This is a genomic window from Allorhizocola rhizosphaerae (genome assembly GCF_003426775.1).
In the GTDB taxonomy this organism is placed as follows: domain Bacteria; phylum Actinomycetota; class Actinomycetes; order Mycobacteriales; family Micromonosporaceae; genus Allorhizocola; species Allorhizocola rhizosphaerae.
This window is the reverse complement of the sequence record NZ_QJUG01000048.1, coordinates 1-45,586: the sequence shown is the minus strand read 5'-3', so window position 1 is coordinate 45,586 and position 45,586 is coordinate 1. Positions and strand designations below refer to the sequence as shown.

Genomic DNA, 45,586 nt, shown 5'->3' with positions numbered 1-45,586 from the left:
CGCTGCTCGACATCGGCGACGGGCATGTGCGGGATGGTGACTTCGACCGGGCGCTCGCCTGCTACTACGCGGCGCGTGCGCTGGCGCGGGACAATTCGGATGACTCGGCCGTGATGCGGGCGACTGAGGGGATAAATCGGACCACCAGGCTGGCGTGACGGCACCTCTCCAAGCGGCGCCCTTCTGGGCGACGTGTTCTGGAGGCGCTCTCTGGGAGGGCGTGTTCTGGGAGGGCGTGCTTCTAACGCGCTTTCTGGGGGCGCTTTTTGGGAGGGCGTGCTTCTGAAGGCGCTTTCTGGAGGCGTTTCCTAAGCGGGCGTGACAGCGGTGGCGCGCCATGCCACGCGCCACCACCGACCCCGTTGCACGCATTGCACGCGCTAAACAGAATGTCAGGCGACAGTAAGGACCGGGTTAAGGCTCAAGCCTGATGCGGACCTTGGCGGCATCCGCGACCGCCTGGAGGAGCACGGCGTGCCGCGGCTCCGGCACCTCATAGACCCGCTCATAGCGCTTGGCCAACAGGGGCGCCAGGCGCGGGTCGGCCAGGATCTGCTCGATGATCCCGCGGTCGCCCCCACACACGAACGCGTCCATGTCACCGGCCGCGGGCAGCAGCACGCGGGCCGCGATTTCGGCGGCCTCCCGCACGCCCGCCTCGGTCTGGTTGGCCCGCCTGCGGGCGAAGCGCTGCTGCGACCACCCGCCCGCCGCAGTGCGTCCTTGCTGGTAGAAGCGCTCCACCTTGGACGCTTCGAGCTTGCCGCCGACGCTGACGCCCACGGCGCAGGCGCCCCGCCGCGCCAGCAGCAGACCGAGCCTCTTCTCCAGCTTGAGCGAGGCCAGCAGCTGGTCGACCGTGGTCACGGTCGGCGAACCGGGCGGCGGGAACAGCAGGGCCGTGTCGCCGTTGGCCGCCCGCAGCAGCAGGCCCTCCTCGGTGGCCCCGTCGTGGCGCTGGTAAAAGCCGTCAAGCCAGCCCGCGAGCCGGTGGGGCGAGATGTCAACCCAGCGCATCTAGTGCAGCGTCCACATCGGACTCAGTGTTGTAGAGGTGGAACGAGGCCCGCACGCGCCCCGCCCGCACGGCCGCGTGGATGCCCGCTTCATCAAGCTTGCGCTTGGCATCGGGCACCTCCACCGTGACGATCGCGCTGTCGCCCGGCGGTTGCCCGAGCCCGGTGAGGAAGCGATTGGCCAGAGCCAGATTGTGGTGATGAATCGCTTGCACGCCAATGCTTTCGACCACGTCGAGGGCCGCCGCCGTGCCGACCCACGCATGCCAGGCGGGGGAGAGGTCGAACGCGCGGGCGTCGTGCGCCAGGCGCAGCGGGAGGCCGTAGTACGACTCGTGCACGTGGTCGCCCGCATACCACCCCGCGGCCAGCGGGCGCATCCGCTCGCGCAACTCCGGACGCAGATAGATGAAGCCCGTGCCGCGCGGGGACATCAGCCATTTGTAGGCCCCGACCACGACCGCGTCGGCGAGCGAGCCGTCGTACGGCAGCCAGCCCGTGGCCTGGGTCGCGTCGACTACCACCCACGCGTTGTGGGCGCGCGCCGCCTCGACGATGCCCGCATAGTCCGCCACCTGACCGGTCGCCGACTGCACGAGCGAAAACGCCACCACGTCAACGCTCTCATCGATGTGCTCGGCGAACTTCTCCACCGGCGCGGTCCGGACCACGACGCCGCGATCGGCGTGCACCGCCCACGGGAACACGTTGGAGGTGAACTCGATGTCGGGCACCAGCACGGTCGCGCCATCGGGGACGGCGGCAGCCACTGGCGACAGCAACTGCGACACCTGCGCGCCGACCGCGACATCCGATTCATTGACATTGATTATCTTCGAGTACGCCGAACGCGCCCGCGTGACCGAGGAGTCCCAGCCTTCCCAGCTCGTGCGCCCCTCCCGCCAGTCGGCGAGCGCCGCCTGCAGGGCCTCCCACGCGCTGTCCGGCGGCAGGCCGTAGCTCGCGGTGTTGAGCCACCCGGGCCGGGCGGTCCACAGATGATCCATTAATCCAGTATGGCAGGCTGAGCCGATGACCTTGGGAGCCAATCCGCACGTAGTGGACCTTCTCCGGGAACGCTTCACGGCGGCCGCCGACCCGCAGCGGGCCGTGGCCATGCGTGCCTACATGCGTGACCAGTTCCCGTTCCTCGGCATCCCGAGCCCGCAGTTGAAGGTGCTCCTGCGCGGGGTTTCACCCACTGACCTGAAGGCGACCGTGCTCGCGTTGTGGAACCTGCCCGAGCGCGAATATCAGTACGCGGCGTGCGCGCTGCTGCGGCGCGGCGTCAAGTCGTGCGACGAGTCGTTCATCGGGACCGCGCGGCACCTGATCGTCACCAAATCGTGGTGGGACACGGTCGACACGCTCGCCGCGCACACGGTAGGCCCGCTTGTCGCACGCCATCCGTCGCTCGTGAACGTCATGGACGAGTGGATCCGGGACGACAACATGTGGATCGCGCGCACCGCACTGCTGCATCAGCTGGGCTACAAGGAGTCGACCGACCCCGAGCGGCTGTTCCGGTACTGTCTGGAGCGCGCCGACCACCCCGACTTCTTCATCCGCAAGGCGATCGGGTGGGCGCTGCGGCAGTACGCGTGGGTCCAGCCGGAGGCGGTGCGTGCCTTCGTCAAGGCCAACGAAGGCACGCTGTCCCCACTGTCCAAAAAGGAAGCCCTCAAGAACGTCGGCTGAACCCCACCGGCCCCGGCGCGCGATGGCGTCCCTTCCTAGGCTTGCCATACCACATCCCGAACGAGGCGAGGGCAAACCCAATCCCCGCAACGACATACACCCAGCCGAACGAGCGCTTCGGCACCTGCGGCGCATCGGCGAGGTTGGGGAGGAAATCGTCTTCGTCCGGCGGCTCGCCGGCGTCGGCCGACGGTGTCGGCTCCTCCGGCGTCGAGCTCGCAGCCGGGTTCGCCGACGTCTTCGATGACGCCTGGCCCGCGCCGATGGCCTCGATCGCGACGGTCGCGCCGCTGGAGGTCGCCGACTTCACCTTGATGGTTATCTTGTTGGCGGTATCCGTGATCGTGCTCCCGGCCGGGGTCGGGTTGACCATGTAGGCGTTCTTGTAGTCGCCGCCGGTGACCGCATAGACCCGCACACCGGGCGTGCGGATGGAACTGTCCACACCGGACACTGCCGCGCGCAGCTCGATGACGTAGCTCAGCGGGCCGCCCGTGCGGTATTCGAGCGCGCGCGTGCCGCCGCCCGTGGAATAGAGCGGTTTGAGGCTGAACGTGCCCGGTTTGGAGGCCAGCGTGCGCTCGATCCACTGGGAGTGCAACAGCTCCACCGACGAGTAGCCGCGGCCGGCCCCGCCCGAGCCCATCGGGGTGTTGCCGCTGTATCCGCTTGGTCTGCAGGCGGCCATCGACCCGCCGGCGCAGTCCTTCTTGGGCTGGTGCGGATAGCCCTGGTTGTGGCCCATCTCATGGACGATGGCCGACAGTGAGGGCCTCGGCGGGTACCACGTGACGCGCCCCGGCATCTGGCCGAGCCCGGCCCACGGGCAGCTGCCGGTGTCGAACACGACCGCGAGCGCATCCCACGACACCCCGGTCGTGGCCATGAAGTCCTCGGCCGTGTCCTTGGCGGCGTCGGCGTGGCAGCGTGACCGGTCGCCGTTGCGCAACTCGTCATTGGGCTGGACCTGATAGATGCCGATCCCGGCGGGCACGTAGCTCAGCTGGCCGTGGGTCACCGCGCCCATCCACGTCCGCAGCGAGTTGCCGGGCCCGAAGAACACGCCCGCGATGTAGCCCGGGTCGGCCAGCTGTGCCCGCTCCCCATCCGTGTCTCCATTTTGGATCATCACGATCGCCAGGCGTTTCGTCACGGCCGCCTCGGCCTCGGCGGGCCAGACGACAACGATGGCGCCGACCGCGAGGAGCGCGGCGAACAGCGGCCGCACGGCGAGGAGGGGGCCCACAGCGGGGAAGGAACGCAGAGCGAGAAGAGAGCGCACAGCGGGGCGGCGGCGCGCGGCGGAAAAGGGGCGCACAGCGAGGAGGGGGCGCACAGCGGTGAAACTACCGCAATGCGCCCCCAATCGCATCAGTTTCGTCGGGATGCCGCCTCGGGCGGTCCACTACTCAGTTGCGTAGGCGAGCTCACGCTCCGGCTCATCGGCCGTTTCCGCCTGCGCCGCAACGGGTTTGATGACCGTGGCGGCGAGCACGATCGCGATCAGCACGAGCACCGCACCGATCCCGAACGCCAGCGTGAAGCCGCTCGTGAGCGCGCTGTTCTGGGCGACACCCTCGCCGATGAGGGTGGCCGTGCGCCCGGTGGACAGGGTGGCCAGGACCGCGAGGCCCAGCGCGCCGCCCACCTGCGCGGTGGTGTTGACCAGACCCGAGGCCAGGCCCGCGTCCTGCTCGGTCGCGCCGGACATGGCCAGCCCCATCAGGGTCGGGAACGACACGCCCAGCCCGACGCCCATCAGGAGCATCGACGGGAACATGTCGGTCAGATAGTCGCCGTCGACCGGCACCTGAGTGAACAGGACAAGTCCGATGAGGATCAGAGTCAGCCCGGTCAGCAGCACCGGCCGTGGCCCGAACCGCTCGATCAGCCGGGCCGACAGGCCCACCGACAGACCCCCGATGGCGACGGCGACAGGCAGGAACGCCAGCCCGATCTGCAACGCGTCGTATCCGAGCACGTATTGCATGTAGAGCGTGCCCAGGAAGAACATGCCGAACATGCCCGCGATCATCAGGATCTGCACCACGTTGGCGCCGGACACGTTGCGGGACTTGAAGATGCGCAGCGGCAGCAGCGGGTTGGCCGCCTTGACCTGCCGCACCAGGAAGCCCACCAGCAACGCGATGGACACCGCGCCCAGGCCCAGCGTGTGCGCGGAGACCCAGCCGTAGTGCTCTGCCTTCACGATCGTGTAGACGCCGAGCATGAGCGAGGAGGTCACGAGCAGCGCGCCGAGCACGTCGGCACCCTGGCGCAGGCCCACCCCGCGGTCGTTTTCGAGCAGCCGGACCGCGAACACCAGCGCCGCGATGCCGATCGGCAGATTTACCAGGAAGATCCAGTTCCAGCTGAGCGCCTGGGTCAGCAAGCCTCCCGCGAGCAGGCCGATCGAGGCGCCGGCCGCGGCGACGAAACTGAACACGCCGATCGCACGGGCCTGCTCGGCCGGCTTCGGAAACATGGTCACGATCATGCCGAGGATCACCGCGGTCGACATCGCCCCGCCGACCCCCTGCAGGAAGCGGGCGAAGATAAGCATTTCAGGGCTGCCGGCGGCACCGCACAGCAGCGAGGCGAGGGTGAAGGTGGTCAGGCCGATGAGGAAAATGCGCTTGCGCCCGATCAGATCACCGAGCCGGCCCGCAAGGAGCAGCAGGCCGCCGAAGGCGATGAGATAAGCGTTGATCACCCACGCCAGCCCGGCCTGGGTGAAGCCGAGGTCTTCCTGGATGGCGGGGAGCGCTACGTTCACGATGGTCTGGTCCAGGACGATCATCAGCATCCCGGCGCAGAGAACGATCAGTGCGATCCAGCGTTTGTCTTTCACAAACGCGACCGTACCAGATGGTTTTGTTCGGGACTATTCTTTATTGAACGAGTTGCGGAGCTCTCACCGCGCGCCGCCTGGGCGGCTTCTCGCAGGCCGCCGGGGTGGACAGCCGGCCCTCGGCCAGCTTGGTCAGCGCACCGAGAAAGGCCTCCCGCTCGCGCCCGGCCAGCGTGGACAGCACATCGTCATAGATGTCTTGCACTATCTGCGCCGTCTTGGCGACCATCTCGGCACCCTTGTCGGTGACCGCGATGATCCGCGCGCGTCGATCTCTGGTGGACAATCTGCGCTCCGCCAGGCCCGCCTTTTCGAGTGTGTCGATCGTCACGACCATCGTGGTCTTGTCGAGGTTGCACGCGGCGGCCAGCTCGCTCTGCGTCAGCTCGCCCCCCACGGCCCGGCTCAGGACGCAGTTTTCCCGCGGCGTGATGCCCAGCGCCGCGAGGCGGGCGGCCAGCTCCGTCTCCAGCACGTGGCTCGCGACGTGCAAGAGCATCATCAAGTCGGTCACGTCAACCAGCGTAACAAAACTAGTCTCGAACGAAACTATTTGCCGAACGGACGAAGTCCGCGCGATCAAGCCGCTGCTCCGAGCGTGACAAGAGGAGTCAGATCGCGCGCGGACCCCGCAGCTCGGCGATGCAGCACTTGACGCTGCCCCCGCCCTTCTTCAGCTCGGACAGGTCCAGCGGCACCGGGTGGAATCCGGCCGCGGCCAGCTTGGCGGCCAAGCCGGTGGCCTCGGCGTTGAGGAACGCGTTGCGCCCATCGCTGACCAGGTTGAGCCCGAAGGCCACCGCGTCGGTCTCGTCGGCGATCATCGCATCCGGGAACAGTTGGCGCAGCACGCGCTGCGACGGCTCGGAGAACGCGCCGGGGAAGTACACGATGGTGTCGTCGGTGAGCGTGGCGAGCGCCGTGTCGAGGTGATAGAAGCGCGGATCGACCAGCCGCAGCGAGATGACCGGCCGGCCCAGTGCCTCCTGCGCCTCGGCGTGCGCGGCGGGAGCCGTGCGGAAGCCGTGCCCGGCGAGGAGCATCCCGCGGACGAACGCGAAGTCGCCCTCGCCTTCGTTGATTTCGGCCGGTTCGACGAACGTCCAACCCAGACGGTAGTAGAAATCCCGGTGCAACTGTGCTTCCGGGGCGCGCTGGGGGTACCGGAAGCGCGCGCCGTAGACGACCCCGTCCACCGAGACCGCGCCGTTGGCCGCGTAAACCATGTCCGGCAGGCCCGGCTGCGGCGTGAGCAGATGCACCGTGTGCCCGGCGGCGGCCAGCGCCTCGCGTAAGGTTGTCCACTGCTTGACCGCGAGCTCGGCGTCGACCGGCGTGCTCGGGTCCATCCAGGCGTTGATGCTGTATTCCACGGCGAAGTGCTCGGGCGGGCACATGAGATAGGTACGAAGTGTCACGGCACACAACGTATGCGTCACAGCCGTTGCGGCGCAGGAGCATTCGTTGCGTGTCGCGTGCGATCCGTTGTGTCTTCAGGCTTCCGACCGTTGATCTGTTGCGTGCGCACCCAATGCCTCGGCGAGTCGTGAGGTTATCTCAACCATCGCGTCGGGTGTGCCGCGTTCCACGCCATACACAAAACCGGGGAAGTTCAACGGTTCCTGCACGGTCCAGATCTGCTCGTGCTTGTCGGGCGGCAGGAGCACCGCCGGTTCGCCAACGGCCACCCATCCAATGGGGACGGTCGTGCCGGACGCGAGCACGGTTCGCAAGTGGACAGTCGCGTGCACCCGGACTTCTGAGCCCTTGCCGAGCCGTGCCCCATGGAACACCGCCGCGCCCGTGGCGATGAACACCTGGTCGTCCAGGGTCGCGCCGGTCACGTGAGCGTTGGGGCCGATGATGCAGTGGTCACCGATCGCGCATGCGTGCCGCGCGCTTCCCCGGATCACCGCGTTTTCCATCACGATGGTGCGTGCGCCGATGCGGATCGACCCGCCCGCCTCGCCGATGACGCGGGCGCCGTGCATCACCCGCGCGTCCGGTCCAATCACGACATCGCCGCACACCGTCGCATCGGGCGCGACCCATGCGGTGGGGTCGATCTGCGGGCTCTTGCCGGCGTGGGTGAACAGCATTCGCCTATTCCAATCCGGCCTGTGTGGCCCGGCGGTTGGCCGCGGTGAGCGCGCGCTGGGCCTCCTTGTGCGCCTTGCGAAGCTCTTGCAGGCTGTTGCGCGCCTCGACGCGCTGCTGCTCCAGCTCGTCGATCTGCGCCTCGATGCCGGCGACGCGCTGGGCGGCCTCCTGCTCGGCGGCCTCGGCCTCCTCCAGCTCGGCCTGCGCCTTCTCCAGCGCCTTGCGAGCGGCCTCGCGTTCCCTCTCCTTCTCCTTGGACGGAGCCGGAGGGGTCGGCACCGCATCCGAGAGCGGCAGTTCACCGAACCCGGCGTAGGACACGGTCTTGGTGAGCCGGCCCGTGCGCACCAGCTCGGCGATATCCTCGTCGGCCAGGGCGGCGGTCAGCGTGCCCTCGACATCGCTGAGCGGCAGCTTCGACGCACTCAGGCCGGACAGCTTCTGCGCCTGGTCGACCAGCGAGCGGATGACGGTCCGGCGCTGGCCGGCCAGCTTGCGCAGATCGTCGCCCTTGAGCGTGCGCTGCGCCTCGCGCATCAGCTCGGCGAGCTCCATCAGATCGCCGACGGCCTGCGGACGCTTGAGCGCCAACAGGTTCACCACCCACGCGGCCACGGTCGGCTTGCGCAGCTTGGCTATCTGCTTGGCGAGCAGCGCGTCGCCCCGCGCCTTCGCCTCGTCGGCGGCCTCGTCGCGAGCCGCGATGAACCCCTGCGGGTCCATCGCGTACAGCTCGTCGCCTATCTGCTCCAGCCCTTTCGCCACGTGTTCATGATGCCCTACCGGGTGGGCCGGGCATCGACCCACACGACGGCCACCTTGCCGTGCAGCGGCTCGATGTCGGTGACAAACCAGTCATCCGGTACCTCGGAGGCCCCCGCCCGGCGATTTTCGAGCCCCACGCGGTAGTCGGGTGTCCAGCCCTGGCTCGCGAGAATCTCCCGCATCTCGGACACCCGCTTGCCCACCAAGGAGCGCAGCCACCGCTCCTCGTCGTCGGTCAGCACGGGCGCGTCGCCCGCCACCGACTCGCCCGGAAGCGGCGTGCGCCCGAAGACGAACCGCGCGTAGGACGCGTAGTTCACCGGGATCCGCATGCCCACCGAGCAGTTGCCGTTGGCGGTGCAGTCGCCGGGCGCCTCGATGGTCTCGATGCCCGGGGCGCCCAGGTCCTCGAAGATGAGGCGGCCCACCTGCTCGGCGCCGGCCGGGGCCAGGGTGAGCTCGATGTTGAGCCCGTGCTTGGCGAACTCGTCGCGGTAGCGCTGCGGATCGGCCACCGCGTCCAGGATGCGTACCTCCAGGTATCCGTCGCGCTGAATGATTTCGAGTGCCTGCGCGGCCGGGGTGGTGCCCGGCAGGATCGCCACGAGCCCGAACACGAGCGCGGCGATCGCCCCGGTCACCGGGATCAGCACGGCGAACCGCCGGAACCACGGAACCCGCCGCTTGTCGGCAGTGGACGATCCCACAATGGCGTGCAACAGCGCCTCGCGTCCGGCCGAGGGCGGCGGCACGCGAAAGGTCGGTTCCAGCCGGCGAACCAGCTCGTCAACGTCGTTCATCGGTGTGCTCCAAATGCTCGTCGAGTGCCCGTGCGAACCTGCGCCGGGCTCGGTGAAGGCGGATGCGCGCGGCGTTGGGCGAGCAGTCGAGTGTCACGGCCAACTCGTCCGCGCTCAACCCCTCCCACGCCGTCAGCCGCAACAGTTCCTGGTCGTCCTCGGGCAGGCTCCGGAACGCCTCGCCGATCCCGGCGGGCGTCTCGGGCGCGACCACTTCGACGCCAGCCAGCTCGTGGCGCAGCCGCGCGGCCAGGTCGGCGCCACGGCGTGCCGCCCGGTGATGGTTGGCCATCACCTTGCGGGCCACCCCGAACAGCCATAGCCGGCCCTGTTCGAGCGGGATGTCGTCGATGCGCCGCCACGCGATCAGGAACGTGTCGGCCACGACGTCCGCGGCCAACTCGGGCCGGCCGGTGCGCCGCAGCGCATAGCCCAACAGGTCGTCGTAGCAATTGCGGTAAAGGGATTCGAACCGTTCAGCCGGTGGGGCGTCGCGTGCCAACGGATGGCTCCTCTCGCGTGGGGATCAGCTACCCCACACATGTCCACCCGGCATGCCGCATTTCATCGATCTTCTTCGACTTCAGGGAACTCCGCACGCACGCCGAGCAGGCGTACCGGCCGGCGCTCGGTGAACCAGTCGAGCGCGGTCAGCGCGGCGGCCGCGATCGTGGCCGGTTCGGCGGTGGGCTCGTCGAGGGCTTCACCGTGCGTCTTGGTGATGAAGGGCGCATAGCGGATCTTGACCACCACCCGCACGGCGGGGCGCTGCTCGGCCCGGACGTCCTCGGACACCAGCGCGGCCAGCCGCAGGATCTCGGCGCGGACCTCGCTCCACTCCGTGAGGTTGTTCTGATATGTGGTCTCGCGGCTGCGCGAGCGCGCGATCCACGGCGAATCGGTGACCTCCGCCGAGCCCCGGCCCCGCGCGAGCAGCACCATGAACGGGCCCGTGGTCGGGCCGAGCTCCGCGGCCACCACCTTCGGGTCGGCGGCGGCGAGCTCTCGTACCGTATGAAAACCAAGATTGGCAAGCTTTTTGGCGGTCTTCGAACCGATGCCCCACAGCGCCTCGGTCGGGCGATCGCCGAGCAAGGGGTACCAGGTGTCGTTGGTGATGCGGTAGACCCCGGCGGGCTTGCCGAAGCCGGTGGCTATCTTCGCCTGGAGCTTGTTTTGTCCAATCCCGACGCTGCAGTCGAGCTCGGTCCGCTCCTTGACGCGGCGCGCGATCTCGCGGGCCACGGCCTCGGGATCGTCGGTGGTGATGCCCATGAAGGCCTCGTCCCAGCCGAGCACCTCGACGACGGAACCCTCGATGGTGCGCAGGGTCGCCATCACGCGCTCGGAAACCTCCTCGTAGGTGTCCTTGTCGACGGGCAGGAAGATGGCGTCGGGAGCGCGCTTGGCCGCGGTGCGCAGCGGCTGGCCGGAGTGCACGCCGAGCTCGCGCGCCTCGTATGAGGCGGTGCTGACCACGCCGCGCTTGGTCGGGTCGCCGTCACCACCGATGACCACCGGGAGCCCCTTGAGCTCGGGATGGCGCAGCACCTCGACGGCGGCGAGGAACTGGTCGAGATCGATATGCAGAACCCAGGCGGCGGTCACGACTCATTGTGCCAATACGCGAGCGGGATCGGGCGTGTTCACCAGACCGATCTGTGCCGGGATGCCGGTGGCCGGGTCGACCGTGAAAATCGCGATGTCGCCCGAGCGCTGATTGGCCACATAGAGCATGTCATCGATGAAGGTGATGTCGCGCGGCCAGTCCCCGCCGCACGGGACGTCCTCGACCGGGGTCACCTCGGGGCCGTCGACGGCGAACACGCTCACACAGTTGGGCCCACGGTTGGCGAGGTAGATAAAGCGCCGGTCAGGGGAGAAGGTCAGACCGCTGGGGTGGTTTTCGCCCCTGTGCGAAACGGTGGCTCCACGGTTGGCCGCGAGGTTGTTGTCGGGGTCGAAGACCAGCAGCAGCGAGCCCAGCTCGGCGGCGACGAAGCGATAGCCGTCGCCATCGATGACCAGGTGCCGGGGACCGCAGCCCTGCGGCGCCCGCATGGCACCGGTCTGGGTGAGCCGGCCATCGTCCAATGTGTACTGATTGATGGCGTCGTGGCCCAGGTCGGGGACGAACACCGCGCCCCGGTCGAAGACCACCTGATGCGCGTGCGCGCCCGCGGGCAGCCGCACCGCGTCGCTGGCGGGCGCGAGCGATCCGTCGGGCTCGATCGGCAGCACCGCGATGCTGCCGCCGCCATAGTTGGCGACCAGCAGGTGGCTTCCGCTCGGGTCGATCGCCAGGTGGCACGGCGCGCCGCCGTGCGACGGCTGCTGGCCCAGCGGCACGACCCCGTCCTTGAACGCGGCCACCGAACCGGTCGAGGTCTCCGACACCGCATAGAGGGTGTCCCGATGCCACTCCAGCCACGAGGCGTTGGGCAGCTGCGCGACGGCCTCACCGCCGGTGAGCATGCCGGTCGAGGGATCGCGGTCGAACCTGAGGATATTCAAGCCGTATGAACCGACATAAACGCTCACGTTCGGGATGTTACCCGATCACGTGCGGCACGAAGCGCGAGTCGTTGCGGGTGATGAGCCCGCCCTCGCGGATGCCCATGCCGGCCGGCTCACCGTCGATCATCCACACGCCCAGCACGGGGTGATGCCCGTCAAAGGAGGGTAGCTCACGCAGTTCCTGATAGATGAAAGCACCGTCGCCGTAGTGGCCGGAGTTGCGGGCGATGGTCTCGCCCACGCGGACGAGCTCGATGTTGGCGCCCTCGCGCGACCATATGGGCTTGCGGGCGTAGGAGGTCATCGCCGCGGGCCGGGTGCTCTCGAAGTAGGCGGGCAGGAGCAGGTCGTCGCCCGGGAACAGCTCCCACAGCACCGGAAGCAGCGCCTTGTTGGACCACAGCGCGGCCGTCCACGGCGGCTCGATCCACACCGTGCCGCGCCGCGACGGGTCGGCCAAGTCCAGGAAGACCTGCTTGCCGCCCTCCTCGAACCACAGCCACTCCCAGGGGTACAGGATGAAAATGACGTCGATGTGTTGGCCCGCATGGTGAAAACGGCCATCGGCCATATCGAGACCCACCTCGCGGATCGGGATCAGCCGGGTCGGGAAGCCCGCCTGCTGCGCGGTGTCCATGAGATAGCCGACCGTCACCAGGTCCTCGCCGGTCTGCTCCCGGTCGTCGTAGGCGAAGTGAATCGTGGGTGCCGGGCCGAGGTGCGGGCGCGCCTGCGCCAGGAGCGCGAGATTGCGCCGCCACGCGTCGATGAGCCGCTCGTGGATGCTGGTCCACTGCTTGTCCGGGTGGAACGCCTGGCGCGTCTGCTCCTGCCACTGCCACTGTACGACCGCGGCTTCGAGCAGGGAGGTGGGCGTCTGCGCGTTGTACTCCAAGAGTTTGGGCGTCGTGCCCGCGCCGGCGTACCAGATGTCGAAGCGGCCGTAGATGTTCGGCGAGAAGTCGGTGCCCCACGCGGTTTCGCTCGCGTCGTGCCAGGTGCGGATCACCTGCTCATGGGCGTGCTCCGGCACGCCGATCCGGCTCAGCAGGCACGAGGCGGGATGGCACACCGAGTCGAGATAGGCGCTGGCGCGCAGCCCGGCGTCGGAGCGGGGGCAGCGGGCGGCGATGTGATCACCGGCGGCGACGCACATGCGCTGCAGCCGGGCGGCCGCCTCCTCCAGCAGCAGGATCTCGTCGAGCCCGAACTCGTAGTAGGGCCCCTCGGACCAGTACGACTCGCCGTCGTAGACCAGGCCGAGCGAGCTGTTGGTCTCCTTCCATCCGGCGCGGGCGGCGCCGTTGAGCCTGCGCACCGGGTCAGCTTCCGCTTCCGGAGGAGATGGAGGAGCCGGTCGTGCCGATGATGCCGGTTTTGACGGTACCGTTGGTGATGCGCCCGGTCGGTGGCAGACCCCACGAGGCGCGGGCGGCGGCATCGCGAGCCGGGAAACGCCAGCCGCTGGCCAGCCGGTGCCCGATGAGCAGCCCGACCGGAAGCGCTCCATAGGCGATGTAGTGCCGGTTGTCCCGGTCGTCGTCGCAGTTGCTCTCGTGCACGATGACCGACTGGTCGTCAACGCAGTAGAAAGTGTTGGAGTCGTCGGGCTCGTCGGAGCCGGCGGAGCAAGCGGCCGCCGCGCCCGCCACGATGGTCGCGAACGTCGCGCTGAGCGCGATGCTCCGGGTTCTCAGTCTTCGGCCGGTCATCTATCCGACTGTGCCACATGTCGGCAAGCGAGGGCCTCACCTCGCGCGCGGGAACTGCTCGTCGAGCCCTTCCGCGCCCACGAGCGGGGTGGTCAGCAGGTCGCGCACGGCCCGCTCCCGCTGCGCGAGCGCGTCGCGTTGCGCGGCGGACAGCGGGATCCAGCGCGGCGGCGCCGACGGCAGCCGGGGTGGCAGCAGCCTCCCATCGACAAACGTCATCTCGTTGCGCAGGCGCATGGGCGCCACGCGGATCTGTCCGTGCACATCGGACAGTGGGAATCGCCCTTCCTGCAAGGTGAACACGGCGATATCGGCCGGCGCACCCACGGTGAGCGTGCCCCGGTCCAGGCCCACCACCGACGCCGGCCGGACCGTCGTGGCATCGATGACCTCCGCCAGCGGCATGCCGACCGCCAGCATCTTGGCCATCGTGGTTGGCAGATCGAACACCGGGCCGTAGAGGCAGCGCGCGTGCAGGTCGCTCGACACCGTGTGCGGCGGCATGCCCGCCTCCAGCTGCGCCTCCAAGACGTGAAAGGCGAAGCTGCCTGCGCCGTGGCCGAGGTCGAAGATGACCCCTTTCCGGTACGCCTCCGTGAGCGCACCGGGGTCGGCCGGCTGCCCGCTGGCGCAGTGCGTGATGATGTCGCCCGGCCGCAGCAGCGGCACGATGTCGCCGACCGAGGGCGGAGGCGCTCCAATGTGGACCATCACCGGCAGCCCGCACGCCTCGCCTACATGAATGGCCCGGCGCAACGGTTCCAGGCCGGACGCGTTGTGCCGGTCCATGCGCACCTTGATGCCGACGATGCGACCCGGGTGCGCCAGCGCGGTCGCGATCGCGAGCTCGACGTCGCAGTGGGAAAGGTCGCGGGACTCGCCGGCCGGCGCGGTCAGGCCGACCGCCGAGATGTTGAGAAACGCCGGCACGCGCGGTGGCATGGCGTCGAACGTGTATGCGCCCGCTGATCCCGCGTCCACCCATGTCGTCACGCCCGTGTACCACGCGACCGCGCCGGCGTCGATGCCCCAGTAGGTCGCCTTGTCGAACACGTGCGTGTGCAGGTCGACCAGCCCGGGCGTCACGAGTTTTCCCTGCACGTCAACGACTTCGCGGCCCGCGAGCCCCTGGCCCAGCTCGGCGATCCGCCCACGCGTCACACCTATGTCGCAGCGTCCAATGTGGACGACGTCGCCGCCCTTGATGACGAGCTCATGCGTCATGGACGGACCCGCGGGCGGTAGCGTGCGGCATGACTTTCCCCTTGTCGCGCGGAATCGTCGCTGGACGCCGTTCAGGTTAGCGCTCGCTGCCTGACGGAGGTAGGCGGGCTCGCGAAGCGGTCGCCTGCGCACCCCGGCCAGGCGACCCCGCGATCGGTCAACGGCCGCCTCGCGCCTGGCCGAGCACCGTCTTGCCCACGCGCTCGGCGGCCCAGTGCGCTCGCTCGTCGCTGCGACAGTGCACCCAAACGCTGTGCGTGTCGCACCACACTTCACTGAACAGGCTCGGCGTATGGACGAGGATTTCGACTCCGTCGTATTTGGGGATCGGCCGCAGGTCGCGCTCCGGCACCTCGGGCCAGACCACCGACCAGTAGAGCTGAGCGACATCGGTTTCGGCGACCGCGTGCAGAAACGGTTGTTCCATAAGAAGATCCGGGGCTTCGTCGGCGTCCACACGCACGATGAGACCGTCTACACCGGACAGTGGGGCAGCGGCGGCGGGGTCCAGATCCCAGACGCAATACTCGCCCCAGTCGAAGCGGTGCACCTGATCCTCGTTCACGTGGCCTTCGAGCCGCTGTAGCACCTCCTCGGCCTGGGACTCGGGCACCTCCAGCGACGTGTGAAACTTGACCTCGGCGAGGGCGCGCAGCGGCTCATACCGGTGCAGGCCATCGACCCCGGTTACGGCCAACGCGTCGACCTCCTGCACCGTGACCGCGTGGCTGATGAGGTCGCGCGCCAGCGCATACGCCTCATCCAACCGCTTGGTGCGCAGCACCGGATACATCGCTGAGTTCCCCACGACCAGATTATGGCGGGCATATGGAGACCGAGGACCGGGAGGTCATCCGGAAAGATCTCCGTCCACTGCGGACGACAAAGACAAAGGCAAGGAGTTTGATAACTCCCTGCCACTCTTAACGTATACCGCAATGGGGGCCTTGCGGCAAGACCCGGGTCGTCGCGCAGAATTGCCGAACCGAGCCAAAACCTGCCGAAATCAGGTGGCCGAAAAGCAGTGGGGGGTTTCATGTTCGACGTGATCGTTGCCGGCGGCGGGCCGACCGGTGTCATGCTGGCCGGCGAGTTGCGGCTGCACGGGGTGCGCGTGCTCGTGCTGGAGAAGGAGACGGAGCCGACCAAGGTGGTCCGCTCGCTCGGCCTGCACGCCCGCAGCGCCGAGGTGATGGACCAGCGTGGTCTGCTGGACCGGTTCCTCGCGCACGGCCGGCAGTTCCCGCTCGGTGGGTTCTTCGCCGGCATCAGCAAGCCGCAGCCGGACCGGCTGGACACCGCGCATCCCTACGTCCTGAGCATCCCGCAGACCATCACCGATCGCCTGCTGGCCGAGCACGCCGTCGAGGTGGGCGCGGAGATCCGGCGTGGCTGCGAGCTGGTCGGGCTGAGCCAGGACGACCACGGCGTGACTGTCGAGCTGGCCGACGGCACGCAGTCGCGCGCCCGCTATCTCGTCGGTTGCGACGGCGGCCGCAGCACGGTGCGCAAGCTGCTCGGCGTCGGCTTCCCCGGCGAGCCCTCCACGGTCGAGACGCTGCTGGGCGAGATGGAGGTGGCCGTGTCGCCGGAGACGCTGACCGCCGCGAATGCCGAGATCCGCAAGACCCAGCTGCGATTCGGCACCATGCCGCTCGGGGATGGGGCATACCGCGTTGTCGTGCCCGCCGAAGGGGTGGCCGAGGACCGCACGGTTCCGCCCACCTTCGAGGAGTTCAAACAGCAACTGCGGGCCACCGCCGGGACCGACTTCGGCGTGCACTCGCCGCGTTGGCTTTCCCGCTTCGGCGACGCCACCCGGCAGGCCGAGCGCTACCGGGTCGGCCGGGTGCTGCTGGCCGGCGACGCGGCGCACATCCACCCGCCGACCGGCGGGCAGGGCCTCAACCTCGGCATCCAGGACGCGTTCAACCTGGGCTGGAAACTGGCCGCCGAGGTCAACGGGTGGGCGCCGGCTGGGCTGCTGGACAGCTATCACACCGAGCGGCACCCGGTGGCCGCCTCCGTGCTCGACAACACCCGCGCGCAGATGCATCTGCTGTCCCTCGACCCGGGTGCCCAGGCGGTGCGCCGGTTGGTGGCGGAGCTGATGGACTTCGATGAAGTGAACCGGTACCTGACCGAGAAGATCACCGCGATCTCGGTCCGCTACGACTTCGGCGAGGGGCACGACCTGCTCGGCCGGCGGCTGCGCGACATGCGGCTCAAGCGCGGCCGCCTCTACGAGCGGATGCACGCCGGTCGCGGGCTGCTGCTCGACCAGACCGGCCGGCTTTCCGTCGCGGGCTGGGCAGACCGGGTCGACCACCTGGTCGACGTCAGCGAGGAGCTGGACGTCCCCGCCGTGCTGCTGCGGCCGGACGGCCACGTTGCCTGGGCCGGTGACGATCAGTGGGAGCTGCTGGACCGGCTGCCACGGTGGTTCGGTGCCGCCGCCGGCTGAGCTCGGTTCGTGCGGCGATGGTGCGGCGCTCGCGGGATTATGGTGGGCACATGGAGATCGAGGGGCGCCAGGTAAGGATCACGAACCCGGACAAACTGATCTTCCCGCGCGGCGGGCACACCAAGCAGGATCTGATCAACTACTATCTCGCGGTCGCGCAGGGGGCGCTGCGCGGTGTGGCGGGCCGTCCGATGATCCTGAAGCGGTTTGTCAAGGGCATCGACGAGGAGGCGTTCTTCCAGAAGCGCGCGCCCGCCAAGCGGCCCGACTGGATCGAGGTGGCCGAACTGCGCTACGCGCGCGGCACGAGCGCCGAGGAGGTCGTGGTCCGCGACGCGGCCGCGCTGGCCTATGTGATCAACCTGGGCTGCATCGACCTCAACCCGCATCCGGTGCGCGCCGAGGACCTCGACCGCCCCGATGAGCTGCGCATCGACCTGGACCCCGTGCCGGGCGTCGACTGGAAGCAGATCGTCGAGGTGGCCCTCGTGGCCAAGGGTGTGCTGGAGGACCACGGCCTGACCGCCTGGCCCAAGACGTCAGGCTCGCGCGGCTTCCACATTTACACGCGCATCGAGCCGCGATGGTCCTATCGCGACGTGCGCCTGGCCGCCGAGATCGTGGCGCGCGAGGTCGAGAACCGCGCTCCCGAGCTTGCGACGAGCCGCTGGTGGAAGGAGGAGCGCCAGGGCGTGTTCGTGGACTTCAACCAGAACGCCAAGGATCGCACGGTCGCCTCGGCCTATTCGGTGCGCCCGACGCCGGATGCGCGCGTGTCCACGCCGCTGTCCTGGGAGGAAGTGCCCGACTGCCGTCCCGAGCAGTTCACCCTGACCACGGTGCAGCAGCGTTTCGCGCAGATCGGCGATCCGTGGGCGGGCATCGAGTCGTCGCCCGGTGGGCTGGAACCGTTGCTGGAGTTGGCCGAACGGCTCGGGCCGGCCGAGAAACCGCCCAGGGGCAAGGGATCGCGGCAGGTGACGATGCCGTTGATCGAGGTGGCGCGGACCAAGACGAAACCCGAGGCGATGGAGGCTCTCGAACGCTGGAAGGCCAAGCATCCCAACGTTTGGCGCCACCTCGAACCGGCGGACGTCCTTGTGGACGGCATGCGCGGCCGAAGCTCCGTCTGGTACCGGATAAGAATCAATTTGCAGCATGTACCGGAGGGAGAGCGCCCGGAGCAGGAGGAGCTCGAAGCCGACTACGACCCGTGGGACCCGGGAACACACAGCGCATAGCAAACGGGGCACATCATCCGTGCCGTTTTGCGCTTAGCATGTCTGCATGCCGGGAAAGGTGCTCGGTTTCATCCACCGGGCAGCGATCGTCCTCATGCTCATGACCGCGGCCATCTGGCTGGCGCTGCTGTCGGTCGTGTTCGCCCAATGGTTCGCGGCCGGGACCGATCAGTGGTCGCTGAGCTACAGCACGGCGGCGGAGCCAGACGCGGCGGCGGCCAGGATCCAGGCGGAGGCCGAGGCCGCACGGGTCGAGCAGATGTGGGAGCAGCGGCTGGCGCTGGCGATGATCGCCGGTCCCGGGCTGCTCGCCGTGCTGTCGTTGATCAGCGGCCGGCGCGGGCTGCGCTGGTTCTGCTTCGGTTTGGCCATCGTGGCGGCCGTGATCGCCGTGTATCTCAGGTGAGGCCGCCCGCCCGCACCACTGCGCATTCTGGGATGTAGCAACAGGAACCAATCTTGCGGTGTGGCAACCCCGAGTAATCTTGGCCGGCGGGCACGCCGCGCTGCCGGCGTGTCGACATCAGACGGTTGCCGAGCATGGCGGCCCGCTATGCGCACGCACTACTCGAACCCGCGAAAAGTTCCTCCGGCCGCGAGCCTCGTCATCGCTGGGCTTCGTCGGCAATCAGATCATGTCGCCGAATCCCCGCCTGAGCAACTCCAGGATCGCTTCCGAGCGGCTCGACACGCCTAGCTTTCGATAGGCGGCGTAGAGGTGGCTCTTCACCGTCGCCTCCGACATGCCCAGGGCGCGGGCGATCTGGCGATTGGACAGCCCTCGGCTCAACTGCGTGATGACCTCATATTGTCGTTGAGTCACGACCGATGCCGGGCTTGATCTGTTGTCGGTGGCCTCTGCCATCTCTGCGCGTTGGGCTGCACCTTCCGCGGTGCCTTCCTTTCGCATCGCGATTATTGATCGCAGGCTACGGATCTGTGCCTCGATGGCATCGAGGGCGTCCAGCACGGCGTCCAAGTGGGCATCGTCGTTCATGGATGCTTGCTCCGTACCCGGTGCCATGTCTGGCCCTTCTCCCGCAAATCCTGCTCTGCGCGATTCAGACAACTGGGAGGGCACACCTTACGTATACGCCTGGCTAACACGTAGTCACATCGTACGCAAGTTCGGTCGGCTGCCGGCTCACACAAAAGGTGGTGAAGGCTCCCGCGAGGGTCGGCTGGAGGGGCCTGTCGTGCGGCCGGCGCGGTCGTGTCCTTGTGGCTCAAGGGGAACACTGAGAGCGAGTCATTTACATGTATCAATCAAAGGTCTGAGCCGTGCCCGCCGCACGCTCCAATATCGTAACCGCGGCGAAGCGCTGTGCGCCTTTCGTATGAACACCATTCGTACCCTCATCAACCGTATGGTCCAAGCCAATGTTCTTATCGGACGATCGGTCCATTCTTGTTACGCTCATTCCGAAAGCCGGGTATGCCGGCCGCGGGCAGTCAACATCGGCGTGTTAACTCCGTCGCCCGAGTTGCCGAGCTTGGCCCTGGCAAAGGGACAACGCCGAACCTCATGAGCCATAGGGTCTGCCCGTGAGCGACGACAGAGGAGGAGTCGCGATGACGGAAATGGGAGAGCAAACGGGACTGGACCTGGGGCCACCGCCATACGGTGCGCACGATCGGCAGATCGTGGTAGACGGGCGACGCGTGTCGTACTTGGAGGCGGGTGCGGGCGAGGCGATGCTGCTGCTCCACGGCAATGGTGGCAGCGGCCGCGATTGGAACACGGTGATTCCTGCCCTGGCCGCCCGGCATCGGGTGATATCGACCGACCTGCCAGGCTACGGCAACTCCGATGCGTTGCCGGATTCTTCCCTTGAGTCGCTTGGGCGGTTCGTTTGGTCATTCGCGACGGCTCTCGGGATCGACAGGCCGATCCTGATGGGTCACTCCTTCGGAGGCTTGATCGCCGTGCACGCCGCACTCGCCGCTCAGCGCCGGGTGGCGAAGCTGATCCTTGTCAGCAGCGCCGGCCTGGGACGTGAAGTCCGGCTCATGCAGATCATTGCCGCGACAACACCATTGGGCCGTCTTGTCGTGGCCGCGAGCCTGTTGCCGGGAGGCAGTTTTGTCAGGACCGTCGAACTCGCCATCGCGACGGCCCGCCAGCCGTGGCGCATACCGCCGTCCTGGTGGACCTACCAGCTGCGACTGGGGAAGAGCCGACGCACATTGGACATGACAAGAGCCGCCTTCGAAAGGTGCATCGGGCCGTTCGGGCAGGTGTGTCTGGTGAACGAGCGCTTGAAGGAATTGAACGTTCCCACCTTGGTGATCTGGGGACTGCTCGACACGCTGGTCCCGTGGTGGCACGCACCTGCCGCGGCACGGCGCCTACCGCGAGGGCAATGGCGCTTGTTGCCCTTCTCCGGGCATCTCCCGCATGTCGACACCGCAGAAGAGTTCTTGCGAGTCATCGCACCCTTCCTCGACGAGGAGCCGACCGCCGACGAACTCGCCGACGCGAAACCGGTCGGCGCGGCGTCCGGAGCGGTGTGATGCATCCCCGGGCGGTAGCCGACGAGAGGACCGCGACGCTGGCCGAGAAGGTGTCGCGTTGGCCTCGGACCGTCTTGCCACCCGCCTTCGCGGGAGGGACATGGCTTCTTTCATCATTGCGCCCGGTGCTGACCGGCGCGGGCCGCAATTGGCCCCGGACCGCCGAGGCGACCGAACGATGCCTGCGCGCTCTCCAGGCCGCGGCAGGAAACGCAGTGCGACTGGCCAACGGTGAACAACCCAAGCCGGCCGGCGATCCGGGAGCCGAAGACGAACGATTCAGCGATCCGGCATGGCAGACGAACCCCTACTTCTATCTGCTCCGGAACGGCTACCTGTCCTGGTGCACGCTCCTGAAGGAACTCGTGGACGCGGCTGAACTGCACGGGCATCAACGGCATCGCGCCGACGTCGCCCTGAGAACGTTGTCCAACGCGTTGGCGCCGACGAACCTCCTTCTGGGCAACCCAGAAGCCCTACGCCGGGCATCGGCCACACATGGCATCTCGATGATTCACGGGTTGCGAAACCTGTGCGGCGACATCGTGCAGAACCGCGGGCGCCCGCGGCAGGTGGACACTTCGGCGTTCGAGCTGGGGCATAACCTTGCGGCGACTCCCGGCACGGTGGTCTACCGCAACCAGATCATGGAGTTGATCCAATACGATCCGCAGACCGAGCAGGTCTACGAGATCCCTCTGCTGTTCAGTCCACAATGGATTAACAAGTATTATGTGGCCGATCTGGCGCCGGGGCGCAGCCTGATCGAGTGGGCCGTGCGTCACGGGCACACCGTCTTCGCCATCAGCTACCGGGATCCCGGCCCTGAGTCGCGTCACCTGTCGCTCAACGACTATCTCGATCAGGGACTGCTCAGGGCATTGGACGTCGTCGAGGATGTCACGGCATCGCGCAAGACAAACCTCATGGGCGCCTGCAACGGCGGAACCCTGGCTCTCATGTTGGCGGCTTGGCTCGCACACGGCAGACGGCAACGCATCGGCTGCCTGACCCTGCTCAACAGCACGGCCGTCTTCGACGATCTCGGGGTCCTCGGCGCCTTCCGCGACGAGGCACTGATGCGCCGCTTCGCCCGGCTGGCCGATGAGCGCGGCTATCTGGACGGCGGCTACCTGGCCGACCTTTTCGACGTGCTCCGACCGACCGATCTCGTGTGGAACTACCTTGCCCGGGGCTGGCTCATGGGCGAATCCCCGCCATCATTCGACGTTCTCGCCTGGAGCGCCGACTACATCGGAGTCCCCGCCGCGCTGCACAACGACTTCGTTCGTGACCTTTGCCTGGAGAATCGCTTGGCACGTGGCGCGATGGTCGTTGCGCACCGGCGTCTGGACCTGTCGCGGGTCACGCAGGATCTGTTCGCCGTGGCCGCCGCCCGGGATCACCTCATTGGGTGGCAGTCGGCCTATCGCACAGCGAAACTGTTGGGTGGCAAGGCGCATTTTGCGCTGACGCCCGGCGGCCACGTCACCGGCGTCATCCGCCCGCCGTCGCCCAAAGCCTTTCACCATCACGGGCTGGTGCGGGCGGCGGATCCGGAGATATGGCGTTCACGAGCCGCGCGGAGGCAAGGGTCGTGGTGGGAATCTTGGGCCGAATGGTTGGCCAAGCGCGCTGGAGTGACCCGAACGCCCCCGCCAACCGGTAGCGGCCTTTACCCGCCGGGAGCAGCCGCACCGGGCAGCTACGTCCGGTAGCGCTGAACGACCGCCGTGCTTTCGCGCCGGCCACGACATCGAGCCCCTCATGCCAGTTGGGAGTCCGAAATGGACAGTTCGCAAGCCGGCCGCCGCAGTGTAGTGATCAGCGGAATGGGCATGATGCTTCCGGGAGCGTATGGCGTGGCACAGTCTTGGGACGCGTTGCACCGGGGACGCTCTCAATGCGGCTGGCTGACACGCTGCGACCCGGACGAAACGGGAGTCCCCTTCGCCGCCCAGCTCGATGACGCGAGCTATCGGCGCTATCTGCCGGATCTGGAACCGGAGAAGGCGGCGAAGCACAGCCGTGAGATGCTCGTAGTTATCGCTGCGATCCAGCAGGCGCGCCAGGATGCCGGTCTTTCGCCCGGCGCCGTAAGCCCGGATCGAGTCGCCGTGGTGGCCGCGTCTTCCCGTGGACCGGCGGAATGGTGGCAGTCGCTCTTTTCGCTTCCGCGGTCTTCCCAGAGGCCGGGCGCCAGCCGGGTGCTTCGCGGTCTTCCCGGGGCGCCCGCCTCCATGGCGGCCATTCAGTTCGGCTTCCGGGGTCTGGTCACGACGTTCAGCAGCGCCTGTGTCAGCGGGAACCATGCCTTGGACCTCGCCCTGCGACTCCTGCAAACGGATACCGCCGACGCGGTGTTTGTCGTGGGCCATGAGTTCCCATTGGTGCCGTGGCTGATCAGGGAATGGGCGGCCGCGGGCGACGGGGTGATCGCAAGATCGGGTGACGATCCGGCGCGGGCGGTCAGGCCCTATGATCGCCACAGGCAGGGCTTCGTCCTCGGCGAGGGCGCGGTGGCGCTGTGCCTGGAGCGCGCGGCGCAGGTGCGCAGCAGAGGAGGCCGTGGATACGCCGCCGTCCTGGGCGTGCGGAGCGGCAACGAAGCTCAACATCCCACGTCAATGGATAAGTCGGGGAACGCCGCGGCTCAACTGATGCGTGATCTCCTGCACGACATCGGCCGCAAGCCGTCGGAAATCGGCTATGTCTGTGGGCACGGAACGGCCACCCAAATTAATGATCTTGCTGAAAGCCGGGCGCTCATGATCCTGTGCGAGGGAATTCCCGAGTCGCGATGGCCTCCGCTCGGTTCCGTCAAGCCGATCTTCGGCCATCTGATGGGTGCGGCCAGCCTGGTCAACGTCGCCGGCACGGCGTTGATGCTCCACCATCAGACACTGGCGCCGACCATCAACTGCGATGCCCCCGATCCGGCCTGCGCTGTGGACCATGTGATCGAAGGTTCCCGCGCGACCTCGTTTGATCTCGCATTGTCGATGTCCTACGCGCTCGGCAGCCAGATGTCCGCCGTCGCCCTATCCGCAACCGACGATGACCAACCTCGCGGCTAGGGGGCATTGACGTGAATCCGATCATCGCCGATGAGCCCGATGACTTGATTCGGCGCTTCATCGAAGACGGCATGCGAGTACACATCACGACGACCACCGGGCGGCCCAACGCACTCCTGTATGCCATGTGCCGGGTCTTCGGCGGCAGGCGCAGCCTGATGGTGAGCATCGCCTCGATCCATTCGAGCGCGCACGCGTTGGCGCTCTCCGGCGCGGTCAAGCACGTCACGACCTGCTTTCTCGGCGATTCCTACCCGTCGCCTCGACCCAGCCGCCTGTACGCCAGGCTGAAAGAGGGCGTCCCGTTCCACGCCGAGATCTGGTCGTTGCTCAGCCACACGCAACGGCTGGCCGCAGCGGCCAGTGGACTGCCCTACGCCGTGACGACCTCGCTCATGGGAAGCCACCTGCCGCTTGCCACGGGACCCTCCCCGCCGGAAGTCATGCGACTACCTGGACAACAACCTTCACTGCTCGTGCCCGCGTTGCGGCCCGAGGTCACCTTGCTCCACGGCGTGATCGCCGATCGTCATGGAAACATCGTCATGTGCAAGCCTTTCGGCGAAGGGCCTCACGCCGCGTACGCCGCCTCCAAAGGGGTCATCGCAACCGTGGAACGCATCGTCGCGGACCACGTTGTCGCGGCGATGCCGCAGCGCGTGACGATCCCCGGGGCCAAGGTGATCGGACTGTGCGAGGCGCGCTGGGGCGGCCACCCGCAGTCTCTGCGCTGTGACCGTCTGGCCGGCCTGCCGGACTTCTACCTGGATGACTATCGGTTCCTCGCCGATGCCGCCAGCGAGTGCGGCTCCCCGGAGACCGCACAGGGCTGGTACCGGCGCTGGGTCGAGGAGCCCGGCGGGCACGCCGGATATCTGCGTCGGCTCGGGCAGAAACGGTTGCGCAACCTCGCGCGAAAGCCGCAACGCCGGCCGCTCCCGCAGGCCGGCCGAACCGAGACCCCGTGTACCGACCATGAGACGGCGATCCTCCTGGCTGCCCGCGGCATCGCCGACCTTGTGCGCGAACGCGGATACCGGAGCCTGCTGGCCGGGATCGGCGCCGCTCACATGGCGGCGTGGACGGCCAAGGAAATCCTTTCCCGCCAAGGAATCCACGTCGACCTGCTTGCCGAACTGGGCTTCTTCGGATTCTCCCCGGAACCGGGGGATCCGTTTCTGTTCAGCCAGCTTCATGCGAGCCGGAGCACGATGACCGCCGGAGTCGACCAGATTCTGGGCAATGTGGTCGGCTCGGCGCCGGACACCAATCTTGGTGTGCTCGGAGCGGTCGAGGTTGACGCGACAGGCGCGGTCAACACCGCCTTCCTGCCCGACGGTCGATGGCTGACCGGTCCTGGCGGGGCAAACGATGTCGGAACACGATCGGACTGCGTCATCGTGGCGAAGGCCACCCGTTCCCGGTACGTACCCGCAGTCGCGCACGTCACCACTCCGGGCGGGCGGGTCCAGGCCATCTACAGCCAATTCGGTACCTTCACCCGGGCGAGGCCCGATGAGTTGTTCACCCTGTCCGCCTGGCTTCCCTCCTACGCCGGCATGCCGGGTTCAGCGACCCCGGCCACCCTGGTCGCGGCGCACACCTGCTGGGAACCGCCGAGGCGAGACGTGACGAGCCAGGCGGCCATCACCGCAGACGAACGGTCGATTCTCGCCTCGTTCGATCCCGAAGGGATCTACCGATGAACCACGCCGGCACACCGGATCGAGCGACATCGCCGCTGTCGGGAAAGACGGCCCTGGTCACCGGCGCATCCGGCGGCATAGGCAGCGCGGTGGCGGCCGGGCTCGGCCGAGCCGGGGCCAACGTGCTGGTGTGTGGTCGCCGCAAGGACCCCATCGAACGCCTCGCGGACCAGATCGGCGGAACACCGTTCGTGGCAGATCTCACCGGCATCGAGGCATGCCGTGCGGCCGTGGAAACCGCGCAGCGGCGATACGGTCGGCTCGATCTGGTCCACCTCAGCGTCGGTGCCCGCAGCTACGATCGCGATCTGACGGAATTCAACCTGAGCGAGTACCGAACCGTCGTGGCCGCAAATCTGGACAGCATCGTCTTCTCGCTTGCCGCCTGTGTACCCGCTCTGCTGGCCGCGGGCGGCGGTGCGATCACCCTGATGTCGTCGCTTGCGGGCATCACCGGTTACGGGCGGTACCCGATTTACACGATGACCAAGGCCGCGTTGATCGGGCTCGTCCGGGCAACCAGCCGGAGGCTGTCACGAAACGGCGTCTACCTCTGCGCGCTCTGCCCGTCCTTCACCGACACCCCGCTGCTCGGAGACCTCCGCGAGCATCTCGCCGCACGCGACCATCCCTTGCTCCAACCGTCAGAGGTGGCCGCCGCCGTGCTGCACCGCCTTTGCGGGGCACCGGGCGACGAGCCGATCTGGACCATTCAGCCGGGAGTTCCACCGACGCCATACCTGCCCGCCGGCATCCCGGGCCCGCACGTGCCAACCGCACAACCGCCAGTGATGTGAAGCATCGAGTGAACGCGGCGGGTGTCGGCGAACACCTGCCACCGGAAGGAGAGCCATGGACCCGTTGGCCGAAGCCGTCATCGCTGGAGCGCCCCCGGCAGACCTGCTCAGCGAAAAGGTGCCCGACCATTACGTGGCGGCCCACCTGCGGGCAGAGGATGTCGGGATGTTCCGTGGCCGAGAAGACAAGGATGTGCGCGCCTCACTGCGGGTCGGCCCCGTCCCCATGCCGGAGCTCGCGCCCGATGAGGCACTTGTCGCGGTGCTCGCCAGCTCAATCAACTACAACACCGTATGGTCGGCGATTTTCGAGCCGAAGCCCACATTTGCCTTCCTCAAACGGCTGGGACAGCAGGGTGGCCACTTCGCGCGGCACGATGTGCCCTTCCATGCGATCGGGTCTGACGCGGCGGGCGTCATCGTGCGGGTAGGGCCTGGCGTGCGGCGCTGGCGGGTGGGCGACCACGTGGTGGTCAACGGCGCGTATGTCGATGAGCAGGAGCCGGCCACCCACGCGGACGGAATGCTGGGCCTCGGGCAGCGCGCGTGGGGCTATGAGACCAACTTCGGTGGGCTGGCGCAGTATGCGATTGTCAGATCCAGCCAGCTGCTGCCCAAGGCGGGCCATCTCAGCTGGGAGGAGGCCGCGTCGACAACACTGTGCGCAGGAACCGCATACCGCATGCTCGTCAGCGACCGCGGTGCCCGAATCAAGCAGGGTGACATCGTGCTCATCTGGGGCGCGACCGGCGGCCTTGGCGCGTTCGCGGTGCAGCTTGTCCGTAACGGCGGCGGCATCGCCATCGGCGTGGTCGGCTCCGAGCGCAAGGCCCGCATTCTGCGTGAGTTCGGCTGCGATCTGGTCATCAATCGCCACGACATCGGCCTCGGCGACGACGGGGCGGAAGGTGATCCGACCGAACTGGGCAGGCGGGTCGGCGCGGCCATCCGAGCGGAGCTGGGCGAGGACCCACACGTCGTGTTCGACAACGTGGGAAGGGCGACGTTCGGTGTTTCGGTCTTTGTGGTACGTCGCGGCGGCGTCGTCGTCACGTGCGGCTCGAGCAGCGGCTACCGCCACGTTTACGACAACCGCCACCTCTGGATGAACCTCAAACGGATCATCGGCAGTCACGTCGCCAATCTGCAGGAACAGGCCGAGTGCAACCGGCTGGTGCGGCTCGGTCGCGTCATCCCGGCGCTTTCCGAGCTGTACCCGCTCGATTGCGTAGGCGATGCGGCTCGGCTGGTCCAGATGAACGAACACGTGGGCAAGGTCGGCGTGTTGTGCCTGGCCCCGAAGCCCGGAATGGGCGTCACCGACCCCGGCGGCCGCGTCGCCATCGGCGAGAGCCACTTGAACCGATGGCAGCACGCGGCATCCCGTCACTCCAATGTGGATTTCGGGGCGTCGCGGTGAAGGCGGCGGATGGTGTGATGCGATGGGAGCGCGTGTTCCTGGACGGGGGCCCGGACAAGGCGTTGCCGTCGACCCGGTGCCGCTGGGTGCCGGTCGGCGATCCGGAGGTCAAGATACGGCACGGCAACCGCACCGAACACTTCTACCCCACCGATGGGCATATCGAGATCAGTGGCTGCGAGCATGTGGTTTATCGCTGGTTTTACTGCACCTACGTGGCTGAATAGCCCTATGTCAGGCCGGCGTCGTGTACGAGCAGCGCGGCCTGCACCCGGTTGCTCAAACCGAGTTTGGCCAGGGCCCGGCTCACGTGCGCCTTCACCGTCGTCTCCGCCATGTCGAGCTCGCGGGCAATCTCCGCATTGGACAGTCCACGCCCGACGGCACGCGCCACGTCCAGCTCCCGGTCGGTGAGCACGGCAAGGCGCTGACGGGCCTGCTGGGCCTGAGAATGGCCGCGCTGAGCGAAGGAGCTGATCAGCTTGCGGGTGATGGCGGGCGAGAGCATGGCGTTGCCCGCGGTCACGATGCGCACGGCCTCCGCGAGATCGCGCGGCGGGGTGTCCTTGAGCAGGAAGCCGACGGCACCCGCCCGCAGCGCGGCATGCACATATTCGTCCATGTCAAACGTGGTGAGCATGACCACCTTGGGCGGCTGGGGGAGCGCGGTGACCTCCTCGGCGGCGCTCAGGCCGTCGCGCCCCGGCATGCGCACGTCCATGAGCACCACGTCGGGCTTGTGGCGCCGCGCCGCCTCGACCGCCTCGTGGCCGTCGCGCGCCTCCGCGACGATCGCGATGTCGCCCGCCGCTTCGAGAATCATGCGCAGGCCCGATCGCACCAGAGCCTCATCGTCCACCAACAAAACCCTGATCATGCGGGTACCTCGCTCGGCGAGGCGGGAAGCACGGCGCTGACCGTGAACCCGCCGTCAAGGCGGGAACGCGACTCCAACCGCCCATAAAGCAGTGCGACCCGCTCGCGCAGCCCGATCAGACCGAGCCCGCTGCCGGGCATGCGTTCCGGCGGGGACGTCGGCGGCCCGTTGTCCACGCGCACGTCCAATGTGGTGTCCGAATATCGCAGGGTCACGGTCGTCGGCGCCCCGCCGGCGTGCTTGACCACGTTGGTGAGCGCCTCCTGCACCACCCGATAGGCGGTGCGCTGCACGACGGTCGGGAGCTCACGGCCGGCCCCCTCCAGACGGAACTCGACCGGAACCCCAGCAGCCCGGGTGCGGTCAAGCAGGCTCGGCAGCTCGGAGAGATCCGGTTGCGGGGCCAGCAGGGCCTCCTCGGTCCGCAGCACGCCGAGCACCTGCCGCAGCTCGGTGAGCGCCTCCCGCCCGGTGGTGCGGATGAGCGCGGCCTCACCGGCCAGGCGCTCGTCGGGCGCGTTGACCTCCAGCGCCCCGGCGTGCAGGACCATCAGCGCGACCCGATGTGCGACGACATCGTGCATTTCGCGGGCGATGCGCGTGCGTTCCTCCTGCCGGGCCTGCTCGGATCGCGCGGACTGCTCGGCCTCCAGCCGCTCGGCCCGCTCCTGCAGGGCCGCGATGACCTGGCGGCGCGCGTTGACCCACAGTCCCACCACGTACGGCAGTCCGATCAGGACGCACACGGCAACGATGCCCACGATGGGTTCAGCGCCCAGCGGTATCAATACGAGTGCGGTGGACAGGCTCAGGTAGATGATGGCCGTGCGGCGCCGGGTCAGCCGGACGGCCGCGTAGTACGAAGCGATCACGATGATCGGGAACGCCGACAGGGCCAACCAGACCACGGCGGCCACCACGAGCAGGGGCAGCAGCCAGCGCCGGGCGAACACCGTGACAAGCCCGCACACCACGGCCGCCGCCACCAGGACGATCGGGTCGATCCGGTTGACGTAGCCACTCCCGATGACCACGGTCGGCGGCGCTCCCGGGACGGTCAGTGTGCCGAGGAAGACGGCGAAACCGAGCACGAGCGGAGCGATCCTCCAGGTGATGCGCGTCACCCACCGGATCGCCGCCACGCCGAGTTGCTCTTCCACGAGGTCGAGATTAGGTCGGATCGGCCTGTGCTGCCTACAACTTTGGTGGGGGGTGTGATCGACTTACGCCGGATTTCACCGCGTCTCGCACAGGCGAGTGTGGGCGGCATGACAACGAAGAAGGCGGCCGCACGGGCCGTGGAGCTGACGAAGATTTACGGGGAGGGCGACGCCCGGGTGGCCGCGCTCGACTGCGTCGATGTCCAGTTTTACCAGGGCGAACTGACCGCCATCATGGGCCCGTCGGGCTCGGGCAAGTCGACCCTGATGCACTGCGTGGCCGGGCTGGACAAGGCGACCGCCGGGCGCACGTGGATCGGCGACACCGAGCTGACCAAGCTTGGCGACGACGCTCTGACCGCGCTGCGCCGCGACCGGGTCGGCTTCGTGTTCCAGGCGTTCAACCTGCTGCCCACGCTGACCGCGTGGGAGAACATCGTGCTGCCGCTGGACCTGGCCGGAAAGCGGGTCGACCGGGCGTTCGCCGACACCATCGTCAACGCGGTCGGGCTCGGCGACCGGCTCAAGCACCGGCCTTCGCAATTGTCGGGTGGGCAGCAACAGCGGGTGGCGTGCGCCCGCGCGCTGATCACGCGCCCGGATGTGATCTTCGCCGACGAGCCGACCGGCGCGCTGGACTCCCAGTCGTCCAAGGAGCTGCTGGACTTCCTGCGGCGCAGCGTGGACGAGCTGGGCCAGACCGTGGTGATGGTCACGCACGATCCGACCGCGGCCTCGTACGCCGACCGGATCATCAAGCTCGCGGACGGGAGGGTCCTGTAAATGCTGCGCGCGGTATTGCGGGACCTGCGGGCCCATCCCGGCCGGGTGTCCATGACGCTCGTGGCCATCGTGCTTGGCGTCGGCTTCGTCGTCGCCACGTGGGTCGTGTCGGATTCGGCGGCGGCGACCATCGTGAGTGGACAGACGCGCGCGGACTTCGCCGTCATCGTGCGAACCAAGGATCCCGCTCCGTTGGCGTCGATCGCCCGCGCCGAAGGTGTCGTGTTTGGACACTCGGCGGTGGTGAAGTCCGATGGCAAGCTGGGCACCGGATACTTCCCGGAGATGGCCGGAACGGATTGGGACGCCAGCGATCGATTCCACCTGATCGGCGGGCGTGGGCCGGAGAAGGCCGGTGAGGTCGCGCTGGAGGAGCGCACGGCCAAGGACGCCGGTCATGGCGTGGGATCGTCGGTGCGCCTGCTGCGCCAGGATGGCACCAGCGAAACCGTTACGGTGGTGGGCATTTACACCTACCGGACCGCTGCCGCGGATGAGCCGATGCCGGTGGTGGCCTACGACGAGGCGACCGCGCTGCGCCTGGCCGGTGGATCGTTTGCCTGGGTCGAGCTTTTCGGCGCCGATCCGGACGCGATCGCGGCGCAGGCCAAAGCGAAGGGCTTCGAAGACGTGAAGACCCGGCAGCAGATCGCCGACGAGCGGGCGAAGGAGGCGAGCCAGGAGGCGCAGATCGCGCGCAACTTCCTGCTCGTGTTCGCCGGTGTGGCGCTGATGGTCGGCATGTTCGTCATCGCCAACACGTTCACGATGCTTGTGGCGCAACGGACACGCTATTTCGCCCTGCTGCGCGCGGTCGGCGCCAAGCGGCGCCAGGTGCGCCGGGCCATCCTGGCAGAGGCCGCCGTCATCGGGCTGATCGGCGCGACGGTGGGCGCCGCGCTCGGCGTCGGGCTCGGGTGGGTGGCGATGACCCTGTTGCGCAGCACCGGGGAAACCGTCATCTTCGCGGTCTCACCGCTTGCCATCCTTGTCGGGTACCTCGTGGGCCTCGTCGTGACCGTCGTGGCCGCATACGGCTCGGCCCGCCGGGGCGCGGCCGTGCCGCCCGTGGCCGCGCTGGGCACCGACTACGCGCTGCCGCGCCGGTCGCTGGTGATCCGCACCGTGCTCGGGTTCCTCGCGCTCGGCGGCGGCACGACGATGGTCCTACTGACGTCGCACACGGACCTGTCGGACTGGCAACGGGTGGTCGGCATGGCGGGCGCGCTGCTGGGCTGCGTCGGTCTGCTCCTGCTGGCCCCGCTGCTCGCCTCGGCCGTCCTGATTCCACTGTCGCGTGTGGTCAGTCAACGGGGGTCGGTCGTGGCGCGGGTCGCCGTGCGAAACTCGATCCGCGACCCTCGTCGCACGGCGGCCACCGCGTCCGCGCTGATGATCGGGCTCGCGCTGGTCACGGCGTTCGCCACGGTCGGCGAGTCGCTCAGCGACACGTTCAGCCGGGTCGTCAAGGCTGACATCCGCGCGGAAACGCTTGTTGTGCGCGGGGTCAACGGCCCGACCCAGGACGACATCGTGCCGAAGGTGCCCGGCGACGCGACCGCGGTGTACCACGGTTGGGGCGAGGTCGACGGGCGCGACCGGTCCATCACGGTGGTGCGCGGCAACGGCAAGGGCCTGGCGCGGGAGCTGCCGCGCGGCGGCGCGCTGGTGCGCGAGCAGTTCGGGAAGAAGGTCGGCGACACGGTGACCGTGATGGGCAAGACCTTGCGCATCAACGGCGTCTACGTCGACGAAAGCTTCCTGTACAACGGCGTGGTCGTCGACGACCCGGCGCTGTTGGGCGAGCATTCCTATTTGGACGGCGTCTACGTCGCGGATGCCGACCGCAGGGCGCTCGACGCCGCGTTCGCCGAGCGGCCCGACATCATCGTGATGGATCGCGAGCAGCTCATCATGGAGTTCATCGGTCCGCTGCAGCTCGCGCTGGGCATCGTCTATGCCCTGCTGGGCGCGGCCGTGCTGATCGCCGTGTTCGGTGTGGTCAACACGCTGGCGCTGTCGGTGCTCGAACGGACCCGTGAGATCGGGGTGTTCCGGGCCGTGGGCGCCTCGCGTGGGTTGGTCCGGCGGGCGATCCGGCGCGAGAGCGTGGTGATCGCGACGTACGGCGGATTGTTGGGCGTGGGCATCGGCGTGCTGCTGGGCGGCGTCATGCAGCACGTCATCCTGAGCCAGCCCATCTTCTCGATGGCCGTGCCGCTGCCCGTGGTCGCGGGCGCGCTCGGCGGGATGGTCGTGGTGGGCGTGCTCGCGGCGCTGTGGCCGGCCCGGCGGGCGGCGCGCACCGACGTGCTCGCCGCTATCGCGACGACGTAGTCAGGTCGGTGACCCGCATCTGTTCGGTCAGCAGCCGGCGGAACCGGTGCGGGTCACCATCCACATAGGACTGGCACAGCCGGTATCCGGCCGGATAGTTCATGACGTACGTGCGCGACGACGGCTCGGTGATGAACCGGACCACGTGCGCGGCCATGTCCGGGCCGATCAGCGCCCAACGCTCCAAATAGGACCGCGCGTCCGCCTGGCCGGCGCCGTGCTCGTGCAGCAACAGCGCCGCGTTGACCTGGGCCCACTGGCACGGCCGGGCGGCCCGCTCGACGGCGAGGGCGTGCGCCAGGTCGAACTCGACGCCCGCATCGTGCAGGATCGCGGCCAGGCGCGGCCCGCCCTCGCCCGTGAGCAGGATCTGCGGCGCGAGCTCGCCTATGCCCTCGGAGATCACCGATTGGGGTGCGGGCGTGAGGGCCAGCGTCTCCTCCAGGAGGCCCTGGCCGCGTACCAGAAAAAATTCATGACAGGAACGTTCGGCCTGGTGGCCGGGGTACGTCTCATGGATGGCGACCAGCAGCAGGTCCATGGCGGTCATCGGTTTCGTCACGTTGAACGAGACCCGGCCGCGCAGGTCGCCGAGGTAGTCGTTGTAGCCAAGCCACGTCACGTCGCGCACGAACTCCAGGTCGACACCCTCGCCCTCGGGCAGGTCGACCAGCGCCCGGGTCTGCGTCCGAGCCTCCTCGATGACCGCTGCCACAACGGGTTCGACCTTGTCGGCGGGCACGAACATCGACTCGCGCCAGCGCAGAAACCGCTGCGTCAGCGGGCCATCGCCGGGCAGCAGGTCGGCGAGACGCTCGTGCGCCTCGGCGAACACGGCCTCGTCGGTGTGCACCGGGCGGATGCCGTAGCAGCCCTCGACCTCGTCGGCGTAGGAGCGGGACTCGCCCGCGAGCCCGCCCGCGAAGACGCGCAACGCCGCGACCTGGTCGCGCAGCCAGCCGTCGGCCAGCTCGCCCAGCAGCGCGTCGGCCTCCTTGACCAGCGCACGCGGCTCGACCGGCGCTTCGGCCCCGACCTGCGCGGCCAGCTCGGCCGGGCCGAAGTAGGCGTCGACCACCCCGTCATCGTGGCGGGCAAGGCGAAGGCCGAGGCGCAGATAGCGTTCCGCGGGAGAATCGGTCATCCGGCGAATGTATTACATTGCTTTGGGTCGCCGGAGCTATAGCCCTGGTTGAACCACTGCTGGCGTTGCTGCGACGAGCCGTGGGTGAACGCGTCCTGATTGATCGACCCGCCCGCCTTCTTCTGGATCGAGTCGTCGCCCACGGCCGAGGCGGCCTGCATCGCCTCGTCGATGTCCTTCTGCGTCACGCTGGTGAACAGCGGCTGGCCCGTCGCGCTCGTCGTGCGGCTGGCCGCGTTGGCCCACGCCCCGGCGTAACAGTCGGCCTGCAACTCCATGGAGACCGAGTAGCGGTTGGCGTTGGCCGGATCGCGCTGCTGCGCCCGGCGCACCTCTGCCTCCGTGCCGAGCAGGGTTTGCACGTGATGGCCGTATTCGTGGGCGAGCACATACGCCTGGGCGAACTGGCCGGGGGCGCCGAACCGGCGGGCCAGCTCGTCGTAGAACGACAGATCAATGTAGATATGGTTGTCGCCGGGACAGTAGAACGGGCCCATGCCCGCGTCCGCGCTGCCGCACGCCGTGTCCACTCCGCCGCTGAACAGGCGCGTCTTCGCCCTCTGGTACTGCTGGCCGAAGTGCTGCGGGAGCGCCTGCTGCCAATAGGCCTGGATCGAGTTGATGTAGAGCAGGTTGCGGCAGTCGGTGCGCTGGAACCGGTCCGGGTTGGCCGTCGAGCACGCCTGCTGCAGCTCGGTGTTGTCCTCGGGCTGCTGCGCCGTGTCCCCGCCCAGCCCGCCCAGGCCCAGGTTGCCCAGCTGGCCCGTGCTGTTGAGGACCAGATAGCCGGCGAAGCACAACACGGCCACGAGCATCGCCGCGATGCCCAGCTTGGGGTTCCGGCGAAACAGCGGCAGCAACATGGTCAGGCATCCCGCCGCGGCATTGACTCCGCCGCGGCCGCCGATCCCGCCGCCGCGGCTGCCAGCCCCACGAAGATCCTCTACTTGTGAGGGATCGAGGTCTGCATTCTCGTTGATGCTCACGATGCTGAGCCTAAGGTCAGTTCGGGCGTCATCGGCGCGTTTTACCCGCGCTGTCGTGGAGGAAAACGGCGCGCTGCTCAAGGGGCGACAGCCGGTTGCCCTGGGCCGGCCGCTCGGCACGCGCGGCGTGGGCGCCAGCCTGGTCGGCGTCGCCGAGCAGCAGGCATGTCTCGGCCAGCCCGAGCAGGGAAGCGTCTTTGCGAGACCGCCGTCGACCGGTACTTCCTCTACCACCCGTGGGGCAGAGGCGACGAGGCCGACTTCAACCTCAACATCGCGCCGGCGGGTCCGTTCCCGGACGACGGTGGCCAGGCTCACGAAATGGATGAGCCGGCCGCGGCAGATCCGGGCGCGGTTCGGCCCGGTGGCAGCGGACGGTGATCACCTGCGCTGCTGCCTGCGCCTGTCGGTGCAGGTGGGGGACCGATCCGGGTCCGCCCACGGGCGGTGGCGGCGGAACCGGTGGCGGTGGTGGCAGTGGCGGTGCTCCCACCCAGCCACCGGGAAATCCGCCGCGGCACGAGCGGTAGTGACGCTACGATTGGCGGGTTTGCCCCCCGGTTTCGTCTCGTCGTCGTTGGAGCAGTCATGATCGCGGCCACTGGCCTGGAGTTGCGCGCGGGCGCTCGCATCCTGCTGGGCGAGACGTCGCTGCGGGTGCAGCCGGGCGACCGCATCGGCCTGGTCGGGCGCAACGGGGCCGGCAAGACCACCACGCTCAAGGTGCTCGCGGGCGAGGGCATGCCCTATACGGGGCAGGTGGAGCGGCGGGGGCCGGTGGGATACCTGCCGCAGGACCCGAGGACGGGCGACCTGGAGGTGACCGCGTCCGACCGTGTGCTGTCCGCCCGGGGACTGGATGTCCTGCTGGCGCAGATGAAGGAGCTTGAGCCGCGGCTCGGCGAGGACGCGCAGTTGCTCCGCAAATATGGGCAACTGGAAGACCAATTCGCTGCCTTGGGTGGTTACGGTGCGGAGGCCGAGGCGGCACGCATCTGCTCAAACCTCGGGCTGCCGGATCGGGTGCTCGCGCAGCCGCTCGGCACGCTGTCGGGCGGCCAGCGGCGGCGCATCGAGCTGGCCCGCATCCTGTTCCGCGACGCGGCCGCGCAGGGCGGCGGCACGCTGCTGCTCGACGAGCCCACCAACCACTTGGACGCCGACTCGATCACCTGGCTGCGCGGGTTTCTGGCGGGGCACAAAGGCGGCCTGATCGTCATCTCGCACGACGCGTCGCTGCTCGAAGCGGTCGTCAACAAGGTGTGGTATCTAGACGCCAACAGGTCCACAGTGGACGTTTACAACGTCGGCTGGAAGGCCTACCTGGAGCAGAGAGAGACCGACGAGCGCAGGCGCAAGCGGGAGCGGGCCAACGCCGAGAAGAAGGCGGGGGCCCTGATGGCCCAGGCCGACAAGCTCCGTGCGAAGGCGACCAAAGCCGTTGCGGCGCAAAACATGGCGCGGCGCGCATCGCTGCTCTTGAGCGGCCTGGAGGAGGAGCGGGCCGCCGACAAGGCCGCGAAGGTGCGCTTCCCGACCCCCGCGCCGTGCGGCAAGACCCCCCTCACGGCGTCCGGGCTGTCCAAGTCATACGGCTCGCTGGAGATCTTCACGGACGTGGGCGTGGCGGTCGACCGTGGCTCGCGCGTGGTCATCCTCGGCCTCAACGGTGCGGGCAAGACCACGCTGCTGCGCATCCTCGCCGGACTGCTGGAGCCGGACACCGGCGCGGTCGAGCCGGGGCACGGGCTGCGCCTGGGCTACTACGCGCAGGAGCACGAAACCCTGGACATCGGCCGCAGCATCCTCGACCACATGCGCTCGGCGGCGCCTTCACAAACCGACACGGAGCTGCGCCGGATTCTGGGCGCGTTCCTGTTCAGCGGCGACGACGTCGACAAGCCTGCGGGGGTGTTGTCGGGCGGCGAGAAGACCCGGCTGGCGCTCGCCACGCTCGTGTGCTCGGGTGCCAACGTGCTCCTGCTGGACGAGCCGACCAACAACCTCGACCCGGTCAGCCGCGAGCAGGTGCTCGACGCCATCGCCCGCTATCCCGGGGCCATCGTCCTGGTGACCCACGACCCGGGTGCGGTGGCCGCGCTCAAACCCGACCGGGCCATCCTGCTGCCCGACGGTGACGAAGACGCCTGGAGCGACGACCTGCTGGACCTCGTCGAGCTGGCATAGGCCGGTCTAGAACCGGCCTATCGCGACGAACAGCGCGAGCGCGCCGAGGATCGCGTTGAACACGACCCCTTGCGGCTCGCTTCGCCGGATGTGGGTGAACGCCGCAAGAATCATCACGATGACCAAGCCGGTCGCGGCGAGCGGGGTCAGCACCGGGGCGATGCCCGTGGCCCAGGGCAGGATCAGCCCGGCGGCGCCGAGAAGCTCCACAGCGCCGATGAGCCTCACCGTCCCGGTGGAGAAGTCGGCCACATATGGCATGCGTGGCCGCAGTTCGTCGCGTGACTTGCTGACCTTCAGGAAGCCCGCGCCGGCGAAGGCCAAGGCGAGCAGGGCCTGGACGACCCACAGGGCAACGTTCATGGCGCCTCCTAAACGGTGGATCTCCTCCACTTGTGGGTCGAACCTAGCAGTAAGTGGAGGCTCCCGTCCACTTATCGCTGCTACGCTTAGGATCATGGTGCGGGCGGACGCGGCGCGGAATCGGGAGCTGATCCTCGATGCGGCGCGCAACATCTTCGCCGCGCGCGGCCTCGACGCGCCGCTGGAGGAGATCGCCTCCGAGGCCGGTGTGGGCATCGCCACGCTGTACCGCCGCTTTGCCACGCGCGAAGACCTCCTCGCCGCGGTCGCCACCCGCCAGATCGAACTCTTTGAGCGCGCACTGGCCAAGGGGTTGTCCGATCCGGATCCGTGGGAAGGGTTCAGCGGTTTCATCCGGGCCATCGCCGAGATCCAGGCCCGGCTGCCGGGATTGGCGCAGATGCTGATGATCCCCTGCCACGGCCCGGAGGATGAGCGTGCCGCGGCCATCTTCCAGGGCTACCTTGAGCTGGTCGCACGCGCCAAGAAGGCGGGCGCACTGCGCGACGACTACGTGCCCGAGGATCTGCCGATGCTGCTCATGGCCAACGCAGGACTGCTGCGGGAGACCTCGCGCACCGCGCCCAAGGCATGGAAACGCTTGGTGGAATACCTCTTGCAGGCGTTCCGCTGCCGCGAACAGCAGCCACTGCCGTCCCCGCCGACGCCCACCCAGATCCGCAAGATCATGTCCCAACCGACGGACTAGCCCGCGGAAAGCGATGGCCAGCGATGCGCGGCCCAGTCGGGCCAGCCTTGCCAACCTGTAGTCGGGCTGGGCAGGTCGGTGTCATCCCGCGCAGGCGGGTCAGTCGTGGTCGTCGGCGGGGTATGGGCCCGCGGTCACGATGACGGGCTCGGGGGAGTTGACCAGGCGCGGTGGGGACGCGCCGATCGCGAACTGGGTCTTGTACAGATCGGCGTAGAGGCCGCCCTCGGCGATCAGTTGCTCGTGCGTGCCGCGCTGCACGATGCGGCCCTCGTCGAGCACCAGGATCTGGTCGGCCTCGCGCACGGTGGACAGCCGGTGCGCGATGACCAGCGCCGTGCGCCCGGTCAGCGCCGAGGACAGCGCCTCCTGCACGGCCGCCTCGCTTTCTGAGTCGAGGTGCGCCGTGGCCTCGTCGAGGATCACGATGGACGGCGCCTTCAGCAGCAGCCGCGCGATGGCGATGCGCTGCTTCTCCCCACCCGAGAACCGGTATCCCCGCTCGCCGACGACCGTGTCGAGCCCGTCCGGCAGGGCCTGCACCATGTGCTCGATCTGGGCCCCGCGCAGCGCCGCCCACAGCTCCTCGTCGGTGGCATCGGGCTTGGCGTAGCGAAGGTTTTCGGCGAGCGTCTCGTGGAACAGGTGCGCGTCCTGGGTCACCACGCCGATGTTCTCGCGCAGCGACTGCATCGTGGCGTCGCGCACGTCGACGCCACCCACCAGCACCGCGCCCGATGTCACGTCGTAGAGCCGGCTCACCAGCATCGAGGTGGTGGACTTGCCCGCGCCCGAGGGCCCGACGAGCGCCACGAGTTGCCCCGGCTCCACTGTGAACGAAACCCCGCGCAGCACCGGATCGGTGGTCGTGCGCTCCACCCGGGCCACATCCTCAAGCGAGGCAAGCGAAATCTCGGCCGCCGTCGGATAGCGGAAGTGCACGTCGCGGAACTCGACCGTGGCCGCGCCCGCCGGAATCGCCACCGCGCCAGGCCTTTCGGCGATCGCTGGCGGCAGGTCGAGCACCTCGAACACGCGGTCAAACGAGACCAGCGCGCCCATCACGTCAATGCGCACATTGGACAGTGCGGTGATCGGACCGTATAACCGGGTCAGCAGCAACGCCAGCGCGACCACGTCACCGGCGTCGAGCGTGCCGACCACCGCATACCACCCGCCGAGCCCATAGACGAGGGCCTGCGCCAGCGACGCCACGAGCATCATGGCGGCGAAGAACATGCGCGAATACATCGCCGACAGCACACCGATGTCGCGCACCCGCCCGGCCCGCGCGGAGAACCGCTGCGACTCGGACTCGGGCCGCACGAACAGCTTCACCAGCAGCGCCCCGGCCACGCCGAACCGCTCGGTCATGGTCGCGTTCATCTTCGCGTTGAGGTCGTAGGACTCCTTGGTGATTTCGGCCAGGCGGTTGCCCATGCGCCGCGCGGGGAGGATGAACACCGGCAGCAGCAACAGCGACAGCGCGGTGATCTGCCACGACAGCACGAACATCGCCGCGGCGGTCAGCACGAGCTGGATGACGTTGCTCACCACACCGGACAGCGTCGAGGTGAACGCCCGCTGCGCGCCCAGCACGTCGTTGTTGAGCCGGCTCACCAGCGCCCCGGTCTGCGCCCGGGTGAAGAACTGCACCGGCATGCGCTGCACGTGGTCGTAGACCTGGGTGCGCAGGTCGTAGATGAGACCCTCGCCGATGCGCGACGAATACCACCGCTCGGCCAACGACAGCACCGCGCCCACCACGGCCAGCCCGGCGATGACCAGAGCGATCTTCACGATCTGGCTCGCCGCCGAGGGACTCCCCGAATTGATCAGGCGCACCACCTGGCCCGCGAGCAGGGGAGTGGCCACGCCGATGACCGCGCTGACGACGATGACCGCGAGGAAGAACGTTATCTCGCGCTTATATGGGCCCGCGAAGGAAAGGATGCGCTTGGCCGTCTCACGGCCAATCTTGCGTTTCTCAAGCGTCTGCCCCCGGCGCATGGAGCGCATCATCCACTCCATGCCGCCACCACCGTAGGACATCGGCCACCTCCACGAGACGATCTAGTGGAACCAACCTATCCCGCGGGTCTGACATTCCTACTCGCCCAAGCCAGCTAGATCACGTATCCGGCGCACCTGCGCCTCGCGCTCGAAGCGCTCCTGCTCGCCGAACGTGCGCAGCGCCGCCGACGCCAGCAGCGCCTTGATCTCCACGACCGCGTCGCGGTTGCCCGCCAGCACGGCCGCGACCAGGTCGTCCGTTGCCGCCGCAAGCTCGGTGACGGGGACCACGACGTTGGCCAATCCGAGGGCCAACGCTTCGTGGGCAAGCACGCGGCGGCCGGTCACGCACAGCTCCAGCGCCCGCGCGTAGCCGACAAGTTCGAGCAGTCGCCTCGTACCCCCTAAATCTGGAACAAGGCCCAGGGTGATCTCGGCCATGGCGAAGGAGGCGTCCTCGGCCGCGACCCGGAAATCGCAAGCGAGCGCGAGCTGGAAGCCCGCGCCGATGGCATGGCCGTGCACGGCGGCGACCGAGATGAGGTCCGGACGGCGCAACCAATCGAATGCGGCCTGATATTCCGCTATGCGCGAAGCGGCATCGTCTGGTGTCAATGCGCTCATCTCGCCGAGCGCGGCGGGGATGGCGTTGCGGTCGAGTCCGGCGGAAAACGAGGGACCCTCACCCTTGAGGACAACCACTCTGGTGTCGCCGCTGAGTTCGCGCCCGACCGCGGCCAATTCAAGCCACATTTGAGGAGTCTGCGCGTTGCGCTGCGCCGGCCGGTCCAATGTCACCGTCGCAACTGGACCGTCGCTTGTGACGCGGAAGCCGGTCGACGTCATGCCAGCCGGCTTCCCGATTGCGGATCGCTGGCGACGGACGACCCATCGCCAGCCGGCGGGGTCATGCTTTTTTGCGCCGACGGGCGCCGCCGCGCTGGCGAAGCTGAACCCCTGACTCGGTGAGCACCCGGTGGATGAATCCGTAAGAGCGGCCCGTCGATGCGGCCAGAGCGCGGATGCTCTCACCCGAGGTGTATCGCTTCACGAGATCCTTGGCGAGCGTTTGACGTTCGGTGCCGACGATCCGGCGACCCTTCTCCGTCGTACTAGCTGTGCCGGTGGCTGCCATTCTCTTTCCCTCACGTCCTAGTGACGATACGGACTTTGCGGTCTTCCCTATTAGACCGCCTCCGACGATCATGCGCTAGATATCAATTTCTTGCCAACCGACACGCGCACACCTGTCGGGTACCCGATAGCGTGTGGCGTCGTGAGCACCCGTGAGCGCAATGACCTGATCGGCTGGCTATTGCTGGTCAGCGGAGGTTTATTGGTCACGTGGATGGCCGTGGAGAGCGGGGCAAGACTTGGCACAGCGAGCGCACCCTTTCTAGGAAGCTATAGGTTCGAAATTTCGCCCCTTTCGCTTGTGGCTCCCGCTGTTGCTGGGATTGTTGTCTGGCTCGCGGTAAAGCGTCCACATATAAAAAATTGGTTAGCGCTTTCTGGGGTGGGCCTGTTCGCATGGGCCGTCTCACTGGCGCTCGTTGACGGCACGGACGGGCTGACCCGATCCCTAACGCCGGACAGCTATTTGGGTGACGTGAATGAGGTGGGCGACGACCCGCTCGAATACCTGCGCACGTTTACCAGCCGCAGCGCCGAGCACACCACCGCGACCCGCGGCCATCCTCCCGGCCCTGTGTTGCTGCTGTGGGCTTTGCAGCGCGCAGGGGTCACCGGGCACTTCGGGCTCGCGCTCATCGTGACCGCCATTGGAGCGCTCTCTGCGCCGCTCGTGCTCGGCGCCGTAAGGGATGTAAGCGGCGAGGATGTGGCAAGGCGTTACGCCCCAGTGCTCATACTTGCCCCGTACGCCGTGTGGCTCGCCGTCTCAATGGATGCGGTCGTGCTCACGATCGCGGCCGCGATGACGCTCGCCGGGCTGCGCGCCACGCGCAACCGGGCCTGGCGCGCCGCCGGATGGGCCATCCTCGCGGGGCTGCTGCTCGGCGTGGCCGCGCTTTTCTCCTACGCGGCGGCGTGGCTCGGACTGTCCATTGTGGGCATTTACTTCGCCCGGAGGCGCGCGGCGCTCAACCTTTTCAGCGGGCTTGGCGCGCTCGCACCCGTGTTGGCTGCGTCGGCGGCGGGGTTCGGCTGGACCGATGGATTGGGGACGGCCTATGCAGACTTCGCCAAGACCATCGAACCCCAGCGATCGGCACTGTGGTGGGGACTCATCAGCATCTGCGCGTTGCTCCTGGCGTGCGGGCCGGCGGTGTACGCGAGCGTGCGCAAGGTGCGCAACACGCCCGCGTGGCCGTTCCTGCTGGGCGCGGCGAGCGCCGTGCTGTTCTCGATCGCTGCCGGGCTGGCGCGGGGCGGAGTCGAGCACGCATGGCTCCCGTTCTTCCCGTGGCTGACGGTCGCGGCGATAGCGCCGGAGGAACAGGGCGGTGAGCCGGTCGAGTCGCCGCTGTTGCTCGTGTCGGTCGGGGCGTTGACAGCGATAGTGATAGAAGCCGTCCTGCGCACGCCCTGGTGACGCGGCGCTCGCCATAACGGCGGGCATCGCGTTCGCGTGGTGCGGGTGCTCGCCGTAAGGGCGGTAGCGTGCTCGCATGGTGCGGGTGCTCGCCGTAACGACGGCAACGTGCTCGCGTGGTGCGGGCGTGAAGTACGCTGCCCGAATGCGACGCTTACTCGCCACCGCCGCCCTCGTGGGCGTGGCGCTTTTCGCGACGGCTGCCTGCGCCGATGTCCCGCAACCCCCGCTCGGCTCGCCCACGGGCACCCCCACCACCAAGACGGACGGCAGCCCGGCCGACAAGGCGACCACATGCGCCGCCTGGAAGACCCTGCGCACCGACGTCGAGGCCAAGATCGCCACCCACCGGGCGACGATCGAGGGCGCCAAGGACGACCCGCTGAAGGCCGCCAGCGCGTACGGCGAACTCACCACGCTGCTCAACGACTACAAGACCAAGACCGCCGAGCTCGAAGCCAAGGCCGGCGACGCCGAGGTGAAGGCGGCGCTTAAGGACGAGGTGGCCGCGGCCACGAAGCTGCAGTCCGAACTCAACGCGGCAGGCAGCGACCCGGCGAAGATCCAGGCCGCGATCCAGAACGTCAACCAGGCGTCGACCAACAAGCTCAAGTCGCTGTGTCAGTAGGCCCGCATCGCGCCGCCGTCGACCGGCACGGCCAGCCCGGTGAGATAGCTCGCCGCCGGGGACAGCAGGAACGCTGCCACCCGGCCGAACTCCTCGGGCTGGCCCAACCGTCCTAATGGGATGGACGCCTCGGCCTCCGACTGCGCCTTCGCGGCATCGCCGGTCGCGGCGAACAACTCCCGGTTGCGGTCGGTCAAAATCCGGTGGGGGAGCAGGCTCACCACCCGGATGCCGCGCGGGGCCAGCTCGTCGGCCATGTCCTTGGCCACGCCCAGCAGACCCGGCCGCAGCCCGTTGGACAGGCCGAGGCCGACGATCGGCATCCAGGCCGAGCTGGACAGCACAAACCCGATCGCGCCACCGTTGGTGAGCGCCTCGGCGACCCGGCGTGCCAGCCGCACCGCGCCGAGGAAGACCGTCTCGAACGACTCCCGCCACTGCTCGTCGGTCACCTGCGTGGCCGTCCCGCGTGGTGGGCCGCCGACCGAAATCAAGGCCCCGTCGAGACGCCCGAAGTGGTCAAGCGCCGCGCCGACCAACCGGTCCGCGGTTGTTTCCTCTCCCAGATCAGCCGGTACGCCGTGCGCCTGCGCCTTTCCGAGGTCTGCGACGGCCGCGGCCAGGCGCTGCTCATCGCGTGCGGAAAGCACGACGTTGGCGCCGTCGGCCACCAGGCAGCGCGCGGTCGCGAACCCCAGCCCGCGAGAGGCGCCGGTCAGGAGGAACGCTTTTCCGGCCAGCCCAAGGTCCATGCCCGCGACGTTACCAAAGTTTGAGCCAGGCGCGACCGCGCACGGCCACGACGAGGGCACGTTGTCCAATCCGGACCGCGAACGCGCGGGAGCGGGCCTCGTACACCATAAGCTCGACGCGGGCGCCCGGGTCGGTCGGCAGGTTCGCCCTCGCGAATTCGTAACCATCGCTGAGCGCGCCTTGCGTCGGCCGACCATCGGCCCACGCCGAGAAGACCTGCTCCCACCCATCGCCGTACTGCGCGGCCAGGCACGGCCATTCCCGGCGCACGTTGCGGGCGCGTTTGCGCAGCAACGCTTTGCGGGCAATCGCCACGCGCCCGGCATCAAACCCCTCGGGTGCGGCCCCGCCCGCCACGAGTGCCCGCACGAGCTCGGCCTGCCGCCGCGCCAGATCGTCGCCGCTCATGTGATTCGCGGATGCCCGCACGCGTCGGCCAGAGCGTCCAATTCGGACCGCAACTCGCCCCAGGCCGGGTAGTTCCCGTCGCGTTCCAGCATCAGCGCCTTCGGCTTCAACGCGGCCACCAGTTCGATGACCGCTTCCATCACAGGATCCGTATGCGTATCGTGATACACCCCGTCCGAGAAGGCCCCGCCCGCCACGTGGGCGTAAGCGAGCCGCTCCAGCGGCCAACCCTCCACACTGGACAGTGGATCCACCCCTCGGTTCACGGCATTGGCATACACATTCGCGATATCGAGCAGCAGCAGTGCATCCGTCCGCTCAAGAATCTCCGTCAGGAACTGGCCCTCGGCGAGCTCATCATCGGGCCAGTCAAACAGCGCAGCGATCGGTTCGAGTGCGAGCGGCACGGGCAGGTCGGCCTGGGCACGCTTCACGTTGGCCACCAGGGCCTCCACCGCATCCCGGCTGCGCGGCAACGGGAGCAGATGTCCCGCCTCAAGCCCGTCCGCGCGCACGAACGCGATGTGCTCGCTCACCAGCGGCGCGCCGGTCATTTCGGCGCAGTGCGCGAGATGTGCGACCCGCTCGGGCTCCACCGGTTCGGCCCCGCCCAGCGACAGGCGCACCCCGTGCGGCACCACCGCCACCCCGCGCGCACGCAACTCGCCCAGCGACACGGGCAACCCGTTGCGCCCCAACGTTTCGGCGATAACCTCCACAAAGGGCACACCGGGCAGGCCCGCCACAACCCCCGCAATCTCGGGCCGCCACCCCACCCCCAC

Annotated in this window: 46 protein-coding genes; 18 read left to right on the top strand and 28 right to left on the bottom strand. The window is 68.3% G+C overall.

Features of this window, described 5'->3' with window-relative positions:
• Positions 1 to 414: 414 nt before the first annotated feature.
• Both DM816_RS12865 and DM816_RS12860 read right to left on the bottom strand, forming a co-directional pair.
• On the bottom strand, positions 415 to 1,017 hold the full coding sequence (locus tag DM816_RS12865) for an acVLRF1 family peptidyl-tRNA hydrolase (RefSeq protein ID WP_117210443.1): 603 nt from the start codon (positions 1,015 to 1,017) through the stop codon (positions 415 to 417).
• Positions 1,004 to 2,023, bottom strand: a complete 1,020-nt coding sequence (locus DM816_RS12860) for an aminotransferase class V-fold PLP-dependent enzyme (RefSeq protein ID WP_117210442.1) — start codon at positions 2,021 to 2,023, stop codon at positions 1,004 to 1,006. The genes DM816_RS12865 and DM816_RS12860 overlap by 14 nt, the downstream gene beginning before the upstream one ends.
• Positions 2,024 to 2,048: 25 nt before the next feature.
• On the opposite strand from DM816_RS12860, the gene DM816_RS12855 reads away from it, so the two are divergent.
• Positions 2,049 to 2,714: a DNA alkylation repair protein gene (locus DM816_RS12855; protein ID WP_117210441.1), complete on the top strand. Its 666-nt coding sequence runs from the start codon at positions 2,049 to 2,051 to the stop codon at positions 2,712 to 2,714.
• On the opposite strand, the gene DM816_RS12850 is transcribed toward DM816_RS12855, so the two are convergent.
• The 14 genes from DM816_RS12850 to DM816_RS12785 all read right to left on the bottom strand — a co-directional run bounded on the left by DM816_RS12850 (position 2,698) and on the right by DM816_RS12785 (position 15,491).
• On the bottom strand, positions 2,698 to 3,960 hold the full coding sequence (locus tag DM816_RS12850; RefSeq protein WP_117210440.1) for a zinc metalloprotease: 1,263 nt from the start codon (positions 3,958 to 3,960) through the stop codon (positions 2,698 to 2,700). The two genes, DM816_RS12855 and DM816_RS12850, sit on opposite strands and share 17 nt — an antisense overlap.
• Before the next feature lie 159 nt (positions 3,961 to 4,119).
• Positions 4,120 to 5,565: a DHA2 family efflux MFS transporter permease subunit gene (locus DM816_RS12845; RefSeq protein WP_246001919.1), complete on the bottom strand. Its 1,446-nt coding sequence runs from the start codon at positions 5,563 to 5,565 to the stop codon at positions 4,120 to 4,122.
• A 40-nt stretch (positions 5,566 to 5,605) separates the two neighbouring features.
• Positions 5,606 to 6,079 (bottom strand): MarR family winged helix-turn-helix transcriptional regulator, encoded by a 474-nt coding sequence (locus tag DM816_RS12840; protein ID WP_246001918.1) that lies wholly within the window; start codon positions 6,077 to 6,079, stop codon positions 5,606 to 5,608.
• A gap of 97 nt (positions 6,080 to 6,176) precedes the next feature.
• Complete coding sequence (ddaH, locus tag DM816_RS12835; RefSeq protein WP_342768702.1) at positions 6,177 to 7,004, bottom strand: dimethylargininase; 828 nt, start codon at positions 7,002 to 7,004, stop codon at positions 6,177 to 6,179.
• 54 nt (positions 7,005 to 7,058) lie between these two features.
• Positions 7,059 to 7,664, bottom strand: a complete 606-nt coding sequence (locus DM816_RS12830; RefSeq protein ID WP_117210438.1) for a gamma carbonic anhydrase family protein — start codon at positions 7,662 to 7,664, stop codon at positions 7,059 to 7,061.
• 4 nt (positions 7,665 to 7,668) lie between these two features.
• A complete protein-coding gene (locus tag DM816_RS12825; RefSeq protein WP_117210437.1) occupies positions 7,669 to 8,430 on the bottom strand; it encodes a hypothetical protein in 762 nt (253 codons plus the stop codon).
• A gap of 14 nt (positions 8,431 to 8,444) precedes the next feature.
• Complete coding sequence (locus tag DM816_RS12820; RefSeq protein WP_117210436.1) at positions 8,445 to 9,230, bottom strand: hypothetical protein; 786 nt, start codon at positions 9,228 to 9,230, stop codon at positions 8,445 to 8,447.
• On the bottom strand, positions 9,217 to 9,732 hold the full coding sequence (locus DM816_RS12815) for an RNA polymerase sigma factor (protein ID WP_117210435.1): 516 nt from the start codon (positions 9,730 to 9,732) through the stop codon (positions 9,217 to 9,219). Before DM816_RS12815 ends, DM816_RS12820 begins: the two co-directional genes overlap by 14 nt.
• A 62-nt stretch (positions 9,733 to 9,794) precedes the next feature.
• Positions 9,795 to 10,838: a DNA polymerase IV gene (locus DM816_RS12810; protein ID WP_117210434.1), complete on the bottom strand. Its 1,044-nt coding sequence runs from the start codon at positions 10,836 to 10,838 to the stop codon at positions 9,795 to 9,797.
• Between the two features lie 3 nt (positions 10,839 to 10,841).
• Positions 10,842 to 11,771, bottom strand: coding sequence for a lactonase family protein (locus DM816_RS12805; RefSeq protein ID WP_162907387.1), 930 nt, complete (start codon positions 11,769 to 11,771; stop codon positions 10,842 to 10,844).
• Between the two features lie 10 nt (positions 11,772 to 11,781).
• Entirely contained in the window at positions 11,782 to 13,065 is a 1,284-nt protein-coding gene (locus tag DM816_RS12800) for a glutathionylspermidine synthase family protein (protein ID WP_170318809.1), read from the bottom strand.
• Positions 13,066 to 13,069: 4 nt separating this feature from the next.
• Positions 13,070 to 13,459 (bottom strand): hypothetical protein, encoded by a 390-nt coding sequence (locus DM816_RS12795; protein ID WP_117210431.1) that lies wholly within the window; start codon positions 13,457 to 13,459, stop codon positions 13,070 to 13,072.
• Positions 13,460 to 13,495: 36 nt separating this feature from the next.
• Positions 13,496 to 14,683 (bottom strand): amidohydrolase family protein, encoded by a 1,188-nt coding sequence (locus DM816_RS12790; protein WP_117210430.1) that lies wholly within the window; start codon positions 14,681 to 14,683, stop codon positions 13,496 to 13,498.
• Between the two features lie 157 nt (positions 14,684 to 14,840).
• Entirely contained in the window at positions 14,841 to 15,491 is a 651-nt protein-coding gene (locus DM816_RS12785) for a hypothetical protein (protein ID WP_162907386.1), read from the bottom strand.
• A 228-nt stretch (positions 15,492 to 15,719) separates the two neighbouring features.
• Between DM816_RS12785 and rox the strand changes: the two genes are divergently transcribed.
• The 3 genes from rox to DM816_RS12770 are packed head-to-tail and all read left to right on the top strand — an operon-like array spanning position 15,720 to position 18,794.
• Complete coding sequence (rox, locus tag DM816_RS12780; protein ID WP_117210428.1) at positions 15,720 to 17,147, top strand: rifampin monooxygenase; 1,428 nt, start codon at positions 15,720 to 15,722, stop codon at positions 17,145 to 17,147.
• A gap of 50 nt (positions 17,148 to 17,197) precedes the next feature.
• The gene (ligD, locus tag DM816_RS12775; protein WP_117210448.1) at positions 17,198 to 18,388 is read left to right on the top strand and encodes a non-homologous end-joining DNA ligase; all 1,191 of its coding nucleotides are present in this window, start codon (positions 17,198 to 17,200) and stop codon (positions 18,386 to 18,388) included.
• 46 nt (positions 18,389 to 18,434) lie between these two features.
• Positions 18,435 to 18,794: a hypothetical protein gene (locus DM816_RS12770; RefSeq protein WP_117210427.1), complete on the top strand. Its 360-nt coding sequence runs from the start codon at positions 18,435 to 18,437 to the stop codon at positions 18,792 to 18,794.
• Positions 18,795 to 19,016: 222 nt separating this feature from the next.
• Here the strand turns inward: DM816_RS12770 and DM816_RS12765 are convergent, their stop codons facing one another.
• A complete protein-coding gene (locus tag DM816_RS12765) occupies positions 19,017 to 19,385 on the bottom strand; it encodes a response regulator transcription factor (protein WP_162907385.1) in 369 nt (122 codons plus the stop codon).
• 698 nt (positions 19,386 to 20,083) lie between these two features.
• Between DM816_RS12765 and DM816_RS12760 the strand changes: the two genes are divergently transcribed.
• From DM816_RS12760 to DM816_RS12730, 7 genes are all read left to right on the top strand, one after another.
• Positions 20,084 to 20,902 (top strand): alpha/beta fold hydrolase, encoded by an 819-nt coding sequence (locus DM816_RS12760; RefSeq protein WP_162907384.1) that lies wholly within the window; start codon positions 20,084 to 20,086, stop codon positions 20,900 to 20,902.
• A gap of 215 nt (positions 20,903 to 21,117) precedes the next feature.
• On the top strand, positions 21,118 to 22,620 hold the full coding sequence (locus DM816_RS12755; RefSeq protein WP_162907383.1) for a PHA/PHB synthase family protein: 1,503 nt from the start codon (positions 21,118 to 21,120) through the stop codon (positions 22,618 to 22,620).
• A 69-nt stretch (positions 22,621 to 22,689) separates the two neighbouring features.
• Positions 22,690 to 23,979 carry a beta-ketoacyl-[acyl-carrier-protein] synthase family protein gene (locus DM816_RS12750; RefSeq protein ID WP_117210423.1) on the top strand — a complete coding sequence of 430 codons (1,290 nt, stop codon included), beginning with the start codon at positions 22,690 to 22,692 and terminating at the stop codon, positions 23,977 to 23,979.
• An 11-nt stretch (positions 23,980 to 23,990) separates the two neighbouring features.
• Positions 23,991 to 25,685, top strand: coding sequence for a CoA-transferase (locus DM816_RS12745; protein WP_211588671.1), 1,695 nt, complete (start codon positions 23,991 to 23,993; stop codon positions 25,683 to 25,685).
• A complete protein-coding gene (locus DM816_RS12740) occupies positions 25,682 to 26,482 on the top strand; it encodes an SDR family NAD(P)-dependent oxidoreductase (protein WP_117210422.1) in 801 nt (266 codons plus the stop codon). Before DM816_RS12745 ends, DM816_RS12740 begins: the two co-directional genes overlap by 4 nt.
• 55 nt (positions 26,483 to 26,537) lie before the next feature.
• A complete protein-coding gene (gene ccrA / locus DM816_RS12735) occupies positions 26,538 to 27,902 on the top strand; it encodes a crotonyl-CoA carboxylase/reductase (protein WP_117210421.1) in 1,365 nt (454 codons plus the stop codon).
• Positions 27,903 to 27,919: 17 nt separating this feature from the next.
• Positions 27,920 to 28,129 carry a DUF5988 family protein gene (locus DM816_RS12730; protein ID WP_162907382.1) on the top strand — a complete coding sequence of 70 codons (210 nt, stop codon included), beginning with the start codon at positions 27,920 to 27,922 and terminating at the stop codon, positions 28,127 to 28,129.
• A 2-nt stretch (positions 28,130 to 28,131) separates the two neighbouring features.
• Here the strand turns inward: DM816_RS12730 and DM816_RS12725 are convergent, their stop codons facing one another.
• Positions 28,132 to 28,779, bottom strand: a complete 648-nt coding sequence (locus DM816_RS12725) for a response regulator (protein WP_117210419.1) — start codon at positions 28,777 to 28,779, stop codon at positions 28,132 to 28,134.
• Positions 28,776 to 29,939 (bottom strand): sensor histidine kinase, encoded by a 1,164-nt coding sequence (locus DM816_RS12720; protein WP_211588670.1) that lies wholly within the window; start codon positions 29,937 to 29,939, stop codon positions 28,776 to 28,778. The genes DM816_RS12725 and DM816_RS12720 overlap by 4 nt, the downstream gene beginning before the upstream one ends.
• 108 nt (positions 29,940 to 30,047) lie before the next feature.
• Between DM816_RS12720 and DM816_RS12715 the strand changes: the two genes are divergently transcribed.
• Positions 30,048 to 30,722: an ABC transporter ATP-binding protein gene (locus tag DM816_RS12715; RefSeq protein ID WP_117210445.1), complete on the top strand. Its 675-nt coding sequence runs from the start codon at positions 30,048 to 30,050 to the stop codon at positions 30,720 to 30,722.
• Positions 30,723 to 33,059, top strand: a complete 2,337-nt coding sequence (locus DM816_RS12710) for an ABC transporter permease (RefSeq protein WP_117210418.1) — start codon at positions 30,723 to 30,725, stop codon at positions 33,057 to 33,059.
• On the opposite strand, the gene DM816_RS12705 is transcribed toward DM816_RS12710, so the two are convergent.
• On the bottom strand, positions 33,043 to 34,203 hold the full coding sequence (locus DM816_RS12705; RefSeq protein ID WP_117210417.1) for a hypothetical protein: 1,161 nt from the start codon (positions 34,201 to 34,203) through the stop codon (positions 33,043 to 33,045). The genes DM816_RS12710 and DM816_RS12705 overlap by 17 nt on opposite strands.
• Complete coding sequence (gene ypfJ / locus DM816_RS12700) at positions 34,200 to 35,189, bottom strand: KPN_02809 family neutral zinc metallopeptidase (protein WP_117210416.1); 990 nt, start codon at positions 35,187 to 35,189, stop codon at positions 34,200 to 34,202. Before ypfJ ends, DM816_RS12705 begins: the two co-directional genes overlap by 4 nt.
• 165 nt (positions 35,190 to 35,354) lie before the next feature.
• On the opposite strand from ypfJ, the gene DM816_RS42450 reads away from it, so the two are divergent.
• Both DM816_RS42450 and DM816_RS12695 read left to right on the top strand, forming a co-directional pair.
• Positions 35,355 to 35,570 (top strand): hypothetical protein, encoded by a 216-nt coding sequence (locus DM816_RS42450; RefSeq protein ID WP_162907381.1) that lies wholly within the window; start codon positions 35,355 to 35,357, stop codon positions 35,568 to 35,570.
• A gap of 207 nt (positions 35,571 to 35,777) precedes the next feature.
• The gene (locus tag DM816_RS12695) at positions 35,778 to 37,376 is read left to right on the top strand and encodes an ABC-F family ATP-binding cassette domain-containing protein (RefSeq protein WP_117210415.1); all 1,599 of its coding nucleotides are present in this window, start codon (positions 35,778 to 35,780) and stop codon (positions 37,374 to 37,376) included.
• A gap of 6 nt (positions 37,377 to 37,382) precedes the next feature.
• Here DM816_RS12695 and DM816_RS12690 read toward each other — a convergent pair whose 3' ends face one another.
• Positions 37,383 to 37,739, bottom strand: a complete 357-nt coding sequence (locus tag DM816_RS12690) for a DoxX family protein (protein ID WP_117210414.1) — start codon at positions 37,737 to 37,739, stop codon at positions 37,383 to 37,385.
• A gap of 94 nt (positions 37,740 to 37,833) precedes the next feature.
• On the opposite strand from DM816_RS12690, the gene DM816_RS12685 reads away from it, so the two are divergent.
• Entirely contained in the window at positions 37,834 to 38,448 is a 615-nt protein-coding gene (locus DM816_RS12685; RefSeq protein WP_211588669.1) for a TetR/AcrR family transcriptional regulator, read from the top strand.
• A gap of 99 nt (positions 38,449 to 38,547) precedes the next feature.
• Here the strand turns inward: DM816_RS12685 and DM816_RS12680 are convergent, their stop codons facing one another.
• The 3 genes from DM816_RS12680 to DM816_RS12670 all read right to left on the bottom strand — a co-directional run bounded on the left by DM816_RS12680 (position 38,548) and on the right by DM816_RS12670 (position 41,596).
• Entirely contained in the window at positions 38,548 to 40,500 is a 1,953-nt protein-coding gene (locus tag DM816_RS12680) for an ABC transporter ATP-binding protein (RefSeq protein WP_117210412.1), read from the bottom strand.
• Positions 40,501 to 40,557: 57 nt separating this feature from the next.
• Positions 40,558 to 41,307 carry an enoyl-CoA hydratase/isomerase family protein gene (locus tag DM816_RS12675; RefSeq protein WP_117210411.1) on the bottom strand — a complete coding sequence of 250 codons (750 nt, stop codon included), beginning with the start codon at positions 41,305 to 41,307 and terminating at the stop codon, positions 40,558 to 40,560.
• 61 nt (positions 41,308 to 41,368) lie between these two features.
• Positions 41,369 to 41,596 carry a helix-turn-helix domain-containing protein gene (locus DM816_RS12670; protein WP_020521113.1) on the bottom strand — a complete coding sequence of 76 codons (228 nt, stop codon included), beginning with the start codon at positions 41,594 to 41,596 and terminating at the stop codon, positions 41,369 to 41,371.
• Between the two features lie 381 nt (positions 41,597 to 41,977).
• On the opposite strand from DM816_RS12670, the gene DM816_RS12665 reads away from it, so the two are divergent.
• A complete protein-coding gene (locus DM816_RS12665) occupies positions 41,978 to 43,015 on the top strand; it encodes a hypothetical protein (protein WP_246001917.1) in 1,038 nt (345 codons plus the stop codon).
• 145 nt (positions 43,016 to 43,160) lie between these two features.
• Positions 43,161 to 43,643, top strand: a complete 483-nt coding sequence (locus tag DM816_RS12660; RefSeq protein ID WP_117210410.1) for a hypothetical protein — start codon at positions 43,161 to 43,163, stop codon at positions 43,641 to 43,643.
• Here DM816_RS12660 and DM816_RS12655 read toward each other — a convergent pair.
• The 3 genes from DM816_RS12655 to DM816_RS12645 all read right to left on the bottom strand — a co-directional run.
• A complete protein-coding gene (locus DM816_RS12655; RefSeq protein WP_117210409.1) occupies positions 43,637 to 44,395 on the bottom strand; it encodes an SDR family oxidoreductase in 759 nt (252 codons plus the stop codon). The two genes, DM816_RS12660 and DM816_RS12655, sit on opposite strands and share 7 nt — an antisense overlap.
• 10 nt (positions 44,396 to 44,405) lie before the next feature.
• Positions 44,406 to 44,804, bottom strand: coding sequence for an SCO6045 C-terminal-like domain-containing protein (locus DM816_RS12650; RefSeq protein WP_117210408.1), 399 nt, complete (start codon positions 44,802 to 44,804; stop codon positions 44,406 to 44,408).
• A partial coding sequence (locus tag DM816_RS12645) for an MbnB/TglH/ChrH family RiPP precursor modification enzyme (protein ID WP_162907379.1) occupies positions 44,801 to 45,586 on the bottom strand: 786 nt, incomplete at its 5' end. The genes DM816_RS12645 and DM816_RS12650, both read right to left, overlap by 4 nt.

Excerpts from the sequence above, each read along its gene's own strand:
- DM816_RS12865 (WP_117210443.1), bottom strand. The coding sequence starts at position 1,017 with ATGCGCTGGGTTGACATCTCGCCCCACCGGCTCGCGGGCTGGCTTGAC.
- DM816_RS12860 (WP_117210442.1), bottom strand. The coding sequence starts at position 2,023 with ATGGATCATCTGTGGACCGCCCGGCCCGGGTGGCTCAACACCGCGAGC.
- DM816_RS12855 (WP_117210441.1), top strand. The coding sequence starts at position 2,049 with ATGACCTTGGGAGCCAATCCGCACGTAGTGGACCTTCTCCGGGAACGC.
- DM816_RS12830 (WP_117210438.1), bottom strand. The coding sequence starts at position 7,664 with ATGCTGTTCACCCACGCCGGCAAGAGCCCGCAGATCGACCCCACCGCA.
- DM816_RS12820 (WP_117210436.1), bottom strand. The coding sequence starts at position 9,230 with ATGAACGACGTTGACGAGCTGGTTCGCCGGCTGGAACCGACCTTTCGC.
- DM816_RS12795 (WP_117210431.1), bottom strand. The coding sequence starts at position 13,459 with ATGACCGGCCGAAGACTGAGAACCCGGAGCATCGCGCTCAGCGCGACG.
- DM816_RS12790 (WP_117210430.1), bottom strand. The coding sequence starts at position 14,683 with ATGACGCATGAGCTCGTCATCAAGGGCGGCGACGTCGTCCACATTGGA.
- rox (WP_117210428.1), top strand. The coding sequence starts at position 15,720 with ATGTTCGACGTGATCGTTGCCGGCGGCGGGCCGACCGGTGTCATGCTG.
- ligD (WP_117210448.1), top strand. The coding sequence starts at position 17,198 with ATGGAGATCGAGGGGCGCCAGGTAAGGATCACGAACCCGGACAAACTG.
- DM816_RS12770 (WP_117210427.1), top strand. The coding sequence starts at position 18,435 with ATGCCGGGAAAGGTGCTCGGTTTCATCCACCGGGCAGCGATCGTCCTC.
- DM816_RS12765 (WP_162907385.1), bottom strand. The coding sequence starts at position 19,385 with ATGAACGACGATGCCCACTTGGACGCCGTGCTGGACGCCCTCGATGCC.
- DM816_RS12760 (WP_162907384.1), top strand. The coding sequence starts at position 20,084 with ATGCTGCTGCTCCACGGCAATGGTGGCAGCGGCCGCGATTGGAACACG.
- DM816_RS12750 (WP_117210423.1), top strand. The coding sequence starts at position 22,690 with ATGGACAGTTCGCAAGCCGGCCGCCGCAGTGTAGTGATCAGCGGAATG.
- DM816_RS12740 (WP_117210422.1), top strand. The coding sequence starts at position 25,682 with ATGAACCACGCCGGCACACCGGATCGAGCGACATCGCCGCTGTCGGGA.
- ccrA (WP_117210421.1), top strand. The coding sequence starts at position 26,538 with ATGGACCCGTTGGCCGAAGCCGTCATCGCTGGAGCGCCCCCGGCAGAC.
- DM816_RS12730 (WP_162907382.1), top strand. The coding sequence starts at position 27,920 with ATGCGATGGGAGCGCGTGTTCCTGGACGGGGGCCCGGACAAGGCGTTG.
- DM816_RS12725 (WP_117210419.1), bottom strand. The coding sequence starts at position 28,779 with ATGATCAGGGTTTTGTTGGTGGACGATGAGGCTCTGGTGCGATCGGGC.
- DM816_RS12715 (WP_117210445.1), top strand. The coding sequence starts at position 30,048 with ATGACAACGAAGAAGGCGGCCGCACGGGCCGTGGAGCTGACGAAGATT.
- DM816_RS12710 (WP_117210418.1), top strand. The coding sequence starts at position 30,723 with ATGCTGCGCGCGGTATTGCGGGACCTGCGGGCCCATCCCGGCCGGGTG.
- DM816_RS12705 (WP_117210417.1), bottom strand. The coding sequence starts at position 34,203 with ATGACCGATTCTCCCGCGGAACGCTATCTGCGCCTCGGCCTTCGCCTT.
- DM816_RS42450 (WP_162907381.1), top strand. The coding sequence starts at position 35,355 with ATGTCTCGGCCAGCCCGAGCAGGGAAGCGTCTTTGCGAGACCGCCGTC.
- DM816_RS12695 (WP_117210415.1), top strand. The coding sequence starts at position 35,778 with ATGATCGCGGCCACTGGCCTGGAGTTGCGCGCGGGCGCTCGCATCCTG.
- DM816_RS12690 (WP_117210414.1), bottom strand. The coding sequence starts at position 37,739 with ATGAACGTTGCCCTGTGGGTCGTCCAGGCCCTGCTCGCCTTGGCCTTC.
- DM816_RS12685 (WP_211588669.1), top strand. The coding sequence starts at position 37,834 with ATGGTGCGGGCGGACGCGGCGCGGAATCGGGAGCTGATCCTCGATGCG.
- DM816_RS12680 (WP_117210412.1), bottom strand. The coding sequence starts at position 40,500 with ATGTCCTACGGTGGTGGCGGCATGGAGTGGATGATGCGCTCCATGCGC.
- DM816_RS12675 (WP_117210411.1), bottom strand. The coding sequence starts at position 41,307 with ATGACGTCGACCGGCTTCCGCGTCACAAGCGACGGTCCAGTTGCGACG.
- DM816_RS12670 (WP_020521113.1), bottom strand. The coding sequence starts at position 41,596 with ATGGCAGCCACCGGCACAGCTAGTACGACGGAGAAGGGTCGCCGGATC.
- DM816_RS12660 (WP_117210410.1), top strand. The coding sequence starts at position 43,161 with ATGCGACGCTTACTCGCCACCGCCGCCCTCGTGGGCGTGGCGCTTTTC.
- DM816_RS12655 (WP_117210409.1), bottom strand. The coding sequence starts at position 44,395 with ATGGACCTTGGGCTGGCCGGAAAAGCGTTCCTCCTGACCGGCGCCTCT.
- DM816_RS12650 (WP_117210408.1), bottom strand. The coding sequence starts at position 44,804 with ATGAGCGGCGACGATCTGGCGCGGCGGCAGGCCGAGCTCGTGCGGGCA.